The sequence below is a fragment of the Butyrivibrio sp. AE3009 genome, from assembly GCF_000420845.1.
Taxonomy (GTDB): domain Bacteria; phylum Bacillota; class Clostridia; order Lachnospirales; family Lachnospiraceae; genus Butyrivibrio.
Window position 1 is genome coordinate 1 of record NZ_ATVS01000024.1, and the last position, 57,645, is coordinate 57,645.

Sequence of the window (57,645 nt, forward strand, 5' to 3'; positions counted from 1 at the left end):
TCAGACTGTAGACAAAATGGTCCTGAGAGCGTAGCTCTCAAGACCATTTTTCTTTTTCGCGAGTGTTTTATTGATAATAAAGGATAGAAACGGCCTCTATCAGGCCATCTCTAACCGCCATTCATGCTTGATTCTTGCAAGCTTTTTCAGATTCATACACGCAAAGGTAAGCGCGACCTTCATTTCCATCCGCGCCTTGCCATACATCTGCGTATATCTGAATCCGTGGTTCTCTTTAGCTGTTCCAAAGATTCTCTCTATTGTTTCTTTTCTGTGAGAATAGAGATCCTTCATTCCTTCTGTATACCTTATATCCTCACATTCTTCCATGTAATCTTCCCAGATATGACGAGTTATAAGCTTTACATGGTTTTTACTGAGTGTGCACTGCTCGAGATATGGACAGCTTTCACAGACCTTTCCGCAGCTCTTGTATTCCCGGTATCCATCACGATTTGTTGTTGAATACTCCAGTACCTGATCATTAGGGCATACATAACAGTCATTGTATTCGTCGTATGCGTACTCAGATTTCTTAAAGAATCCTTTCTTTGTCATTGGACGCTTGTATGGGAGAAGTGGTTTGATGCCATCATCTATGAGGAGTTTTGCTATGGCCGGCGTCTTATAGCCTGCGTCTGCAACGATAGTTTCAACACCAATATCCTTAATCTTATCGTATAGCCCTTTGAATGTACGGCTGTCATGCTCATTGCCTGGATTAACTGTATAATCAAGAATCCATCCATTCTTATCACAGGCAGTCTCTATACCGTATGCGAATACATTCTTGTGTTCACCTTTGTGGAACCATCCACTATCAGGATCGGTAGTGCTGCATTTTACTTTCTTGGTATCCTTTGGCACATCGTCTGTAAAATCACTGAAATCATCATGCCCACCTGTGCCTTTATCATTATCATCATCTTTATCTTTAAGAGGTTTCTTGCCGTGCTCAGCTCTGTCTTCGTTTATTTCTTTCCTGAGCATTTCTTCATAGAACAGTGCTTCCTGCTTTGCCAGTTTATGCTGCATCTTACGGTTGTTTGCTCTGGCTTTTACATGAGTGGCATCTACAAAGACAGCAGTAGGATCAACAAGCTTGAAGCGGTAGCAGTCTTCGAGAATACGCTGGAATATCTGCTCAAAGAGGTCTGTGTCCTTGAAACGTCTTGTATAGTTCTTTCCAAATGTTGAGAAGTGCGGGACGGGCTCGTTAAGTTCCAGGCCCAGGAACCATCTGTATGCAACGTTGACTTCGATTTCCTTGATAGTCTGTCTCATGCTGCGGATTCCGTATAGATACTGGATGAAAGGGATTTTAATGAGAGTGACAGGATCCATGCTGGGTCTGCCCATGTCTGAAGAATACTTATTTTCAACAAGATCATATATAAATGACCAGTCGATGGCTTTATCAATAAGCCTGAGCATGTGGTCCTGTGGAACCAGATCGTCCATGCTCACAAACTGCATTTGTTCACGCTTTCTTTCGGTATTAGAAGTCATCATAAAGGCAATCCCCATCCCCAACTTTGATACTTCTATTATATCAGAAAAAGTGCCTCAAGCCCAGATAAATACTGAGTTTCCGGCACTTTTATAAAGAAAAATCCACGGCAAATGCCGTGGACTTTGTCTACAGTCTGAGAACTCCAAGGCATGCGCCTTGGAGTTCTTTTAGTGTCTTGTATTTTATCTGACTGTTTTATTGTATCAATACTCCGTCTGCATCAAAGCTATACTTCTTGCCCCACTTAGTGATGGTCTCAGCTTTAGCAAGTTTTCCATCAGACTTGGCATAATATTTTTTATCACCTATAGTAATCCAGGCGGTATGTACGAACCTTCCATCTGCCTTGAAGTAATAGGTATAACCCTCAATATCTGTAAACCCGGTCTGCATCACACCTTCTTCATCAAAGTAATAAGTTGAAGACCACTTAGTCATCCAGCCTGTTATCCTCTTGCCGTCTTTGCCAAAATAGTAAGTCTTCTCATTCTCTGTATAGAATTTGCCGGTCTGAAGAGTTCCGCGTTCACTAAAGAGATAGAAATCTCCGCCAATCTTCTGCATGCCGGTCAGGGTCTCACCGTCTTCTGTTATGAAGTAGGTAGCGCCCCATTTGGTCTTCCAGGTTCCCTTAATTTCTTCCGGTTCAGGCTCAGGGTCTTCTCCAATGGTATATACAGGTGACAGGAAAAATATATTCATTATTTTCCCATCGTCAAATAGAGCCTTGCTTTCACAGGTCCATTCTACGCCGTCAACGATAAGCTTGGGGTCTTCCGCAAATTCATGGGTATTAAAGTATCTACCTTCAATATGGAGCAGCACTCTGTAGCGATACTGTCCCTCTGAGAAATAATCTTTGTCATCTGATGTGACAGGAATAAAATTCTCATGCAAATACTTTTGCCAGTGAATATTCATGAAGGTTACAGGCGCAGGTCCGCTAAATGTAGGCTCCTGATATTTCTCTCCATCCACAAATATATCTGCGATGTTCGAAGTGGCCTCGATAGTCGAAATCTGCTTCTTGCCCTCTTCCGATAAGATATTATAAGTGAAAGTGTGAGGACAGCCATTGGAAATCGGCTTCATCTCCTCATCTACAGCAGTTATATATACAGTGTACAGTCCAAATGGCAGTTCTTGTTCATAACAAGCTTTTGCGGCGTCAAAAGAAGGCTCCTCTGTATAATATAATTTTTTATTGATCTCTACTTCATATTTGCTTGCACCTCTGTAAGGATCAAAATATATAATGCCATCCTTCGATCTTATTCTGCTTATGCTATTTCCATAAACATATTTCGAATAAAATACAGGTGAATTAAATACTATTTTACGGACGCCAAGAATACTTTCCCTTGATTCATACTCACACTCTCTTGATTCATAATTGCATGAACAATCCCAGTCCAATTCGTATTTGTCTTCATACTCCGGATCAAGTACTATAGCAAACTGCGCCTTATAATAACCTACATCAAATCTTTCTTCGTTATAGTCTTCCCAGCTGTCATCTTCGGTCTTTTTCAGCCATTTAACGAATGTGGCCTTTATGCCCTCTGTTTCTGATATAAATGTCGGTTCAATACAATAACCATAATCAGCAATCACAAAGGTAAGCTCCGGATCAGTATTTACTGTCACGGAAGAAATAGTTGTTTTCGTAGTCTCCTCTGCAGTAATTGCAGGAGATACAAAGAAAATTGTCTCAACATTACCTTCTGCGTCATTCTGGAAGCCGTCTTGCTGCCACTCTTTTTTATTGACAACAAGCTTGAAATTCGGGTCTATTTTGCAAGTATCCTTAGAACCTTCTGCAATAGTAGCAGCCATACGAACTCTGTAAGATGCTCCCGGTGAAAAATTGCCACCACTAACATCTACCCATTTGATTCTGGCATCTACCTGCCATGTAACGAAAGAATATTCCATTGCTCTCTCATCAGATTCAAAAGAAACTGTGGGAAGAGGGTCACTTACCTTATAAGAATCCCTAAGGCTGGATAACACATTATCAACGGAAATTGTACGTATCTCAGGCTCCGGAATTATCGGATCATCATCCTCAGGTTCAGCAGCCATCAACAGCGAAGCTTCCGAATCAAGCACAGAAGCCTCCGGAACTACTTCAAGAGCCTCTGCTTCAGAAACTTCCTCATCAGGAACTTCCTCGTCAGGTGCATCAACAACGACTTCCTCTGCTTCGTCCGCTTCACCGACCTCCTGTCCTGCATAAGCAGTTACAGGCTGTAACACCATACCAGCACACAAAGTCAGCGACAACAATCTTGCCAATAGCTTTTTACTCATAAAATCCCACCTTTCACATAAGAAAAAAATTTCACTCCAAACTAAAAGCCACCGTAAAAAAATTTTACGATGGCTAAAATAGAATTAACATATAACCTTTAGTTAGTATTTTGGGTTTTTATAAAATCTGACTTTTTTACGCAGCCTTTCTGCTCACGAATACCTTCACTGAGTCCGCAAGGTGCTGATGGTGAATGCGTGTCGCGTCAAACTTCACGGATGTAAATGCCATCTGCATTATCGGGCCTGTAGCAAAAGCGCATATAAGGGTACCGATGCCTACAGGTCCACCCAGGAGCCAGCCGATGAGAGTTGCCAGACTAAGGAGTGCAATGCTTACCGCACCGATAGGTATCTTCTTTGCTCTCTTGGCCAGTGCAACAAGCAGTGTATCTCTGGGGCCGCAGCCAAGGGATGCGCTCATGTAGGTGTACTGTGTGTATGCCATGATCACCAGCCCTATTAACATGACCACAACGCCCTTCAGAAGCGAATCGCACTTTGGTACAACATTAATTCTGTAAAAAAAATCCACTGATTTACCTACAACGAAAGCATCAATGAACATGGCTATTCCTATGGGCTCTTTTAACGCAATATCAATTCCCAAAATTGCATAAGATACTGCGACAGATGCGGTTCCATAGAGAATTCCCAGTGTTTTGGATAGGCCAAGGTTAAGTACATCCCAGGGGCCTGCGCCAATATTTGCCTGTATTGTAAGATATACACCAAAACCGTTTACAAACAAACTTACTGCCGCCAGCAGCATATTCAATGCTATCGCACTCACTGTGCGGTTTTCTTTTAATCGATTGTTATTAAGCATTTCTTTCCTCGTTACTCTCATGTATTTCCGGGACAATGGGACATCCCCATTGTCTTAAGCATATCCATTGCCTTCATATAGGATTCCCTCATTACCTTAGGATCGTTCGTTGCAAGTCCGGCAGTTCGAGCCTTTGAAAGCATATCCGCATCATCGCTTATAAAAAGAATATCCGATGAACATTTCTCTATATAGCCGGAAGCCTCATCTAATGCCATTCGTAGTACCTTCGCATGATGGCGTTCCTGAAGCATTTTCACCTGCTTCTCAAATACTTCATCAGTATTATCTTTCACACTGATTATTATCTCTGAATACATATCTCACCCTCTATCTTCAAAAAAGGCTAAGCTGCTTAGTCCCTATGAATCACATTTTGTAACCACAATCAGCCTTTTCAGGTCCATCCACACCGGACTCGTAATGAGCCCTGAATTCCATGTTGATGTCACGAATCTCCTTAATTCCATCGATATAGGGCTGATACATTTCAATAAGTCCCGAGCTACAGCCATCGCAGCTGCCGTTGATATTACCGATTGATTCAGCTACAATCCGCTCTCTTTCTTCCCTTGTCGTATCCTTGATCAAAATTGAACTCATTCCTCGTCGCCTCCAAGTCCATAGTACAAAATCTCATTATACCTTGCGTTGGCTTCCTCAGCTGCCTTCTTGTCTCTCCATCTGTCCACATCGCTACAGATAGCCAGCATTTCATCCACTATAAGTTCAGCGCTGCGGGGCTTCACGTTGTAGAGATATGCAAGCATCCGCTCCATCGCCTTAGGGCTCCCAAGCTGCCTTGCAATCTGATCTCCCAGTTCTCCGGGAAATCCCAGGGATGTAACTGCGCTTACCACCTCATCATGTTTTCTTGCCCATTCGAATCTATTGTCCATTTTCTTATTATCACACTCCAAGCTTAAAACATTCCGGAATATCTTTTACGCCCCTTCCCATGCAAAGCGTAGATGAAGCACCTGTGTAGGAAAGAGGTTTACCCTCAATGTCAGTGACACTACAGCCTGCTTCCATGGCTATCAGCGCAGCTGCGGCGTAGTCCCATATCTGGATCTTGAGTTCAAAATACAGACCGCACCTTCCAAGAGCCACGCAGCACATATCCCAGGCAGCTGTTCCGGATCTTCGAAGGTCGACGCACTGAGGCAGCAGCTTTTTGGCAATGTCAAAGGATCTGTCTCTGTACTCCTCGTAGTAAGGCGCTGTTCCAAAGCAGGCAAGTTGTTCAGAAAGTGGTGCCTCTGAGGACATTATCTTTTCCCCGTTCATGTAGGCTCCCTGACCTGCGATTGCAGAGAACATCATGTCATCATAAGGATTATACACAACCGACATGTAAGGCTTACCGTCTCTCAAAAGTCCTACAGACACCACTGATGGCCTGTACTCATAGATAAAGTTCGAGGTTCCGTCTATTGGGTCAATTACAAAGCAGTAGCCACTGGCCATTTTAGCGGAAAAAACGTCCTGTCCATCCTCTTCTCCAAGAAATTCAGCCTCAGGTAATACAGCCGATAATCTATCCACCAGAAAACGTTGAACTTTTTCGTCTGTTTCTGTCACGAAGTTCGCATGCCCGGATTTCTCCATGATCTTGGGGCGCTTGGCTGTCAGCAGGATATTTCCTGCCTCTTTTACTATTGTTATCATTGTCTCTATTGTCATTATGCTGCTCCTACCTTATGTTTGTCGTTAATTGTTTTCAAAGAGTCGCTCCCTTATCTCTTTCCAGTTATTGCAGCGATAGAAATTATCGCCGGGCAGATCCGCTTCACGGTTCCAGGGTCTGTCAAAGACCATTACTTTAAGGTCCGGCAGATGATCGAAGAACTTGAAGGCCATGGGTGAATCCTCAATGGCATAATCGAACTTCATCTTGTAATAGTCTTCCAGCTCCAGATTGAACTCACTGTTTTTGATAAAAGAGTCCCTGCCATACTTGTTAAGGCAATAGAGACGTACGCGCTTAAGATCATGCTCATCAAGCCACTGTCTGGAGGCGTCATAGGCGCTGGCGGGGCGTCCCGTTATGATGCTGACATCGTGTCCTAAGTCTATCAGCTCATTGATAACCCTTGATGCGCCGGGAGTCTCTTCATAAGACAAAAGTGTCTCTAGGCGATGTCCCTCGATCATCAGCTCCTCGTACTGCTCCTTAGTAAGGTCAAAGGATTTCTGTAAGTTAAAAAAGCGTACTTCCTCGTAGGGAACCTTTTTTCCAAAGAGTCTGTCTGCAATAAATGTGAAGGCCAGAGCGGTTTCACAAAGGCAGTCATCAAAGTCTACATAGATTTTTTTATTATTCATATTTTACCTCTAAATTTTTTTCGCCTGCTGCCGATATAGTCATTGAGAGTTGGAACAAAGAAAGGATTCTGGTATGGATTTTCAGTTCTTAGCAGCAGCAAACAGTATTACAAATACATATTTAAATCAGAGCGCTTCATCTGCAATCTCCGCGGCATCTCTTGATGAAGAGTCCAAGAAGAAATTCGGTGAAGAGTTTGCACAGGCCTATGATTCACTGAATGCTACCAAGGCTCTTGGCGAAAACATGCGCAATAGCTACGAGAACACCCACAAGGACGACTTCAGGGAACATGCAAGCCGCCTTGGTTATTCCATTGACAACAGAGTTGTAGACATGCTGAATGTCAAACTCTCCGATGAAATGAGCGCCAAAGTAAACAGTGCTCTTAACAATGCCATTGAGAATCTCTGATGATCCGGTAATCTGCCATCATCCAAATATAAATGCCTTAAAATCAAAGTTACTGCCCGGAAGGAAGATAAATGATGTCTCCCAATTTCCGGGTCTTTTATTTATTCCAAATGTCTGTGAAGTATACTCCTTACTCTGAGGAAATTCAAGTATCTCCTTGTACTCCTGCCCTGTCTCCTCATTATAAAAACGAAGATGGATGGTGTTGGCGTTTTTGGGCGCTCTGCCGGTTATTGTAACCTTCTCCGGGCCTTCCTCTCCAAGGTCGAGCACACCAAAATTAAGGGTCACATTATTTCCTATGCCTTCCACAGCATCTGCGGTTTGCGTAAAGCTGTCGCCGTATACCGACTCTGCGTTGATTGCACCTACTCCCTCATAGGCCCTAAGCTTCCTCTCAAAAGAGAATCCTTTAATATGCACCTTATCGAACACCTTGAAGCTTACGGTCTGAATTCCTGTAAGCTTCTTATTCAAGGTCCAGGTATCGGGCTGGTATACGTTCCAGATGGATTTTTTGTGATAAATTTCCTTGCCGATAAGCTCTGCTCCCTCACTTCCGGGAATTCCCTTCCATATCTCAAAATCATAAGGATCATCCGAAAGCCCAAAGATATCAACCGTTATTTCATCAGAGCCGTCCTTACCAAAGTCAACACCCTCGAAGGAAATAACCGTCTCCTCGTCTCTGTAGCTGGCAACGCCCTGCTCATTGCCGGCTCCGGTCCTTCCTATAGCTGAGGTATAGGAACTTCCGTAGATATATCCGTAAGGATCAAGGTAAGCTGTGCCGATTCCTGAGACTTCAAATTCCAGCTCGGAAATAACCTTAACGGAGTCTGCGCCGTTATAGGCTTCACACCTTAATCTGAAGGAGCCGTCTCCTACCGCTGTTACCTCTGCTGTATTGCCGTTAACCACAATTTTGGCAAGATTGGACTCGGTGCCCTTACTGTTGAGCGCTCTGAATACCAGGTTCTGAGCGGGTGCATCTGAAGGAAGCGTATTGGCTGTAACAACAATAGTTTTGGAATCCGGTCCAAGGCTCTGTCCCTTGTCGGAAACAAGCTTAATGGCTCTGATATCCTTATTTTCTGAAAGTGACGCCAGTATATTCACCTCAGTATCTTCCGAATCACGTCTTATAATGGCCAGCATCCTGCCACCAAACAGCCTTCTGGTATCAGCCTTGTAGCTGTCATAGTCGGTGCTGTCGCCGTTATCAAGTCCAATGAGCCTTCCTCCCGTAACCGCCACATGGACATAATTATTGGCATTCTCAACGGGATTACCCTCTGCATCAAGCGCGCATATCTCAGCAAATATCAGGTCTCCGAAGGAATTCTCCTTGCCGGCCTTGATACCTAAAGATGCTGCGTCGCCAAAGGATTTCCTCACATCTCTTGCTATCACAACGCCTTTTTCATCATAGGCAACAGCCTCAAGGGTACCCTTCTCATAGATAACGCTGTAATCACCTATGATATGGTCTCCGCTTCCCCTCTCATGGGTCAGCTCCTGCACTCCAAGGCTCTTTCCGTTAAGAAACAGCTCAACCTTGCAGCCGTTACTGGCTACTCTTACATCTAACGACTGGCCTTCATTAAAGTCCCAATATGGGAAAATATGAACAAAGGGGTCCTTATCCCTGCTGACCCAGGCTGATTTCCATACATAATAAGCATCCTTGGGAAATCCCGCGGTATCGATGAGGCCAAAATAGGAGTTCTTGGTCTGATAGGGCGTAGGCTCTCCGATATAGTCATAGCCTGTCCATATGAACTGTCCAAGCGAATACTTAAGATCCCTGTCATAGCAGATGCAGGATTCAATACTCTCTGCCCCCCAGCTGGTGGTGCTGTTCTCAAGGGATGAGCACTGAAGATCGGAATCCGACAGTATTTTTTCCTTCAGCGGAAAATGATAGATTCCACGGCTCTGTACAATGGAATAGGTCTCGCTTCCGTAGATTATCCAGTCCGGGTGCTCTTTGTGGTGCTTCTCATAGAAATTCTCCGCGTAGTTGTAACCCACAACCTCCAGCTCCTGTGCACATTTCTGGGCATTCTCCCAGGGCATGTAGTTGGACGCGGAGGTAACCAGCGCATTCTTAAGAGGATCATGTATCTCAACGAGATGCCTAAGTTCCTTAGTGATCTCTACACCTCTTTCATCAGCATGGGTGTCATAGATCTCATTTCCTATGCTCCACATAAATACACTGACGTGGTTCCTGTCGCGCCTTACCCAGCTTGCCACGTCCTTCTCATGCCACTCTTCCCAGAACGTTGCATAATCATAGTCTGTCTTAGCCCTCTCCCACATATCAAAGGCCTCAGAATCGATCAAAAAGCCCATTTCATCCGCAAGGTCCAATACCTCAGGAGCATAGACGTTATGAGACAGTCTGATGGCATTAACTCCAAGGTCCTTGAACTGACACAGTCGTCTTCTCATGGCATTCTTGTCAAAAGCGACGCCCAGAGCGCCAAGATCATGATGTATGCACACACCCTGGATCTTGGTGTATTCTCCGTTTACAAAAAAGCCCTCTGCAGGGTCAAATCTAAGGTCCTTGAAGCCGGTTCTGACACTCTCCTCCTGTATGCACTCTCCATCAAGCTTAAGCTCCACCTTAAGTTCATAGAGATTAGGCTCTTCCGGACTCCAGAGCTTAGGAGCATTTACAAGGAAAGATACGTCTTTGCCGTCGTCCCCGCCAAATTGCTTGGACAGCTCTAGTTCTATACCTCTGTCATCAAATAGAGCGTAGGAAACAACCGCTCTGTCTGCGTCTGTTCCCAGCACCTCTGTCTTAACCTTAACTCTGAAACCACTTCCCTCTTTTTCCGAATGAATATATATACCGTTTTCCGGAATATAGGTACTCGCTACTTCCTTGACCCAGACACTTCGATATATCCCGGCGCCGGTGTACCATCTGGCGCTAGGGTATCTGCTGTTTACTCCCACATAAACGGTGTTCTGTCCCGGTTTCACATAATCCGACACATCAAGAACGAACTGAGAATAACCGTTCTTCCACTGACCTGCCTCAATCCCATTTATATACACAACGCTGTCCATGTAGATTCCGTCGAATATCAGAAAAGTCTTCCCGGAGGTATCCGCAATATCAAGGCTGTTACAGTACCAGCCTGTATTATCCTTGTACAGATTATTGGCATCGGCTATCATCCAATCGTGAGGTATCTCCACCTCCTCAAAGGAGCCTGCCTTCGCCGCTGCGGTCTGATAATCCGTGCCGTATTCGGTCTTAAGGAATCTCCATCCTTCGTTAAACTTATTTTTCATGATCTCTTTTCCTTTCCCCCATTATTAAAAACATAAGCACCTTCAATTATACATGAATATGTAAAAAAGAGTGGAACCAAACCTAATAGTTTCAGTTCCACTCTCTTGATGATCAGAGCTCTCTTCCGCAGAAGGGACAATATTTAATAGACTTAACAAACTCCTTGTCTAACCTGCCGTCTTCACTGCTTAGTACCAGTGCCAGCTCCTTGCTGTCAGGGTCTAACTGGAGTGAATTCACTAAAAACAAGCCCTCCTCCTGCTGGATCTTCTCAAAAAATATGGTTTCTTCGCCGAAGATATCTCCGGCTGCTTTTTTCTCACAAAATTTGCACATGCTTGTTTGTTCTCCTGTCAGATAGATTTAGTATAAATAGCATTATACATGATACTGACTATATCTTGAAGATACAACTACTTTTTGCATGCACCTTGTCATCTGATCTGGTCAAGAATAAACGGATCCTTGATCTTCTTGTCCTGAGCAAAGAACAGGATCTTGGTGATCACCTCAGCTGTCTTGGGATCATCATCCAAAAAGGGAAGGAAGAGCTTGCCCCTGTGCTGTGAGTGAACAGGAAGAACATTGATCATAGGGCCGCCTTCCTGATGGATCACGCCGCTTCCGAGGTGAATTGTATAGCTGGCTCTGCTTCCCTGAACGATGGCGTGGGTCTTGGTAAATGTTACATTATCCAGCTTGAACAGAGGAAGAGTAAGCTCAGCAATGGCCTTTCTCATCTCTATAGTTGAGTGTGAGAACTCCGGATCCACACCGCCTGCATGGGCTACGCTGACCACAAGGTCCACATCTCTCATTACTTCAGAGAAAAGAATATCCGGAACCTCCTTGATCTTCTTATCTCCAAAGCCCTTTCTGTCATAGAAGCCCACCCATTCAAGGGTTGGTGCCTCGATATCAGCCGGGGAGAACCAGTCAGCCATTGCATATATTGAAGCAATGATGTTCTTTTTGTAATAAACCTTCTGAAGGCCGTCCTCATAGTCCGCAACCCAACGTCTTCCTTGCAGAAGCGCCAGCGTACGCCCGGGCTGTATCTGATTGCCGGCAAAGCGCTGAGTGCGAAGCTGCTCCATCTCCTCCTCAGTCTTCACATACAGCTCTCTGAATACCTGCTTGAAGGGCTGTCTGATCTGAAGGTCAAATATCTTTTTCTGATAATCGCGCCACACACCGCTCTGATACAGATGCCAGGGGTGAGCGATAAGTACCTCGGTATCTGCCTTAAGTTCTGACAACTCCTCGAGGAATCCGTACGAATCTGCGGTCTTAAGAACCAGCGTGCTTACAACAGGCTTAATAACAGGGCTCTTGGCAAGGTCTCTCAGTTCTCCGATGGTAAAAGGAGTCTCCTCCTCCATGGCATTTTCAAACATATATCTGCTTCTTGAACCCTGATTTGTAAGAGTCTTCTTAGCCTCGGTAAGTTCAAGAACATACTCGTTTTTCTTAAGAGATGAAGGGATACTTTTTAGCTTTTTGCCATCCTTGATGCAGGCATTTGTTATCTTGCCGGTGCTGTCGAGCTCAAGGAATACCTCCACGTCATCAATCCTGTGAGGCTCAAAGAAACCAAGAAGTCCCTCGGAAACACTGCTCTCCATCTTGAGGATAAAACGCATGTCATCGTTATAGCCGTTAGCAAGGGCCATATTTTTGATAGCCATCTGAGAGCTGGTCTGCTCGCTCTCTCTTCTCATGGCGCCGAACTTCCGGCTCTCTTTTTCGAACTTCCTGATAAAAACATATCTGTCTCTAAGGTCATCCGGTGTCTTGGAGGGAATTGCTCCAAGGGCCATGAGCAAGTCCTTGTTGCGCTTATCTTCAACTTCCTTGCATACCTCTTCGATCTCAAGCTTACCCAGAGCTGCGTCCGCGTATTTTCTTGCTCTGGTATGCTTGGCACCGTTACTTATGTATTTGGCGGCGTCATAGATTTCTTTGAACCTGTCTTCTCCTATTGTGGCATATACATCCTTGAACCACAGACTGTCAAATGCGCCTCTGTTGAGAGACCAGGAGGAAAGAGGTGTGAACTTGGCTATAATTGCTGCCCTCTTATCATCAAAATATTCATTCATGTGAGCTATGAAATAATAACAACAGGAAGTAAAGCCCTCCCAGCCAAGATATTCTCCCACGATGTCTATCCATTCGGGAGAAAACAGCGCTGCCTCCACCAGCCTTTTGTCAGAGATCTTTGTGCCCTTGAGAGCAGCCCTAAGTGTATCGGCATTTTCTCCATCTGCAGGGATGCAGACCTCCAATAAATGTCCCAGACTTCCCACTCTGCTCAAAGTGTAATTCTTGTAGGACATGTTAATGGTATCGGCGGGTTTGAGCTTCTGTTTACCAAGAGCTGCCAGAATCCTGACAAAATATTCGGTTCCGTATATACGGTGAAGATCAGGTACACACTTCGTGTATTCGGAAGCCATATCGCCTCTTGTAAGTTCAGCTTCCATAATGACAGGAACTATTTTGTCGTAGCAGTCGTTAACTATCTCATCCAGCCTCTTATTCTTCTCATCGTTATCCTTGTAATAGAAGTAGTAATCGATATTGTGGCTAATGTAGTATCTCTTTCTTCCGGTAACGGATTTACCCTTTTCCCTTATGCTCCTTACATAATCGGAAACAGTGCCAACGGAGGTTTTGATCATCTTCTCGCTCCATAAGTACTTTTCAAGGAAGCTGTGGGAAATAAGCACGGCTTCATAGGCTTTAATATAATCATCGATTGTGAGTGTTCTGATGCCGCTACCAACGTATTCACCGTAATAGCCACGACAATTATGCCTGGAATCCTCAAGCTCAGCCTTCTCAGTAATCGCATATTTTAGCGGGAACAGTCTGTCAAAATCCTCCACCGGATTGTAATAAATACCCATGAAGTATTTCATTAAAAGAAGCTCTAAAATACTGCAATGCTCATCGACAGTCTTTTTGGTCCAGTAATCTTCGGTCTCATAATGATAGCTGAGAGGATGGCTGCAATCTGTGACAAGCCAGTGCGAAATGGCCACAGCAAGCTGTTTTACAAGCTCCTTATCTCTGTACTGTTCCTCAAGATACCTAAGAACCAGCCTGACAACCGTAACATGCTTAAGGGTTACTGACTGCCGGTATTCCTCGCCAAAGAGTTCCGTCATAGGCTTATCAAAAAAGTCCCTGATATCATCATTTTCTTTGCCTGTCATCATCATATAGAGCTTCAGAACAAGGCTGTAATCACTGCCGAGCTTACTTTCGTAGAAATCCTTCCACAGCTCCTCATGATTATAGCCACTTTCAAGCGTAGCGCCGCTTGCATCATCTACCCTGTAATGAAGCGCTTCCAGATTCTCGAGAAGGCAGGTATTTCCGAAACAGTTAATGCACTCCAGATGCTTATTTTTCTCAATAAGATCGTCCAGCTCCTGAAGGGGTTTAAGAAGTCTTGTGTATTCATCCGAAGATGTCTTTTCTTCTGCCATAACAGAATTCGGGAAAACCGATGCAAACGTCTTTTTGCACTCAGCTATCCATTTCTCATCAAAAGAAGGCGTGTAGGAAGCGTCCGGATCAAATAACAACTGTTTTTCTTCTATCTTAGTCTCTGCCTGAGTTCCGGCCGTAATCTCATCTATTAATACTTTCTCGTGGTCGGTCTTGTCGGTGATCAGGTCAAGGAGAGGCAGGGCCTTTTGGAACTCCTCTTTTCTTGCTTCATCTTTCCTTAGCATAGTGATAATACTAAGGCCTCCAAGGCGCTTCTCCTCATATTTTGCCGAAAGGAGCCTTTTTAGCATATCCTGCAGCTCCTGCCCTGTACGCTTGTTGTAGAGGAAAACGATGACCTTGTTTCTCATATCGGCCTTCTTTAATCTAAGAATGTCCTCAAGTACGCCGTACTCAGCATCGCTAAGCTCCATTGTCTCAAGAATACGAAGGGCAACAGCTCTCGTCTCAGTGTCGGCGTTACTTACCATAGCAAGTACGGTCTTTCTCTGTATATCTGTGGAAGGCTCCGCCGCAAGGAGCTCCAAGACTCTTCCGCGATTTCCACCAATATCCGTGAGCATTCCAAGTACTTCATCACCAAGGGCGGTGTCCTTCATGGCGCTGGCAAGATATGCCATTATCACAAGTACATCGGATTTTGTGAGTTTTTCGCTGTGCCAGGGGAACACACAGGGTGAAAATTCCATCTTTTTGCTTGGCATATTTTTATAAATGCCGTAAAAAAGATCATATAGCTCCCTATAACCGGACACATCACCGAAAAGCTCTGTAGGAGCAGCATAGCCCTTACGGATAGGCTCCTTTTTATCATCATCGTTCATATAAGCATATGCATAAGTACTTCCCACCACATGACAGATGAGAGAGCATGCATTAAGCTCAATATCCCTTACCGCAAATGCCATCAGGGCAAGCTCATCACTGTGGCATCTCACAGCCTCTATAACGGAGCCGTCGTGGAAATGCAGGGATAACAGATAGTACATTGCAACCAGCCTTTGATGAGGAGTACCGCTCTTAAAGAGCTCCTTGGCCGCAGCGCTGCTGTCACCTGCATTGTGGCATCCCAGTGACCACAGTGCGATAAATACCTGCATGGAATCCTCTCCTGCAAGCGCTGCCTTCTGAGCATCCTTGTCAGTCAGATATTCATAGCACAGCTCAAACATTTTTTTGCTGACTCTCTCATGGGTTCTGCTGTCAAAAGGATCGATCAGTCCTGTCCAGGTTCCTCCGGCTCTCACCACCGAGGAGAATCTGAACATATCGTTATCGATAAGAATCTTATAGAAATACAGGAAGGCCTCTTCACGACCACAGTCCATACACTCACAGATAGCCTGGCGAAGCCCCTCCTGAAGCATTGCAGCCACCAGGAGCTTGCCCAGAGCCTCATAGAGCCTGGTGCTCTTACTCATCATAATGCCGCGGATCATGCTATAGGTGACCTGTCCGCCGGCTTCCATTATCTGCTCTTCAATAAGATCTTCCAGTTCCTTGTTACCTCTGTCCAGCTCGGCTGCGATAATATAGCCGTTGCTGTTCATAAGGCTCTTTGCATCGTTTTTGCCCCCCGTATGATCATGGAAGTCAGCGATGACATTGGCTATTTTCCCCACGTTATTTGCATAGCACAGGTCTCTTAAGGTTCTGCGGTCGCTTCTGTCAACATGCTGCCAATAGATAACGTTATCAACGGCATAGTAAAAGGATTCCAGCAGCTCTTCATCAATCCATCCCCTGTACAGCTCACTGTTCTCCCTGAAATACTTCCCCGGTGTCATTCCGGGAATCTGCAGCTGCTTTTTGATCTCAAGTGCATGCGGCACTGAAACTATTGTAGTTATATGATAGTTTGGTGCCGCTTCCAGAAACTCAGCCACATCCTCCCTGTAAGACTTAAGGAGAGTCTTTTCCTCGTTCTTTTCCATTTTCCCCAACCTTCCTTTTATGATTGCCCTCCGGCCAGAATATAGCAACATTTTAGCTTGGTATAGCCTTTAAGTATACAGTAAAACAGGCGTTTTATACTACTTTATTTTGAAGGAAACAGCAAATAATGCTATACTTCCATTAGATATTTTTATCCCGGGAGGAAAAGCCATGTACTATTTGATTCGAAATACTTTGGAAGAATGCAGCGCAGAGCAGTGTCACGACGCAGGTTCACCCTATGTGGCGGTTCTTACTCCCGAGCAGTGGCAGGAACAGAGCGAGAACTTTGACATGGGCATAGACTTTGACCTGAGCCTTGACGATGTCCTCACCACCAAAGCCGAGGTTAACTTCGACTCCCTCACCGGAACCTTCTGTATTCCGGCCCAGTCCGCAATTGCAGATGAAGTTCAGAAATTCTCTTTTGCCCTGGATGAGACGGGCATTGTCTTCATAGATGCGGGAAAAAGCGCACTTTCTCTGGTTAAGCGTATTCAGAGAAACAAAAAGTGGAGAAAGCCCTCCCTTGAAAGATTTCTGTATGATTTTCTCGAAATGCTGATTCACGATGACCTGCAGATAATGCAGAGATATGAAAGAGAACTTGATTCTATAGAAAAAGAAATTATGGCCAATGCCGAGGAAGCTCCTATTCAGCGAAACAACGAGATTCGCGGCGATATCCGTGACCTTCGGATTCACTATGAACAGCTTCAGGACTTCGGCCAGGAGCTTGAGGAAAATGAGAACGGCTTTTTTGACGAGGACAACCTCAGATATTTCCATATGTTCTCAAGCCGTGTGGACAGGCTCTATGACGCCGCCACCCACCTTCGTGACTACACCATCCAGCTCAACGACCTCTATCAGTCCCAGCTGGATGTTAAACAGAACCGCATCATGACCGTCCTTACAGTGGTTACAACAATCTTCATGCCTCTTACCCTGATTGCAGGCTGGTATGGCATGAACTTCAAGTATATGCCGGAATTGGAGTCCAGGGTCGGTTACCCTGTGATCATTATATTATCTATTGCCATTGTTGTGGGAAGCCTTGTCTTCTTTAAGGTCAAGAAGATAATCTGACCTATTCATCAGCATAAGTCTTCTGAATCTCCAGGATCTTGTCAAAGCTCCTGTCGAAGACTTCCACAACTATCGGTGAGAACTGACTTCCGCTCTGGGACAGAATCTCCTGTCTTGCAGCTTCGCTGTCCCAGGGTTCCTTGTAGGATCTTCTGCTGGTAAGGGCGTCATATACATCTGCCACAGCCACAATCTGAGCATACGGAGATATCTCATCCCCTGACAGACCTTTGGGATATCCGCTTCCGTCCCACCACTCATGGTGCTGACCTGCAATCTGCCGGGCCATCACGATCTCTTCCCCCTTTGAATTAGACAGGATATTATCTCCATAGGTAGTATGAAGCCTCATGATCTTAACCTCATCATCGGTGAGCTTACCGGGCTTTTCAATAATTTCCCTGGGAACAAGAAGCTTACCTACGTCATGCATCATTGATGCAATTCTTATCTGTCCCACCTCATCATCACTAAATCCGTATTCCTTTGCAAGAAGCGCCGAATACTCCGCAACTCTGCGGACGTGCTGACCTGTCTCACCGCTTTTGGCCTCGGATATCTCAGAGAACTTCATGATAATGTTTCTCTCGCTCTCTTGGAGTTCCTGCATATACTTGAGCTTCTCAGCCCGTTCCCCGGATGCTTTGATATTTAAACGCGTAAAGCCTATGAAGAATCCGAAGGATACAATAACAATGGAATCAATCCATAGATTTTTTAGATCCAGTTTTCCATTAATAATCCCCGGAAAAACATAATAAACCGCATATAGCGCATCCAGAAGGAAAAAGAGTCCCAGCTGGTAATGCATAACCGGCTCCCACTCTATGCTGTCTGAGTGATCGACCACAAACTGCATCCTTTTGGTAAAAAGGGCAACTCCAAGGATAAGGACTATCAGCAGGATGGCAAAGTAAGAAAAGGCCGATACCGCCATTAAAAGGCACATTCTGTCCAGAATGACATACATCAAATATACTGTGGCAGCGACCGTAAATCTTTCGTGTATGACTTTTTTGAATAAATATATGGGAAGTATCAGGGATATTACATCATTGAACAGACTGAAGGCCAAAAAGATCACCGTCTGTGTATCTGATGAATAACTCGCAATGGCATGTGCATAAAAGCGCTCAAACAAAAAGCCTGACAGCTTTTCATTTACAATAGCAACCGTTGTGCAGGAAAAGCAAAACAGAATGAGGAAATCCCTTATAAAATTTTTCTTATTGCCCCTTCTTGCCGTAATGGAGGAATTGACAAATGCAAACCACACGCCCAGCAATATTCGGGGCCAATAGTATTGTAACGTTTCCAGTATCATGACCGTTCCTCTGCATCCCGGAAAACAAACGTACATTTTTGCGTATATTCATTCACATTATATCATCGTACAAGCTCTATTCTCCAGTTAAACATTGTTTATACATATTAAAAAAATAAAATTTATGTGCTAAAATACACAAGGCAACTAAAAAAGTAACACATAGGAGGATTCCATGGGCGGTTTTTTTGGCGTAGCATCTCGTGAAAGTGCAGTATTCGATCTTTTTTACGGCACAGACTATCACTCACACCTTGGCACACGTCGTGCCGGACTTGCAGTATACAGTAAGAAAAACGGATTCGATCGTTCTATTCACAACATCGAAAGGTCCTACTTCAGACCTAAATTTGAAGATGATGTTCAGAGAATGGAGGGTAACCTGGGAATTGGCTGTATCTCTGATTTTGAGCCCCAGCCCCTGATCGTAAGATCACACCACGGTACCTTTGCCATTACTACCGTTGGCAAGATCAACAACATCGATGAGATCACCAACAAGCTTTTTGCAGACAATCGCTCTCACTTCCTTGAGATGAGCGGCGGCGACATCAATCCCACCGAGCTGGTGGCATCCATTATCAATCAGAAAGTAACCATTGTCGAAGGTATTCGTTACGCTCAGGAGGTCATCAAGGGCTCCATGTCCCTTCTTCTTATGACTCCCGAGGGCATCTACGCAGCAAGAGACAGGTACGGCAGAACTCCTATTCAGATAGGCCACAAGGACGACGGCTTCTGCGCCTGCTTCGAGAGCTTCTCATATCTGAATCTGGGCTATGATCACTACAAGGAACTTGGTCCCGGTGAAATAGCATATATTACTCCCGAAAGTGTTGAAATAGTGGCACCTGCCTTTGATGAGATGCGCATTTGTACCTTCCTCTGGATCTATTACGGTTTCCCGGCTTCCTGTTATGAGGGCCTTAACGTTGAAAAAGTAAGATACGGCTGCGGAGCCAAGCTGGCCCAGCGAGATATGCAAAGGGGCCTTCACCCCGATCTTGTTGCAGGCGTTCCGGATTCCGGCGTGGCACATGCCATCGGATATTCCAACACCTCAGGAATCCCTTATTCAAGACCTTTTGTTAAATATACACCTACCTGGCCCAGATCCTTCATGCCCACAATGCAGTCCAGAAGAGATCTTATCGCCAAGATGAAGCTGGTTCCCATCAATCAGCTCATCAACAACAAGAGCCTTCTTCTTATCGATGACTCCATCGTAAGAGGAACGCAGCTTAGAGAGACCACAGAGTTCCTGTACAAGAGCGGCGCCAGCGAAGTCCACATCAGACCTGCCTGCCCTCCTCTCATCTACGGCTGTAAATACCTGAACTTCTCAAGATCCAACTCCGAGATGGAGCTTATCACAAGACGTGTTATCGAGAAGCTTGAGGGTTATCCTTCACCCAATGAAGAGGCCATCCGCAAGTACACCGATCCCGATTCACCTCAGTACGAGGCAATGCTTGAGGAAATAAGAAAAGAGCTCAACTTCACATCACTTCACTACCATCGTCTCGACGATATGGTGGAAGCTATTCCTCTTGAGCCCTGTAAGCTGTGTACTTATTGCTGGAGTGGTAAGGAATAATTTTAATAACTATTGTTATTCACAATGCCCCACAGCTCAGCTATTTGCTGGACTGCGGGGCATTTATATTGTCATGTAATCACAGTGCTTCGAATTCCTTTGCCCCCTTTGTATCCAGCCATCTGAGCATGATAAGTGCCGCAAGTGCGTAGATCACGCCGCAGATGATCAGGTAGGTGAAGGCCCCCAGCTTATACCCCACCAGAATATATGCCACCATCATGATCATGGTAAAGATCCAGCCGCCGAACATGGATGCCACAATGGCTCCGCTCTGTTTGATGGGCGCAAGCTCGTTGGTCCAGTTAAGAAGGGGCATCTTAAGTCCCAGGATCAGGTCAAAAAGTGATGAAAAGACGACCTGGATCAAGGGAACTATCACCATAAGTATCTTCACCGGTACAGACGCATCCACAACAAAAAGAGCGCAGATACAGGCAACTAACATCGGAATCCCGGTCAGAATTATCTGAACACAGGCCTTGGCGCGAAGGACCTTTCCGGCATGAACAGGTAGTGACTGCGGTATCCACAGGCTCTTGCCCTCAAGTGAAACCGAAGGCGTTGCGATATCATTCATTGCAGCCAGGGTACACAGTGCTCCGCAGATCATTATCGGCAGTACTCCAGGCTTATCAGCGAACATATTTCCTATAACCTCTGCCAGCATTTTCCCCTTAAATAAAAGGGCAATCCCTCCGACGGGAATCAGTAGTATTCCCATGCCGCAGTTGAGCATATATCCGGAGCTGGAGGTAAACTTGGCAAGTTCCTTGGATACGAGAGCGCCGAATACTGTCTTTTGGGTATATCTTTTTTCCCTGTACTTAATCTTCGCAGTCTTTCCTTCTGCTGTGGCTATCTTCAGAAAGCTCCTGCTCATAAGTCTCCACACCAGAGTAAAGACCACTGCGGTTATCGCAGACATTATCAGGGTTGCAATGATATCGCTCTCCCCTACTCTTCCGAACAGATATAGGATATATGCAGCACCTTTTATCTTATCTGCGTAAGAATCCACATGGGTAATGACCTGCTGAATAAGGTCCCCTGCCTTGAAATAACAATAATAGTAAAGACCAATAAACAGCAGCGTCGCAGCAGCACTGATAAGTCCCTTGTTCTTGATCTTCTGACTGAGCTTTGCAACGATCCATCCGAAAATACAGGACAGCATCAACACAAAAACAGTGATCATGATATACCACAGCAGATGGCATATAACGCTGATTGCGCTGATTCCTGCGGTTATCCAATATATTACCGAAGTCGGGATCATAACTGTGGCGGAATACATGGCTCCAAGAATATAGACATTGATAAGTCTTGAAGCAATGATGGTCCGAAGCGGGATCGGCAGGGAAAAAAGAAGGTCGTTGTCCTTGCCAAGGTACAACCCCGAGTAGCAGTTAAACACCGAGGCAAATATTCCAATGGCAGCGGCAATTCCCCCCATCATAACGAAATACAGCCAGCCATATCCCGCAACAGTAAAGGGTCCACACAGTGAAAAAGAAAGCCCCGTGAACATGCCTCCCAAAAGTCCCACCATTATCAGCGCATAGAACACGAAATATAGCGCAATCTGCCATTTGGGGCGCATGCAGTTCTTCTTTGAATTATAGAAATATCCTCTAAAAACTTCTTCAAGCTGTTTTTTTACAAGGATCCTCAGCATTCAGGCACCTCCTCCAGTTCAAGGAATACATCTTCAAGACTTGCGTCTCCCTTAACTTCTTCCATTGTTCCGGACTTAATAAGCTTTCCCTGTTTGATGATGGCAACCTTGTCACAGAGTTTCTCCGCCACTTCCAGTACATGAGTCGAGAAGAAAATGGCTCCTCCCCTGTCGCAATGCTCTCTCATCATTTCCTTCAAAAGATGTGCGGCCTTGGGATCAAGTCCCACGAAGGGTTCATCCATTATGATAAGCTTCGGTGAGTGCATCCAGGCTGAGATTATGGCAAGTTTCTGCTTCATTCCGTGAGAATATGCAGAAATAGGAAGCGCCAGATCATCTGTCAGCTCAAAAATATCTGCATATTTGCGAATTCTCTCATTCCTTTCAGAAACAGGAATCTCAAAGACATCTGCTATGAAATTCAGATACCTGATACCGCTCATGAAGTCGTACAGATCCGGGTTATCGGGAATATAAGCCAGATTCTTCTTGCACTCAAGAGGCGAATCCATGGTGGATTTCCCGTCTATGGTTATTTTACCCTGGTCAAACTGCAGTATTCCCACCACGCTCTTTAAGGTCGTGGTCTTGCCTGCGCCGTTGTGGCCAATGAATCCGTAGATCTCGCCCGGCATGATCTGAAGAGACAGATCATCCACCGCCAGCTTGTCCCCATATCGTTTGGTTAAATGTTCTATATTAAGCATTGATCTTACCCCCTTTGTAGTAGGTCATACGTTACTACTATAGCATAGGACAAATGCAACTTTCGAGAAGAAATACACTTATTACGCATATTTTTGCACTGAAAAAGGCCATGACCCATAGAATCACAAAAATAACGCCAAGAGCCTGATGTATTAAGGCTTTTGGCGTCTTTAGTTGGTATTAAAACTGTCAAAGGCAGGATTTTATCAGTGAAATTACTATTAAATCACGATTAATTTTGCATTTCTTATCGTATGGTAAATCTGCTTAGCAGCTCATTGATGGATGTAGCTGAATCAGATACAGAATTTGCAACATTCTCAACACCCTTTGATTCATCAGCAATCTCCTGAGCACTTACTGCCAAATTGGCTACAGTAGCTGTTATTTCTTCAGAACTAGCTGACTGTTGCTCGGATATAGCAGCAACACTTGATGCTATGTCATTTACATTTGCCATCATTCCAATCATGTTGCGCATTGTGTCTGCTGTACTATTGAGCTCCTGATTGATCTTACTAAAGCTATCTCCAGCTTTTGAAACTGCTCCGCTACTATTGGTAATAGCCTCCATATTTGCCTGAGATTTCTCGGCAAGATCTTTAATAAGATTTGTGATCTCTGCGATAATATCGCTGATTTCTTTAGCAGCTTCCTGGCTGTTTTGAGCAAGTTTACCGATTTCATCAGCAACAACAGCAAAGCCTTTTCCGGCTTCTCCGGCTCTTGCAGCTTCAATACTTGCATTAAGTGACAGAAGGTTTGTCTGTTCAGAAATAGAATCAATCATCCCTACTATTTCAGTAATCTTATCTGCAGAATCTCCTACTGTAGAAACCACATCATTCATATCACTCATGGAAGATGTTATTACTTCCATATTCTTCTGAACATTGCTCATATCATTCTGTCCAACTTCAGCCTGATCTACAAGACTTAGCATTATCTCATTTGTCTTATTTCCATTATCGGTTAATTCTGCAACTGACTGTGCAAGCATAGTTGCATTATTAGCAAGTTCTCCTACTGCATTTGAAATATCATCCATTGTTGTCTGGATTTGTTCCATCGATTTAGACTGCTCATTAGCTCCTACAGTCATCTTACTTGAAGCATCCTTTGAAGAGTTTGAGTCAAATTGTAGTTGTTCCGCTCTCTCCTGTATATTAGAAATTGTATCATTCATTACTTGAACATAATTTTCCATTTCTTTGCTGATAAGACCAATTTCATCACCTTTATCTTGAGGCATCTGCGTAGTAAAATCCCCTGATGAAATCTTAAGTATACTATTAGAAAGACTATTAACAGGCTTAGAAATAACTCTGCTTATTGTGATCAAAATAATAACTGTGATTATGAAAATCAATGCAATCATTGCAATCATTGCAATAATCATAAATCTGTTGGATGATGCCAAAACATCATTTACAGGAACAGAAGAAACCATATTCCAACTTGTACCCTGAATATTATAGTAGCAAACATAATATTCAAGTCCGCTTAACGGATTTTTTATTTTTGTAACTCCAGTACTACCGGAATCAATATATGCTTTAACGCTAGATAGAAAAGCATTTCCTGATTCAGATATTTTTTTACCATTTAAATCCGGATTAACATAGCTGATAATGTAATCCCCGGCAAGTATAATAGAATTACCTGTTTTCATGGGAGTATATTTTGATGCTTCATTCTGAATATCACCAAGGAAAACGTCAACAGCACAAACTCCTTCCATTCCATTATAAAAACTGTTCTGTCTTACAAAAGAGACACAAAGCTGCCCGGTAGATGAATCAACATAAGGGTCAGATTCAATAAATGTCTCATGTCCTTGTGCAAGTTTATACCAATCTCTTTGTGTAGGCTTCCAGTCAGGAGCCTGTATGGTATGATTGGCAAAAACATAAGTATCATCCTCATAACCAATGTAAATTCCTGAATTGTTAATGATTGTGTAATTTGTAGAGGGCTCAATATATTTTAGAATTGCTTCCTCATCTTCAAAAGGAACCTGTTCCATGGTATCACAATATTGACCAAATTTTGCCAACAGCATTCTGAATCCGGTTCCTATATTGTAAGCATTAGTCTGTGTTTCAGCCTGAAGATCCATAAGAGATACATCTTCAATTGTAGCTTTAGCATTGAATGATAGAATAAGAATAATTGCAACTACTCCAATGATAATCACAGGCAGTAAACACATCAATAATGTTTTTCCAATACTTTTTTTTACACTCGAATTGTTTTTTCCATTATTTCCAATAGTTGAAGCTGTTCCCATTTTTACCCTCCATTTATAAATGTATTAATAAACATTATTGTACGTAGATTCATACACAAATATATTTTACATTTATATATAAAAATAATAAATTTATTCATAATTAAACTTTTGTTAAACTTGCGTAAATAAACGCTTTTTTGAATCTAAATTCGTCTGTTTTTTATTGCACGGGAGTTTGACACCTAAATCATATCAAGAATAGTGCAGAAGAATCGGATTTTATCCAGTCTGAAGTTTTTAAGAACAGCAACTATTTTGGTAAAAGAAATGATCGAATACTTTACTACGACTGCTCTAACTTCTATTTCGAAATTGAGCAAGAAGATGGTAATAAAAAGTATGGCAAAAGCAAGGAACAGCGGCCTAACCCAATCGTTCAGATGGGACTTTTCATTGATGGAGACGGTATTCCTCTTGCATTTTCAATTCTTGGCGGGAATCAGAATGAGCAAAAATCATTAAAGCCCTTAGAATCAAAATCCTTCAGCAGTTCGGTCATGATAAGTTTATTTACTGTAGCGATGCCGGCCTTGGTTCAACCGATAATCGCAAATTTAACCACCTAGGAGAACGAGCGTTTATCGTCACCCAGTCAATAAAAAAACTTGATGCAGAAAACAAAAAACTCGCACTGAGTAAAGATGGTTTTAAAAGGCTTGCGGATAATAAAAAGGTTTCTGCTGCAGAAATTGAAAGTACTGATTCTGATGAGTTGTACTACAAAGAAATCTTGGATAAATTGAAATCAATGAAATTTGCAGACATTAAAGGACAGGGATACATGCCAACTTACATTCGTGATAAACTTACTGATGCCCTTCATAAAGTATGCGGTTTTAGAACCGATTACGAATTCATTACTAAAGCTGATATGAGAACTATAGAAAAACAAAGCAAGCAAAGGTAATATTACTATATATCAAGAATCACAAAAATAACGCCAAGAGCCTGATGTATTAAGGCTTTTGGCGTCTTTAGTTGGTATTAAAACTGTCAAAGACAGGAATATATTACTTTTCAACCCATCATTTCTCAAAAAGGAACTTCTCAGGAAGAGTAACCTTGAAATCCTTAGCCAGATGTCTGAAATCATCGGGAGTGATGGTCTGTCTCTTGGCTCCTGTCATGGAAAGAGTCTTCACCAGTATCTCTGCGGACTTCTCAACAGTGTGCATAAGTCCGAAGGTGAGGTCAAAATCCTCTCCTGCTGCGAACATTCCGTGGTGAGCCCAGATGGCAACATCATATTTCTCCATGAGCTTACTGGTCTCCACTGCAATCTCTCTTCCTCCGGGAACCATCCAGGGCACGACACCGATTCCATCGGGGAACACTACGGGACACTCTGTAGCCATCTCCCACAGCTCTCTTGTGAAAGCCTCATCAGTAAGAGGAAGCACAAAAGTAAGAGCTATTGTGTTGGTGGTGTGTGCATGATAGATAACCCTGTATCTTCCATCTGTAAGCCTCTTTTTAACCTCATGGTTCATAAGATGTGAGGGAAGCTCGGAAGTAGGTCTTCCGCCATTAATAAGGCCCCAGACAATTCGGTATTTCTCGCCCTTATCATCCAGCTCTACTATACACATGCTGTCCTCCGGCTTGATGATCACGTTTCTAAAAAACTTGCCTGAACCTGTTACAAGGAAAAATTCTCCCGCAAGACCGGGAACTGTGGTTCCGATATCCTGCCACTCTCCCTCCTTGAATTCTTCTTTTACCAGCTCAACCTCCTCAGCCTTCATTCTATAGGAGAGATTGCCGCCGTTTCTCTCGTGCCAGCCCTGCTCCCAGCCATCGTTAGCCATTCTGATAAAGCCCTGTGTAAATTCTGCTTCTAAAACCTTCATGATAAATCTCCTGTGTATAAGTAATTAATTATGTATTATAGCTGTTTTATCAAACTCGTGCTTATCAAAATCCGCCTCACACGCGCTTTGACAGAACTTCCTTCTCGTAGCGCTCAACCTCTTCGAACCACTTGCCGTCCTCAGGGGCGCCGCAGCGTCTGCAATACTCATTCCAGACATCACCAAAAGGCATTGTCTTCATCTCTTCCTGCATCACAAGAAGCTTGGTGAAGTTGCTGTTATCCTGCAAGCTCTTAAATTCCTCATTGGGGGTCAAAAGAGCATTAAGAAGAGCCTTCTGTGTATTTCTAAAGCCTGTAGCCCATGCGCCGATTCTGTTAATCGAAGCGTCGAAATAGTCCAGTGCCATAAATACCTTGCCATCAAGTCCGCCGCAGCGAACGATCTCTTTTGCGATCTCTTTGGTCTCATCGTCGAAAAGAACTACGTGGTCTGAATCCCAGCGCACAGGTCTTGTGATATGAAGTGCGATATTGGGGAAGAAGGACAAAAGTGCAGGAATTTTGTCACTTACAACCTCTGTTGGATGATAATGACCATTGTCCATAAGAGGAATGCATTTATCCGAATGAGTTGCCGCAAAAGTCAGTGTAAACTCCGCACTTCCCACAGTATAGGACTCCACGCCGATGCCGAATACCTTGGACTCTACGCAGGGCTTAACCTTGTTAAAATCAAAGGGCTCAGACAGAATCTGCTCGATGGAATCCTTGTATCTGTCTCTGGGTCCCTTTCTGTCTGCCGGAACATCCTTGAAGCCATCGCCGGTCCAGATGTTCATAATGCAGGGCTCACCCAGCTCCTCAGCGAGGTAATTGGATATCCTAATGCATGCCTTACCATGCTCGATCCAGAACTTTCTTGTCTCCTCATTGGGCGAAGCCAGTGTCAGAGGGTCACATTTGGGATGTGAGAAAAATGTGGGATTAAAGTCGCAGCCAAGGTTTCTTTCCTTGCAGAAATCCACCCATTTCTTGAAGTGCTTGGGCTCAAGCTTATCTCTGTCCACCCAGCCACCGTTCTCATCGTCAAAAATAGCATAGCTGGCGTGAAGGTTCATCTTGGCTCTTCCGGGGATGAGCTTTAATACCTCATCGATATCTGCCATGAGTTCCTCCGGAGTTCTTGCTCTTCCCGGGTAATTTCCTGTAGTCTGAATTCCGCCTGTAAGGGGCTTACTTGGGTCCGTATCAAAACCTCTTACGTCGTCTCCCTGCCAGCAGTGAAGCGCTATTTCAGCGTTTTTTAGCTTTTCTATCGCTTTTTCTGTGTCGATTCCAAGTGCTGCGTATTTCTCTTTTGCCTGTTCGTAGCTCATGTTTTATAACTCCCTCCATTAACTATATTATTCAGAACTCTTCGATACTAAAGCTCTTAAATATGCAATCTCTTGCCTGTGCCAGGTCACTAAATAGCCCTGCATTTATCATCTGAATCACCAGATTGCCGATCGCTGTACCTTCAATGGGGCCGGCATATACAGGAAGTCCCGTAGCCTTAGCTGTCAGCTCGTTGAGGTATCCGTCCTGGCATCCGCCTCCGATAATATTAATGCCGGTTATCTCTTTACCCGTGATCTCGGAGATCTGCTTCACTGTATCTGCATAGCACTGCGACAATCCCTTATATACACACTGCATGATCTCTCCAACAGTCTCCGGAACTGCCTTATCATGATCTGCGCAGTAGTGCTTGATGGCATCTATCATACTTACAGGTGATAAAAAAGACTCATCATTGACATCAAGTACAGTCTCAAAGCCTTCTGCAGCCCTCGCCTCTGCAATGAGATCCGGGAAGCTGTAAGTTATGCCTGTAGCATATTTACTCTTTCTGCCTTCAACATATTCGGTACCGTTAAGCTCGCGCCTTACGGACTGAATGATCCAAAGCCCCATAATATTCTTAAGGAATCTGTAGGTACCGAAGGCTCCGCCCTCGTTGGTGAGATTCTCTTTTCTTGCAGCCTCTGTGGTAATAGGTTCCCTATTCTCCACTCCCAGAAGACTCCAGGTTCCGCTGGATAAGTATACGCTGGTCTCATCTCTTGCGGGAACAGCAAGGAACGCTGATCCGGTGTCGTGGGTTGCGGGAAGGATAACCTTAGATGTGAAGCCAACTTCTTTCACAATAGCTTCGCACAACTCTCCAACAACGGTCCCGGGCTGAGACAGCTCTCCGAAGAGCCCTGCGGGAAGTCCAAGTCTATCGATCAGTTCCATATCCCATGCCTTGGTCTTAGCATTTACCAGGTTCGTACTGGTGGCATTGGTATACTCCTGCTTCTTAACTCCCGTCAGCCTGAAATTCAGGTAATCCGGCAGCATCAAAAAAGTCTTCGCCGCCTGAAGCGCCTCCGGTATATCCTTCTTAGCCGCCATCAGCTGATATATGGTGTTAAAGGGCTGCTTCTGAATTCCGCATTTTGCATACAGTTCTTTTTCGGGAATAATGGAAAAAACTTCGCTATCCATCCCCTTGGTTCGCTCATCTCTGTAAGCGACAGCATCTCCTATGATCTCATCCTTATCATCAAGTAAAACGAAATCCACTGCCCAGGTGTCGATTCCAATGGTCTCGGGAATCATATCCTCATTTTTGCAGGCCTTGAGGCCTTCTACAACGCCGGTCCAGAGGTTCTCCAGATCCCAGCACAGATGCCCATTCTTCATGACCTGCCTGTTCTCGAAGCGGTGCATCTCCTTGAGCTTCATTTTGCCATCTTCCATCCAGCCCAGCATATGCCGACCACTGGATGCCCCAATGTCGATTGCCAAAAAATATCTGTTCATATACGTACCCCGATACAATTCATGTTTATGATGCTATAATATTATGCACGGGCACTGTTTTCTAGAACCATATAAGTGCCAAAATGGAACCTTATTTGACATTAATTCAAGGGATAAAAATGAGAAAAGAAATTCTGGATCATCTGTACAAAATTACCGAAGAGGAAGAAAAGATCGTCAAGGAGAACGCCTCCATTTCAAAGGAGCTCTACACCTCCGAAGATGAGTTCGTGGTGGACTCCGCCAAGCTCCTGGAGCAGGGTAAACTCATTGCGATCCGCCCTCACACCAGGTTCGCCCACTTTCCCGAACACCGCCACAACTACATAGAAATGGTAGTTATGCTGAAAGGGAGCCTTACCACAAGGATCGTCGGCGGCGACACCATTACCTTAAGAAAAGGCGATATCCTCCTTATGAACCGCCACGCAAGACATGAGATCCTGCCCTGCAAAAGGAACGACCTTGCCCTTAACTTCATTATTCTTCCGGAATTCTTTTCCCGGGGAAGCGTCTCCTACGACAAGGAAAACATCCTAAGGGGCTTTATCATCGCCTCCCTCTCAGAGAAAAAAAGATACAGCGACTACCTCCTGTATCACGCTGCAGGAGTAATCGCTGTTGAGAATCTTATGGAAAACCTCATATGGACTCTGATAAATCATCCAAATGACATGAATCAGATCGTACATTCCACCATGGACCTGCTTCTAATGAATCTGGCGGCACTGTCCGCAGACACTCTTAAGGACATGCGCTCCAAGGGTCAGAATATCACCATAACTGCCCTTGAGTACATTGACCACAACTTCGCCTGCGGAACCCTTGAGGAACTTGCAACGCAGACCGGCTACACCACCGCCTATTTAAGCCGCCTTTTAAGGAGTCACACCGGCTGTAACTTCAAGCAGCTCCTTCAGCAAAGAAAGCTCCAGCAAGCCGCCTACTACCTGGAAAACACAACACTGACCACAGAAAATATCATTGAAAAAATCGGATACGAGAACAGCGCATATTTCTACAAGGTTTTTGCCAAAAAATACGGCTGCTCTCCCAGAGAATACAGAAAAAGAACTTAATCGCAGAACCGCCTGAAAATCATTCTGTATATAAGCTTCGAATTTATCCTGAAAAACAATCCCGCATTGATAAGTGGCGAAACTCTTTTCATATACCCGCCATCCTGCGCGCTTTTTTTGTAAAAGAATTCCTCTTTATACAGATACCCGGCAAGTAGCCGGTCCATATCCTTGATACTGTAGCGGTAATACTTCCTTGACAGCTTCACAGCTCCTGTCATTTCTATAATCTTTGCCACAAAGGACATACAATTAAGCGCCTTGTATATCTTAAAGCCATGAAGAATCGGCATCGTTGCCATTGAATACAGGTTAAAAATATATTCGGAATCCGCTTCGATATCTGCAATATAGCTCTTGATCCGCACAAGTCCCGCATCATCTGTAGGCACCTTGAACACCTTTAATTTAACTCTGTTGTGTTTGCCATATGCATAACATTCAAGGTTCTCATGCATGAAACCACAATCAAAGGGCGCATAGTGCCTGCGTCTCGAGAAGGTTATAAAGTCACTGAAAGGCTCCTCAAGACACACAGCTATATGTGTATATTCATATCCCGTCACGGCTCTGGCAATGCTTCCAAGCCCTGTGTGGGCCTTCACCAGAACAACGTAGACATAATTCTCATTACTCTTCATCTCTTTTTACTCAACCTTATAAATAACTGAATCTGAAGCCTTATCATCTCATAGTACATGGGAACTGCCCCGATCAGAATAATGATATCTCCTACGGTAAATCCATGTCCCTGTACAGTAACCACAGGATCTGTTCCCACAATCATAGTAATTATGCACACCGCCGCAAAAAACAGATGCGTCTCAATGGGCCCAAGTCTCGGAAACAGAAACTCATTAAGATACCTTATATAATTCATGGCAGTAAACATCATGAGCGCATACACAGGCACCATGAATATCATCACTTCAAAGCTCGCAACTTTCGCAAAAGCCAGCCCTATCAGCAGATATGTGATATGAAGTATATCCGTCAGAAGGTCAAAAAAAGCTCCAGCCTCCGATGCCATATTTCGCTTCCTTGCAATATATCCGTCCAGGTCGTCGCAGATAATATGCCAGATAAGTCCCACAACGGTTCCTATAAGAAACATCAGGTTCACACGGGCAAGGAACGCACAAACTATTCCGAACAGCCCTCCAATTGCCCCCAGAAGCGTCATCTGATTGGGAGTCATAGTTTCAGGGATCAACCTTCCGAAAACCCTGTAAATAATCGGGTAAGAAGCGTTCTCAAGCTTACTTGGCACAATCTTTTTGACCGCTTTCTTACTATCCGTAGAATTACTCATCGTCGTTCTTCCTTTTCTTAAACATATTTGCAATAAAAGATCTGATGTAATCGCCGTAGTCTATGAAGTCATATACTCCCTCTCTCTTGGCTCGAAGAAAGAGGCTTATCAGCAGAATATAATAATAGAAATAATATCTTTTTACCGACAAATGCGTAGGTCTTGCCACCAGATGCAGATAATCAAAATGGGACGGATTGTCGGTTATCATCCTATCCTTGTATCTGGCAAAATTCTCAAGCCCCATCTCCGGAGTATATATGGAAATAGCCACATGCTTTAGTTTTTTCCTAACTATCCATTTGAAGAGCCGCATGAAATCCCGCTTGGTGTAGTCCAGATCAACTATAAAGAGTCCCATGAGATTAATTCCAAGCCTGTTGCAGATTCCGACACTTTTAATGTTATTAAATGCAGAGGAATGCTTCTCATAGCTGTTTAGATGATTGTCGTCAAAGGATTCCAGCCCCACCAGCACGTAGTACAGACCTACCTCTTTAAACTCCTTCATCAACTGTTCGTGAGTCGCGATAAAATCGGCTCTGCCGTAGCAGATATAGTTTTTTCGGATATTCCTGCGTTTCAGAAGCTCGATGAATCTTTTAACTCTCTTCTCGTCAACGAGGAAGTCATCATCCACGATGTAGATATTGTCTGACTTAATCTGCGCAATCTCATAAACAACTCTCTCTATGTCACGCTGTACGTAAACACCTGCATTCATTCTGTTGCGGACGCAGAATTCACAGCGATATGGGCAGGAATAGGCGGTTCTGACCCAAGCAGCGTGCTCCAGCTCCAGGTATCTGTAATTATTCGGATGCTCATAAAAGTACGTCCTGTCCGGCAACGGCAGATCGTTGATATCAAAGGCCGTTGATGGATTGCTCCTCCACTTTGAACCATCCCGGTAGCATATCCCGTCCATCTTGGTTCTAAGCAGCTCTTTTCCGAAAAAAGCGATGTCGATTATTTCCAGAATCTTGTATACATTGAAGGTTGTAAGGATATAGTCAACATAATCCCTGTACATCCTCTCGTAGCACAGCTGTGCGTGGAGTCCGCCGATTATCGTAAGCGTATCGGCACTGTGGCCTTTGGCATCTCTGCAATACTCCAGCATGAAGTTCTCCTGCCTTGTTCTGCCACATACATAGACCACGTCCGGGTCGTATTTATTAAGGGCCATAGGAACCGTAGCGGTCTCCACCTGTCCGTCATAAATATAGACTTCGTGCCCTTTTTCTTTTAATACGGCACTGATATATTCAAGCTCCAGACATTCGTTTTCAATAACTCCGACAAAATTGTATCTGGTGCGGGATATTTCAGGATGGATAAGTAAAAACTTAAGACTCCTTCTTTCCATTCTTCAACTGTTCCTCCTTGACCAGCTCATTGAAGGCCACCTTGCCCACCAGTGTTTTGGGCAGTTCCTCCCTGAATTCATATTCATAGGGCAGGGAATATACGGCCAGATTCTTTTCGCAGTGCGCTTTGATGGCTGCAAGAATCTCATCACTTGGCCTTACACCGTTTTTAAGTACAATGAAGGCCTTAGCCACCTGAATCTTGTAGGGATGGTCGATCCCTATAACGCAGGACATAAGTACATCAGGATAGGAATCGATCACGTTCTCAATATACTGAGGATATATACTGTAGCCGGAGCTTACAATTACTCTCTTAAGCCTTTGCTTGAAATAAATGAAGCCGTCCTCGTCCATATATCCAAGGTCTCCCGTGTGCAGCCATACAAGGCCGTCCTCGTGAAGTTTAAGTACTTTCCCGGTCTCCTCGGGATCGTTAAGGTAGCCCTTCATAACTGTGGGGCCTGCGAGAACGATCTCACCTTCCTCTCCATAAGGAAGTTCCTGTGTGGAATCAGGTTTACAGATCTTGTAATAGGTATCGGGATAGGGGATTCCTATGCTTCCCTCCCTGTAGTATCCAAGCGGGGTCAGGCAGCTTCCTGTGACACATTCCGTAAGGCCGTATCCTTCTCTGACCTGAGTATCGGCGCCGTGTTCCTTGAGAAAAGCATCTATCTTACTTTTAAGACTAACCGACAGGGAATCTCCGCCTGATATTACGCAGCGAAGAAAAGACAGATCCTTTCCCTCAAGCTTCTTGTTCTTAAGAAGCGCTTCATAGAGCGTCGGAACGCCTGCTATAACATTGGGCCGATAGTTAATAAGGAGCTTATGGAAAGTTCCTGCGCTGAAAGTAGGCAGAAGTATTGCCGTCATTCCTTTATACAGCGCAGTGTGGATACATATTCCAAGTCCAAAGCCGTGAAAAACGGGCATTATGGACAATATCCTGTCTTTCTCCTTAAGACAGGCGCAGGCCTCTATTCCCTGCATTGCAAGCGCATTGAAATTAAGATTGGTAAGTTCTATTCCCTTGGGATATCCGGTGGTTCCTCCGCTGTATAGAATCGCTACAACGTCGTCTCCGCCTGTCTCTACGGTAGTATTTCCCTGATAACTGCCTGCGAGCCCTAGAAATTCTCTGAAGGAAAGCCTGCTGCCGGTAGTATGTGCATCGTCGCTCTCCAGCTTAATCTTCCTTCCCTTGGTAAGCTGATACAGAGGTTTCATATACAAGGGCATAGAATCCGCGGCGGATACCACGATAACCTTTTCCACCGGAGTATCCTGCAATACATGTTTTATCTTGTTATATGCGATATCTATTGTTATTGCAAGGCGGCTCTTTGACACACTGAGGTAATATTTGATCTCCGGTTCCGCAGACAACGGATGTATCATATTCGCCACTGCGCCAATCTTGTTTATAGCATAGAAGCTGATGACCGCCTCCGGGGTATTGGGCATACATATGCTGACCACATCCTTCTCTTTTATCCCAAGAGCCTTAAGCGCCCTTGCACAGCGCTCTATCTGCTGAAGAAACTGCCTGTAGCTGCCTTTTTTGCCATAGTAATTGTAGGCGATACAGTCAGGATGGTTAGATGCACTGTCTTCTATAAACTTGTATACGGAGCAGTCCGGATAGTCCAAATGGGGCCTTACTCCGTCATAAAATCCATACCATGGAGTTTTAACTTTATTTTGCATTTAATAATAGTTCCTTTACTGTTGAAAAAAGAAGATCATTGGCCTCGGGGACCTCAAGGTTCGATACGTCTATCGGCTCACCAAAGGTAATCTTAAGGTTTTTACTTCTAAATCTGTAATCTCCTGTTATAGAATAAGGAATTATCCTGCACCCGGCTCTCTTAGCCATGACCACGGCTCCGGGCTTAAAGGGTAAAAGAATCTCCTCTGTGTAATTTCTCTTTGCTTCCGGAGATAAATTAATAAGACAGCCCGCCTTTAAATGCTCTACTGCGCTGGCAAGAGCCTCCTTATTACGGGCTGCGTGAAGATCAACCGGTATTGCTCCGATAGCTCTGAAAAACCATCCGAAGGGACCGTCATGAAGCTCTTTTTTGGCAAGGGTGTATACCACTCTCTTAGTGGAACTGTCGACAAGTATCGGATCCATCGCATGCTTGTGATTACCTGCGATAACACATGCTCCTTTACGTGGAATCACCTCACTGTTAACGATTGTAGGATTATAATATGCCAGAAATAATCCCGCCAGAGCAGGCCTTAAGATTCTGTATAATTTCGCGTTGTTTTTCATCTTTTTTGGAGAACCACCTTTATTAAATATCGAGGTAATTTGCATTACATCTATACGAATTATACCCGAAATAGCCCCGCATTAGTACCAGCGAACTCTAAAACAGAAAAATACCCCGGAACAATTTGTCCGGGGTTTGATACTAATCTTATTTATCAAAATGTAGCTTCTCTTCCTTGAAGGATTCTATGTGTCCCATGTCGTCAAAGAGCTCAAGTCTTGGAATTACCATATCTCCCTGATCTCCATCGAATCGCAGGATTGAGACGGAGCAGACTCCGTAAGGCATGGTAGTAAGTACAAAGGGCAGCGGAAGGCTCAAAATGTGTGAGAACAGGATTGCTCCGGAGCCGCCGTGAGCGAAGATGGCTATGGTATCATCATTTTCCTTAGTACATTCATATAGGCCGTTTTTCCTTGCAAGACCGTACTCTCCAAGGAGTTCATCCAGGCCATTAGACACTTTGTCATAATAATCCATACAGATATTATTCTTGAAAAAGGGGTGTTCCGGCCAATTGGGAGAGCCCACATATTCGCCTGTATCTGTCAGTACTTTGTAGGCAAGAGTCCAGGGATGACCGTCATAGGGTAGCTTATCAGTTGCAGCTGCAACTCCGCCCTTGTCTCCCCAGTCAATCTCATGCATGAAATCCAGAATCTGCACCTCGATTTTATGCTGCCCCGCCGTGTAAGATGCCGTCTCTTTGGCCCTTCCCATTGGAGAAGAATAGATTGCCTTAATATTTTCATCCCTGAGCCTTGCGGCAGTGCTTATTGCCTGCTTTATGCCGTTGTCCGTCAAGCAGTCCTTTTCATAATTCGGCTCTCCATGTCTTATAAAAATCAGTCTCATATATCTACCCCTTCCCGGTCCTTAATCGCTGATAATTCTCTTTATCCATCCTGAATTCGCAGAACTGACAATTGTACCCTACCTCATGTTGGCTCATCGATAATCAGCATGTTACGCACATTTCTTCATATCGATAACAAAACAGTTCCTACCGCCGGAGCGCTTGTACTTAAGGGTTCCATGGTGGCGCTCCACGATCTTGCGTGATATGGCGAGGCCAAGACCGGTTCCGCCGTCAGTTTTTCGGGTTTTGTCGCCTCTGGCGAAGGATTCGAACATTCTGGCGGCGAATTCTTCGTCTATGGCTTCGCCGTCATCATACACTTCAATTGTTATCTTGCCGGAATCGTCAAGTATTCTGACACCTACGTTGCTGCCGGTCTCATTGTATTTATTGGCATTGGCCAGGAGGTTACTTACCGCTCTCCTGAAGAGCTGTGTATCAAGATTGGCAAAAACAGCTTCGTCCGGAATATCTATGTCAAATTCTTTGCCGGTGGCGGCGATCTCTTCGTAGAATTCCACACAGTTCCTTCGAACCAGCTCACAAATATCAGTCTTTTCCAGGTTGAGCTTGTAGGCATCGCTCTCTATCTTAAGACTGGTGTTAAGGTCAGCGATAAGGGTGCTGATCCTCTCGACCTTCATCTCAATTACCTTGTAATAATCATCCTTTTTGTCCTCAGTGACAAGTCCTTCCTTAAGGGCATAGACACTGCTCTTTATTGAAGCCACGGGATTCTTGATATCATGGGCTAGCTCCAAGAGCAGCAAATTCCTACTCTGCTCGATCTGATGCTTCTGCTCTTCGGTTTCCTTGAGCTTCACGGCCATTTCATTGAATCGGTCTCTGATGTCCTCGAATTCCCTGTCGGTTTTGTAGTCGATGACCACGTCTCTCTTGCCTTCGCTAACTTCATTCATTCCCTTCATCAGAAGCTTAAGAGGCATATCGATATGTCTTTTGAGGTAGAAACTGATACCTGCGATCTCAAGTCCGAACATGGTCGCAATGATCACAAGGAACCAGATATATCTGCCTCCGTTGTCATTGGTGATCATATATGAAATCTTATAATTCACCATATCTAAGGGATAAAAGACAAGAAAAATGCGCTTTGGATCCCCGGCATATCTTACGAGAGCCGAATAGCCTATATCATCGTATACATCGAACTCCCTGAGAACAATTCCCGTTTTTTCGTAGGATGCGTAGCCCATGTCCAGATATTTGGCCATATCAGTGAGGTCATAGCTGTACTTGTCTGTCAGCTTGTCTCCCACAACATTAATGACATTGCCGCTATCGTCAAGTTCCTCGATCCAGCCTCCGACGCGGCTGAGAACCTCAGTATCTGTAATGGTTCCATCGTTATGAACAAAGGACTGGGGCGAAGCATTGCTCATACTTCCGTTTCCGAAATATATCAGAAGCGCCACTGCCAGAACCAGATACACCAGGATCGTAATTATCAGAAACAATATGTAACTCTTAACAAGCCTTGAAAAAATGCTCTTTCTTTTTTCCCGTTTACTCTTCATAGTCAGCTTCATTCTTTCTCAAATTTGTAGCCAAGGCCCTTAACTGCCTTGATCATCACGCTGTCAGCATCTGCTTTCCTTAGTTTGTTGCGAAGGTTACTGATGTGAACCATGACTGTGCTGTCGTCTGCGGCGCAGTCATCGTCCCAGACGTATTCTGTTATCTGCTGTTTGGTAAAAATATGCCCGGGATGAGGCATCAGAAGTTCAAGAATCTTGTACTCTGTGCCTGTAAGGGCGATGCTCTGTCCGTTTCTGGTAACGGATCTGGCGTCAGTGTTAAGTTCTATGCCAAAGGCGCTATAGGTCCTTGCGTCGCTGTCATGATAATCGTAGTTGCGCCTAAGCTGAGCCTTGATCCTGGCTACAACCTCCATTGGATTGAAGGGCTTGGAGACATAGTCGTCAGCCCCCAGCTCAAGCCCCAGGATCTTGTCGTAATCCTCGTTCCTGGCCGTTAGCATAATAACAGGAACATGGCTAATCTCACGAATCTTCTTAAGAACGGCGAAACCGTCAAGCCCCGGCATCATTACATCAAGTAATAGCATGTGGGGCTTAAGCGCCTTAAACTGCTCCAAGGCCGATAATCCGTTATCGACCTTGATAAATCTTATTCCTTCTTTGTTCAAAAAAAGCTCCAGGGAATCCAGGAGCTCTATCTCATCATCTGCCCCAAGTACCGTATATTCCATACCTCTCACCCTTTCCGGCACAGGAGCGCAGATTTTAGCGGATGTAATCCTCTATCACTTCAATAAGCGGTCTGTCAAAGCTGTAGGAGTCCTTCCAGTTCTCATCCAACTTGTCCAAAAGCATGCATTCCAGCATTCCGAGGCGATAGTACTTGGCATTGCCATCCACATATTTAGATGCGGTGTCCAGGTAATTCTTGATATATGTCTCTTCACCCATCTCTGATCTTACTGCCTGTGCTTCTACGTAGTATGCAGTGCCCTCCAGCTTGGTATAAAAATCCTCTGAATAGGCTGCTGCATCTGCAAGGAGTCCCCGTCTCTCCTTGGCTGTTTTGGTATATTCTATCGCAATTTCCACTGCATCGCCACTGTTTTCTTCAGTAATTATGCGGCTTAATATCTTAAGTTCATGCTCAAATAACTCTTTTGCGGCGCTATCGGAATCAATGATTGAAGAGAGCTCAGTCTCCGAATAAATATCGTCTGTTATGTTTTCATACAGGTTAAACTGGGTGTTCTGATAGGCGTGGAAGCCTTCATGCCAGACAACCACTGACAGCGGCTCGTCGTTCAGAGCTTCAAGAGTGGCCCAGGTATCGTACTGCGGTACAACGATCTGAAACTCATCTCCGTCCTGATACACACTGCCCACAAGACCTTCGAAAACGGCCTTTCTCTCGATATAATCGCATTTTCCGTCGTTATAGCTTACAAGGATGTCCTTTTCCCCATCTGAAAATGCCACTTTGTAGTCAAGGGGACAGAACCCCGCAAAGCCCATATCACCAAGCTCTTTATAATCATCAGCAACCTTGTAGAGCACTTCCCTGTTATTTTCCTTAAGCCCCTTCTCCATGGTGGCAAAGCCTGAGATAACAAGTGCAGCTCCCACCAGAATGTATAACACTAATCCCGCTTTTTTCATAACCTTATGCTTCCTCTCTTCTCAATGTGATTACCAGAAGTCCTGCAATCCAGATCACTATAAGTCCCATTATTATCACGTGTACATTCACAGGCCTCTCCTGAACCAGGTTCCCCGCCTGAGTGCTGATGCCTGCCAGGTTGGGAATAAGGAGAACCGCTCTTTTGATCACTGCTCCGCCAAATCCCGTAAGCGCTGCAGTCATAAGGTTAAGTGCGCTTCTGAGCGCTCCGCAGACAAGGATGATTACCATAATGGTTCCGGTAAAGAGTGTCGGGATCTTAATTGAAAGTGCTGAAGTCAGCATACAGATACATGCCGCATAGAGCATCATGAAAAGTGAAGCAACTGCTATTCTTCCCAGCATTTCGGAATAGCCGTTAACCACTGCGAATACTCCGAGTGTCAGGTACAAAATAACTCCGGAGATCCAGGAAACAAGCACATTCCCTGCTGCCAGGCTCATGTGATATCTGCTCTGGCTTACGCCCCTTGACCATATCAGATGGCTTGTGCGCCTTTCGTATTCCTGTGGAATTGTAGAACAGGATATTGCCAGTGCTATCGCACCGTTTAAGAAATTCAGAACATTGATAAGAATGGGAACCAGAACGTAATAATCGTTCATGCTTTTTCCGCCCACGGTAAGTGTTCCCGTTCCTGTAGAAAAGATTGCCACAACAAGGATCCCCAGTATTGTTGTGATATATAGCATCTTCCTGCGAATTTTTTCCCTTACTACATTAAGTACGATTTCCATGATCATTCCTCCCCAACCAGTCTGATAAATTTGTCCTCAAGACTCTCGTCGCTTTCGTCCTTGGTCCAGGTATCAAGCACTTCTCCTTTTCGCATGATCACGCCTCTGTCACAGACAGCTTCTATGTCATGAAGGATGTGAGAGTTGATTATAACTGTTTTGCCCTGTTCTTTAAGCTTCTTAAGCAATTCAAGATTATGTTTCCTGCCAAGAGCGTCAAGACCCGCGGTGGGCTCGTCAAGGATAAGAATGTCCGGATCAGAGATAAGTGCCTGGGCAAGTGCCAGCCTCTGGATCATACCCTTGGAGTAGTTCTTGACTTTGATCTTGCTGTCCTCAAGCCCGGTCACTTCCAAAAGACTCCTTAAGTATGCCTTGTCTTTTTTGGCCTTGTCCCCTTCTATTCCGGCGTAGTAGTTCATCACCTCCATAGCTGTGAGATATTCGGGAAAATAAGGCGTTTCCGGCGAATATCCTATTTTGGCACCGTCCTCTATCTCTATATCTCCTGAGCTTGCCTTGGCAAATCCCAGGATCATTTTAATTGTAGTTGTTTTGCCTGCTCCGTTGGCCCCAAGCAGTGCAAATACTTCCCCTTTTTTGATGTTAAGCGACAGATCTTTTACAACTGCCGTTTCCTTATATTTTTTCTGTACGTTTTTCAAAACCAGGATGTCATTCATTTGTATCGCTCCTCCTTACAGGGGATATATTAGCAATACAAATAAAAGCCTCCTTAAAGGAGGCCTTAAGATTTCCTAAAGATATGATTATTTGTTAAAACTGTCCACCATTTCCTGCAGTTCAACATATCTGTCCATTTTGCGCTCAATTTCGGCGTCAACTTCTTCTTTTTCCTTGCTGAGCTTCATAAGCTTGGGAAAATCAGTGGCTGCTGCCGCTATTTCGCTCTCCAGCTCAGCGCTTCTTTCCTCCAGCTGTTCTATCTCAGACTCTATGCTGTCATATTCCTTTTGTTCTTTATAAGAAAGCTTGGTCTTTTCTCTGGGTGCCTGATATTTGCCCTTGGGGGCTTTGTCTTCAGATTTGCCGGCTGTTCCTGCATTCTTACTGTCTGAACTTGACGTTTCGGCTTCGGCGCTTTCTTTTTTATGCACAAGATAGTCCGAATAGCCACCTTCGCTCTGATAGAGACTTCCGTCTTCGAAAGCAAATACTCTGGTCACAACTCTGTCCAGGAAATATCTGTCATGGCTGACGGTTATGATGATACCCGCAAAGCCGTCCAGATAGTCCTCCAGCACTCTTAATGTCTGAATATCCAGATCATTGGTGGGCTCGTCCAGGATGATGACATTGGGCTGTTCCATCAGGACTCTCAGCAGGTACAGTCTTCTCTTCTCTCCTCCGGAGAGCTTGGAAATGGGTGCATACTGCATCTCAGGGGTAAAAAGGAACCTCTCGCACATGACAGAGGCCGAGGTGAGACCTTCCTTGGTTCTGATGAATTCAGCGGTGTCCTTGATGTAATCGATGACTCTTTTGCTCTCATCAAGAGCCTCATTTTCCTGACCAAAATATCCGATCTTAATGGTCTGACCGATCTCCACAGTGCCCTCATCGGGAGATACTGCGCCGATGATACATTTCAAAAGAGTGGACTTACCACAGCCGTTGGGGCCGATAATGCCGATTCTGTCCAGCTTTCCAAAGGTATAGGAGAAATCCTTGAATAATGCCTTATCCGCGTAGCTCTTGGAGATTCCCTCCAGAATTATGGTCTTATTGCCCATTCTTGTGGGAAGGGAGCTAAGCTCCACCTGTCTCTCCTCCTCGGGCCTTACCCTGTCGCGAAGAGCTTCGAATCTCTGAATATGGGCCTTTTGCTTGGTGGAACGGGCTCTTGCGCCCCTGAGCATCCAGGCCAGATCCTTTCTGTAAAGGGTAGCTGCTTTCCTCTCGGCGGCCTGCTCATAGTCCATTCGCTGCTGCTTAAGTTCCAGAAATCCTGAATAATTGGACTCGTAGCGGTATACGTTTCCCTTATCGATCTCAAGTATCTGATTGGTAACTTCATCCAGGAAATATCTGTCGTGGGTGATCATAAGAAGGGCCCCTCTGAAGTGCTGAAGAAACTCCTCAAGGTACTCTATCATCTCAGAATCAAGATGGTTGGTGGGCTCATCCAGGATAAGCAGATCGGATGGGGTCATGATTGCTGCCACAAGAGCAGCTCTTTTCTTCTGTCCTCCGGAGAGAACTTTGGGATTACATTCGGGATCGTCGATACCAAATTTGGCCAGATTTGCCTTAACTTCCCCCATTTTGTCCCAGTTGTCGTTTCCTGCATAGATTTTACCTGTGATATTCTCCAAAAGGGTTTTATCCATGTCAAACACCGGATTCTGAGGCAAATATGAGATGCGAAGACCGCTGCTCATTACCACCTGCCCGCTGTCAGGCTCTATCACTCCCGCAACTATTGACAGAAGCGTTGACTTACCTGTTCCGTTGGTTCCCACAACGCCTATTTTGTCTGTATCATTTATACCCACCGAAACACTGTCAAGAACGGGCCTTGACATATATGCCTTGGTGACGTTTTCTACATTTAAGATGTTCATTAAAAAGCCTTCCAATCTTCCTTAAACTAAATACGCCATTTTTCTACCTATACTATCTTTAGGTAGAAAAATGACGTTTAACTTCATCAAATATACTTCATAGGCCTCATGGTGTCAAATCAGTGGTTCTTTGCGCCATGATTATCATGATCATCCCTCATGAGATACTCTTTATCATCATCGATCATTGCCAGCATTATGTCGGCAAACTTGGGGTCGAACTGGGAGCCTTTGCCCTTTTCAATCTCGCCCCTTACTATTTCCTGCGCCAGAGCGCCTCTGTAGCTTCGATTGCTGGTCATGGCATCATAGGCATCAGCCACGGCAATGATCCTGGCTTCCTCGGGAATCTCTTCACCTGCAAGCCCCTGCGGATAGCCTCTTCCATCGAATCTTTCATGATGCCACTTTGCACCTGCTGCAAGTTCAGGCATCTCCTTGATATTCCCTAGGATCTTGCCGCCTATAGCAGGGTGTTTTTTGATGCATGCAAACTCCTCATCTGACAGTTTCCCCGGCTTGTTAATCACTTCATCGGGAACTCCGATCTTGCCTACATCGTGGAGAAGTCCCATCATGAAGATTTTCTCCTGCCTCTTCTCGTCATAGCCGTATCTTTTGGCTATTTCTCTGGAATACTCCGCCACCCTTCCGGAATGACCATTTGTATATTTATCCTTGGCGTCAATGGCGTCTGCAAGGCACTCTACAACATGAAGGAAAAGATTCTCATTTTCTTTGGTCTTAGCATCTACTAAGCCCTCAAGGTTTCTTTGAAGCCGTATAAGTTCCACAGCATGCTGCACTCTGATAACCAGGACACTTGCAATGAACGGCTTTCTGATGAAATCCATGGCTCCGAGAGATAGCCCTTTAGTCTCCACTTCTTCATCTTCATTGGCAGTCAGAAAGATTACCGGCGTATCTCTCCAGCCGTTCTCACATTTTTTAAGCTCCTTAATGACTTCAAAGCCATCCATCTCCGGCATGCTGATATCCATCAGAATGATATCCGGCGCAGAATTATCCTTGATATGTTCCAGGAGAGCTTTGCCCGACTTAAGCACAATCACCTTGAATCCGACGTCCGTCAGGATATTCCAGGCTCTTTTAAGAATTATAGGGTCATCATCAATAACTATTACTTCCGGAATCATATTTACCTCCAAAAGAAAATTCCCCCAATTAAATAATATCTCAAAGACGTTTATACATCAACTTAATAGTGATATACTCAAAATGTACAAATAGCATAAACAACAAGGAGGAACCCTTTCTGTGAATATAAATATCCCAGGTCTTGACATAGAAAAAGCCATCGACAATTCCGGTTCCAGAGAGCTTTTTACAGAGCTTCTCGGTGACGTCCACAGGATCATTGATGAAAAAAGTGATCTTGTGGAAACCTATTTAAAAAACGAAGATCTGAAAAACTATACCATCCAGGTCCATGCCCTTAAGACCACCTGCCGCATGATAGGCGCCATGGAGCTTGGAGAGGATTTCTTTACCCTGGAAAAACTTGGAAAAGAAAACGACCTGGAACAGGCTTCTAAGCTTACTCCCGATGTTCTTGCAGCTTTCAGGGCGTTAAAACCTCATCTTGAGCCCTTTTCTCCCCACAAAGGCGATCCCCATAAGGCCTTTGACAAGGACGTTTTTTCAGCTGAATTAAACAGTCTTCTCGAGGCAATAGATGATTTTAATCTTGCCGCCGCGGAAGATGCCACAAAACAGCTGTTTTCCTATGGCTGCAATGAAGCCTTACAAGGAAAGCTCAAGGATCTTGATAAACTCATTTCCAATCTTGATTACGATGAGGCCAAAGAGCTGATCAATCAGATTCTTGCCGATCTCTGAGTATGTTCACTTGCCGGATATTGATCCATAGCCTGCAACTGCTTCATCCACGCTCATTTCGCCGTTTATGACGGCATAGGCTGCTGCCCTGAACTCTTTGACCGCAGTATCAAGTATTTCCGTATCTCTGAAGTTGACGGTTCTATCAGCAGGGAAGCCGGAAAGTGAAGCATACACTTCATCCAGCGAATAGTCCTTGGTAGGGGTTATGAGCCTCTTTTCCTGCGCCATAAGTCCCAGTTCCTTCTCACTTGTAAGGAACCTTATGAATTCATTGGTCATATCAAGGTTTGTGCTGTTCTTGTTAACGCTAAACAGAATTGACATAGAATCCATGTAATACCCGCCTTCGTCACCCGACGGAGCTATGTAGAAATCGTACTTGAAGGGATTAGCGGAAAAAGCTTCAGACTTACTCTCACGCTTTTTGGTCCCGGAAACAACGTCTCCGGAGCAGAGCATCATAGGTACATCACCCTCAAAAAATCGCATGATAACTGCATTGTAATCATCTTCTATTTCTGCTGTGCACTTGTCTATATCTATGCAGCCGGAGTCCACAAGCTCTTTTAGCCTTGTTAGAGGCGCTCTCATGGCTTCACCGGCGGAAGGTACAAGGTTATTGAGATCAGCTTCTATGCTTCTGTCGTCCTTGACCGTTTTGGCAAACATCGGATAGGCAAAGGTATAGCCTATTCCGGGCGTAGTTGAGGTATTGCTGCCCATAATGGGAGACTCGTAGCCAGCTGCCTTAAGCTTCTCACAGGTCTCTTTTAGCTCGCCGTAGGTCTTAGGTACTTTCAGCCCTTCTTTTTCAAAGATATCCATATTTACAAGCATTCCGTAGGAGGTAGCAAAAACAGGCAAAGTCAGTACCTCACCGTTATTCATCTCCCATCTTACGCCCTGCCTGATGCAATCAAGATTGATATTAAGCTTGGAATCGGCCAGATTCTCTGCTGCACTAAACAATGGATCCAGCTTCTCGTTTCCGTACATCCAGGGCTGAACAACGTAGATATCAGGGGCCTCCTGGCCTGCCAGGGCATTAACTATAGTATTGCTGTAGTCATCCAGGTAATTATATTCGATCTCACCATTGGGATAATGCTCATAGAATCTCTCTATAGCACTTTCCAGGGACTCAAAATTTGAATATGTCCCCACCACTGATAGCTTGTACTCAGTATCTGATGAATATTTCGGAGAAAACTCCTTGCTTGTTCCCTGAATGCCGCCACAACCTGCCACGCCAAATACCATTGTTGCCGCAAGGGCTGTGGAAATGATTGTCTTAATTCGTCTATTCATGCTCTCTCCTTTCACCGCCTTCGTCAAAATACTTATCCACCTGTGAAATGATTTCTTCCGTGCTCAGTTCCTTGAAGCACAATTGCAACAGCTTGTCCTTATCAAACTCCGCTTGCCCTTGTATACTGCTATCCATAAGTACAAGCTCAGGTTCATGCTTTTTGAGATACGCCAAGGCCTGCTCTCCCGATTTGGCCACAGCTGCATTTATATGAGCAGGCATCCATTCCCGAACTCCGCGCAAAAACTCGACATCTTCATTCACCACAAGAATGTTATGTACGACTGCCGGTTCTTTCTTTTCTTCCCCGTTTTCCCCTGCCTTCTCCACAAGATCCGCAGGCAGATACGTAAGAAGCATGCTTTCAAGTCTGCCGGTATCAATAGGTTTGGTCAGATAATCGTCAAATCCTGCATTTATGTACATTTCACGCATTCCGGACACTGCATTGGCTGTAAGACAGATAACAGGCGTCTTCTGATTGGGCGTATCCGTGCAGGCTTTCATTTCCTTGATGGTCTCAATACCATCCTTGTCCGGCATCATATGATCAAGGAAGATCACGTCATAGCGATTTCGCCTGAAAAGAGCAATGGCTGCATCTCCGCTGTCTGCAGTATCTATCTGCATCTTTGTCTTGTTCAAAAGACTTACGAAGACCTTGAGGTTAACTTCAGTGTCATCCACCACCAATACTCTTGCCTTAGGTGCCAAAAACTGCACGCTGTACTTCTTTCTTTCACGAAGAAAGTTCTTGTAGGCGGTTTCGAAATCGCCCAACGGCTCCCATTTAACTACCTTTTGTTTCAGGTCAAAAGAGAATTCCGATCCCTTTCCATACTCACTGTCCACATGTATCTTACTTCCCATCATATTGAGAAAGCTCTGGGCAATTGCCATACCAAGTCCGGTTCCTTCAATATTTCTATTTCTCTTTTCCTCTATTCTCTCAAAAGCGACAAACAGCTTATCAAGTTCCTCTTTTTTAATACCGATTCCGGTGTCCTTAACACTTACATGGAGCATTATATGATCCGGTTCATCCTCGCATTTTTTCCCGGATATTGAAAAGATAACGCTGCCTTCCTTGGTGTATTTGACGGCATTGGAGAGAATGTTGATGATTACCTGCTTAATCCTGATTTCATCGCCATGAAGGATCCTTGGTATCTCTCTGTCCACCTCAAGCTTGAAAACAAGCCCCTTTTCATCTGCCTTTCGCTGAACCATGTTAACAAGGTCATTTAAAAGAGATACAAAGTTGTAGTCTACATCTATAATCTCCATCTTGCCGGCTTCAATCTTGGAGAAATCAAGGATATCGTTAATGATCCCAAGGAGGGTGTTTCCGGCGGCCCTGATGTTTTCTGAATACATCAGGATTTCCTCGTCATGACTGTCCCTTAGGATCATCTCGTTCATGCCGATTATGGCATTCATGGGAGTTCTGATGTCATGGGACATTGTGGACAGGAACAGGGATTTTGCCTCATTTGCCTGATTCGCAGCAGCTGCTGCTACCGAGAGCTTGCGGTTAAAGCCAAGGAGAATTATCATGTTAAAATGAAGAAGGCCCATAAGTCCCATCGTTACGATTCCCAGCAGGATCCAGTCAATTGACCTGTTCACCGTAAGCTCTTTGGCAGGAATATAAGCTACAAGGAACCAGGAATTCAGGTTGCTGACAGGGGTATAGGCGATCACGCTGTCTTCGTTCCTGGAATTGCGCATATGCATTGATCCAACACCGGTTCGGATTGTATCTATGACCTTGTTATATTCCTGGACGGACATTGGGTTGTAGGATTTGAAATATTCAAAGAAATTGCTGTTTTTAAGGGACTTGCCGCGGATCATGTAGTCGCCGTCCCAGTCTATAAGGGATATTTCCACATTTTCATACTCGCCCTTTAGAAAAACCAGTTTCTGCTCAAGCATGCTTACAGGTACCACGCGAAGGAGAAGCCCTGCGCGCATGGCTCCTGTTTCATCATCCAAAACCTTTACATTGTTCAAAACAGCGATGGACTGAATGCCATTTAAGGGATTGGTATAGGCCCTCGTAAGGCTTACCACGCCATTTATGTCACTGATCTCAAGGTTGTCAAAAATCGATATATGGGAGTAATTTACGGAATAATCCGACGGATTTGTAGTATTGGGGGACGTAGAGATACCCTTCATAGATCCGTCATCAATGTAGATAAGATGTCCTGAGATTTCAGGAGATATTTTAGCCTTTCTGATATATGAAATAGCCTCCTCAACAGTCATCGGAGTGCCTGCATCCGCAGACTCATTGACATAATTCGACCAGATATCGCACAGATGCTGCTCATCCTCAAGGTAATTGGCGATGATCTGCTCTGTGGTAGTGGTCATCTTCTCAAAAGACGCAATCGAAGCATGGTTTGATTCTGATGCCCTATCGTTGGCATATTTCACGATAATAAAAAGAATCAAACCTACTATCACGATATTAATAATGATAATATATCTTTTCTTCAATCTGTAGCCTCAACAAAAACCCGGGAACTAAAAATTTACATATCAGTACAGATTAATATTACCATTTTACGTATATTTATATTGTTAAAAAAGTATAAATGAGTCTTCACCCCACTACTGACGCACCATTTTGATTACCGCTGTATCAGCATAAGTAATGGGATCTGAATGCATAAAAAACAGATTGCCTTCGCAAGGAGCATACAGTGTTTCCATCACTGTCCCATCGTAAGGGTCTATGATCTCAGCCAGCGGTGTTCCCTCTAAAATATGCTCTCCGACCATAGCAAGAGGCTCAAATATCCCTGATTTTGCCGTACGGACGCTAATGAGCTCCTTATCACTGATTATTACAGAAGGATGCTCCCCGGACTCCCGGTACTTTACAAGGCCCAATCCTGCACAAAACCTAAGGACCGACAGAACCGCCTGACCGGCGCTCTTTTTATCGATCCTACTTGTTGTGGACGTATAAAGGCTGTAGGCCTTGGTATTCCATACCTGCCAGTTATAGTTGAGGGTTGCGGTGTCATAGGGTCTGACAGCTCTTTTTACCACATAGGGAAGTCCGAATTTCATTGCAGTATCAACGTCTGAGAAGCCCTCATCCATCATCCTTACATGGGGCATGAATTCTCCCGGCATATAAAAGGAAGTAAACTGGATTCCATGCTCATAATCTTTGATCCGGGAAAAAATACCATCTGCTATTCTCTGAGTGGTCTCCCCCAGTGCATATCCGGGAAACATCCTGTTAATATCGGTATTGTCAATGGGCCAAAAACGCTTCTGGGTATTCATGGAATAGGGATTACAGCAAGGAATGATAAGTATCTTAATCCCCGGAGTAATACGCCCTTCCTCCTCCAGCTGCTTGAATTTCTTAACCAGCTGTGAGCAGCAATAGAGCTGCTGGACTTCATTGCCTCTCATGCTTCCCACGATGCATAGGGACTTTTTCCCCTTGCCGAATTCATAACCGGTGATCCTGAAGCTGTCCCTATAGAGACCATTTATCTCATAGATCGTTCTCTTTTTCATACAGATGCTACTTCCTTCTTAAGTAATCTCCCAATCAGGGAGCCTTCATCCACGATAGGATAATCTCTTATGGTAAAAAGAATTCCGTCCACAGGGCTTACAACGTTCTGAAGCACTGCGCCGGACAGCGGATCGATGATACGTCCTATCCGATCTCCTTTTTGCAGCTTTTCCCAATGCTTTACATCAGGAATAAAGAGTCCTCCCGCAGCTGCATTTAAAAAGCAGACATCGTCGGAATCCTCTGAGACAATGGCTTTCCTTGATGCCGCTGTATCCCCGGTCCACATTCCCATGGAATCCATCAGATTAAATATTCCCTCTACCAGCTGGTCCCCATACTCTTTGGTTATCCGCATGCCTACACCCATTTCAACCACAAGACACGGAGTCCCCGTACTGTTAAGGCTGTAGGCAAAGGTGGATTCAAGCACGGTACTTGCCTCATGGACCCAGATAAAATCAACATTGCAGCGCTCAGCCAAGGGAACCAGTTTTTCTTTGTGGAGCCTGCTTATCCTTATCTGCGGAATCTCCGTAAGGTAGATATTGCTGGCATGAATATCCAGCACCACATCTGAGCCGGAGATGTCCTTCAGGATATTTGCGGCCAGTGATTCCGTCATATTGCCTTCCGCATTTCCCGGAAATATTCTGTTCATATCCAGGTCAAAGGCCGGAATTCCGCGGGTTATGGAGTCAATTCCCAAGGGATTCATAGCCGGGTAAATATCCACTATACCTTTAAGACATTCTTTTTTGGCCTCAATCCGCCTTGACAGCTCGAAGCAGACATACTGCCCCTCCAGCTCGTCCCCATGTATTCCGGTCACTATGCTGATGCGCTTTTTCCTGTCCTTTCTGTCATTAGGAAGAATACGCCTTTTCTTTATTCTCAATACCTCATCAACAGGTAGCGCCACCTGTGCTATTGTCTCTATCATCAGAACAATGCTCCTCTGCTTACAATATTCTGCCCCGGAGTGAGCTCTGACACATTTACATAGACCTCCTGTGTCTGCTGCCCTCCGCCATGCATGATTCCTCTGTTGATCTGACATTCAGTGGCATCTCTTCCGCAGCCGATCCTGATATGTGAGTCACAGACCAAACTGTTATTGGTGGGGTCGTAGCCGTACCATTTTCCGGAGTCCACTACCTCCACCCAGGCATGGGACTTCCCTTCTCCTATGATCAGGCCTGTTACATATCTGGCCGAACACCCCGACAGATTCAGCAACGAGATCATGATATGGGAAAAATCCTGACAGACGCCTTTACCTATGGAAAAAGCCTCTTCCGCCCCGGTTTCAACGCCTGTGGAACCTTTTTCATAAACAAAATCCTCATGGAGCCTTGCCATAATAATCCCGGCCTTCCCCCTGGGGCTCTCTTCATCAAAAGATGGCATGGATACCCTGATATTCTTCAGATATTCCCTCAGTTTCTCTCCCGGAAGAGTCAGTCCATGGCTATGCCTGTATATCATCTCTTCAGTCTGGGACGCGGCAGTTTCATAGGAACCGCACCCGCACTCAGCATCCCCTTTAATATGGTACTTAAAATATGAATGCGGAATCTCGTTACTGCCGTAAATATACCTGTTTCCGTGAGAATCCGTAGCCCACTCGGCTCTTGTTTCCGGAATCATATCGATTGTTATGTTTGATATTTTCTGCCTCTCATCGTCCTTAGGAATGCACTTTATCGTATAGCAACACCAGGAAACATCCGTCGAGTAACGGATTTCCATGCAATAATCAAAATGTAGTTTTTTCACAGAATAATCCCCTCAAAGTTCAGGCAATCAGCGCCTCAACCATTTTTATAACTCCGTAATAATCTACTTCCTGCTGCTCCACAGCCCTGCGGATATCTTCAAGTTTTTCTTTTTTGATGCCGATACCGCTTTTTTCTATCCTTGGAATCATACGTCCCGCCTCTCTTATGAGGACCTCTCTTCCAAGACCAAGTCTGGCATACAGATCAAACCTCTCAATTCTTTTACCGGACTTAATGATATTTCTTATGTGGTCATCATCCAGCTTGTCATCGATCATCCCCCAAAATGCCAATATATCATCGATAACCTGCTGCAGTTCAATAAGCGGAGCATCGCTTAGCTTGGCCTTATTCATTTCATAGATGGCCAGCTGTATGTAGGAAAGAGACTCTGAACCGATACTTTCCCTCAGTACGATGGCATTGTCGTATGCCCTGATGAGATTGCTGATTATGGAGTCAGGATTGCTCTCATCAAAGGGATAGGACCTCATGAAGTCCTGCTTATCCTCATAAATATTCGGAATGTCTATCATATGGCAAAAATCGGGATAGCTATCGCAGATCTCATCGATCATAGTGTCATAGCTCTTAAAATAGCAGCGCACCAGTGTGTAAACTCTCTCTGCATACCTGCCAAGCCAATATAGTCTGTTGGTTTGTTCTATTGAGATAATACCCATGTATCCTTAAATCCTCCTCCCTGTGATGAATTAACAATGAATGAATCCGGGTTTCTGGAAAAACGTGTAAGGCCGCTCCTCCACACCAGCGGCTCATCCGCCATCAGTACAAATGCCCTAAGATCCGCTTTTCTTGGAACCATCTCTCCGCCTTCGAGAATGTCCAGATCCTGAAAGTCTATGACCTCCTGAGCTATAAATCTTCTTGGCTCTGCCTTGAGAAGACTCATAAAGCTTTCCTTCTGCTCTTTTGTCATGGAATTGCCAAATACAACGCCGTAACCACCTGCCTCCGCAACATCCTTGAGCACAAGCTTGTCGAAATTCTCAAGAACATACTTCATATCCTCTTCATAGAAAGGAAGATATGTTGGAGCATTGTGAAGAATCGGCTCCTCTCCCAGGTAGTAACTGATCATCTTAGGAACAAAATAGTAGATTCCCTTATCATCAGCCACTCCGTTGCCCGGAGCATTGATAAGCGCCACGTTTCCTTTCCTGAAAACATCGTAAATATGCGGGATTCCTATTACCGACTGGGGATTGAAGTTCATAGGATCCAAGTATTCGTCCGAAATTCTCCGGTATACAGCCCCCACTCTCTCATGCTTTCCATCAGCTGTAATAAAGTAGAGCTTGTCATTTTCCACTATAAGCTCCGAACCATTGGCAAGATGCGCGCCCGTCTGCTCCGCCAGATAGGAATGTTCAAAATACGCGGCATTGTACCTGCCCGGCGTAAGGATAACTGTGTGGCCTCCCACATTGACATTATCCATTGTCCTTCGAAGGAGCTTGGCATAATTCCTGTTATCCTCAAGCCTTACTCCGTTAAATGTTCCCGGTGAACTCCTCCTGCACAGTTCTCTTGCGATCATCGGATAGGACGCTCCCGACGGAACCCTGAGGTTGTCCTCCAGGATATACCATCCCCCATCTTTGCCCTTTACCAGGTCTATTCCCGAGATATGGGAATATATACCCTTTGTCGGACACACTCCCTCGCATTCAACCATGTATCCGCTGGAAGCAAAAATGAAATCCTCCGGCACAACACCGTCTTTTACTATCTTCTTATCGCTGTATATATCCTTCAGGAAAAGATTAAGCGCAGTAACTCGCTGCTTAAGTCCCCTCTCGAGGAAGCTGAATTCGTCATGTTCAATGATCCTAGGAATGGCATCAAAAGGAAAAAGCTGCTCCTTGAACTCATTGTTTTTGTAGATACCGAATTTTACTCCATACCTGGCAAGGAGCGCATTGACGTCATCTGTGTGTTTTAGCAGGTTAACATTGTTCATAGGCATTTTCCTTCTCTTCCTCATTGTTTTTGGCGTCAGCTTCACTCATTTTTTTCATGTATCCGTAGTTTAAAATCAGGCCCAAGGCGATTCCTATCAAGGTATCCAAGGATCTGTTTGCCACGAATAAATAAGGATTTTCATCCATAAGGTGATTAACGACTATGCTCAAAAAGACAACGCATGAAAAATACGATGCTTTCTTTTGCTTAATTACAACCGTAGTGTAAATGATCGGTATCAGCGAAAAAGATATTATGCAGTAATGCAGAAAACTGTCGCCAAGCTGAGGAAATCTCTGCTTGATCAGGATATATACAAGTCCGTAGGCTGCACCGATTCCCGTTCCAACGGTTCTCTGAAGGGCATTCTGAACGGTATTCCTGGTCTGATTCTGTATGCACCACAGAACCGCCAGTGCCGAGTAAAACGGTGTTCCCTGCTTTCCTCTTATAAAATAAATGGCGAAACAGATAAGCACCCCCAGTGCCGATTTAATTATCCTCATCCCTATATGCGGGATATGATCCATAACTCTTTCCATATATCTGTCTATAACGCTCTCCCCTTCCCTAAATGCAACGATGGCGCTCCGGTAACAAACCGAAACGCCATTGTCTCATTGCACTTAAATAGGTTTAGTTATAAGAAAAAGGATAAAAGAAAAGGCGCTTTGAATCACTGTGTGAATCAAAACGCCTTTGTTTGTATACAAGTATACTGATTGTGCTCATTTTGGCAATTGCCATTTTACACAAAATATCTCAGCTTAATTACCTGTCCATTGTCATTCTTGCGCAGTAGCAAGCACTGTACTTTTTCATATATTCAAGATACAGGTCACGAAGCTCTTTATCTTCTGACAGAAGCAGTAACTGCCAATCTTTGATAAACAGCATAGCATCGTAAACAGGCTCGGACTTCTCTCTGTCATCAAAGAGAGTATCGGGATGGTTCTTAACCCAATCAGATAAAACTGACTTAAATGATGGTACATTAAGGCTATTTAGCATACGCATCTGCTCCTCAATATAGCCTGTGATCATCTGAACATTGTTCGGGCCCATCATTGTGTCGCTCTTATTTCCATATGCCTTTTCATTTGGAATCTTCGCAAAGCCTTCTTCATAAAGATGTATGAAGGATCTGTCTTTATTAAGTCTGATTTTGTAGAAAACAGGTGAATTTATCGCCTCAGAAACAGCTTCTTTCAAAGAATCACTAAGACCCTCTTCATTTAAGTTGAATTTCAAAACACAGCAAATATCCGACTCCTTAACAACCCTTTTCGCCCCCAGGTTATCAAGAGGTATAGGCCTGTATACAACTCTTCTGCCTAACAGCATGCAGTTTTTTTCATAATCTGCATAGAGATCGAAATATACTGCGTCATATTCCTGACTTTCGGCCATCTCAAGCCCATAGGTTTTAATACAATTTTCCATACACATATCCTCTTTTCTTATATTTCTAAAATGCTTAATTTCTTCATCTTGCACGGATCTTGTCATATTCAGCGACTACTTCCTTCATATCCTCGAAGCGTGCTCTGTTGTTTTCTGCCACTTCAAGCGGATTGTTTATATAGGCGTGAAATAATATTTTTGATAGATGCTTTTAGCTTTAATAAGATCCGGTTTTGACATTATAGACATCCGGTCTGCCTTCCTCTGAGATTACGCATATCTTCGCGGTGCTCTCATATTTAATTCTGATAGTTAAGAATAACATCACAGCAAAAATAGCTGTAAAGATAACTATAAGGATCCATGTCTCTACTATCTTGGCCCGTTTATATTCAGGGCTTGTAAGCCTGCCATTTAGTTCCTCAAAGGCCTCCGCAAAAGCTCTGCCAGTGGTATATTCTTCTGACTCCATAAGCTTGTCATACAGACTATTATTAAAATCACGTGTTATTCCTAGACTCAAGACAGAATCTGTATTATCGCCCTGCATTCCCTCAAAATACCAGTCTGAAAATCTGACATTTTTGTCTGCGCTGTAGATGATCACCCAATGCTTCTCATCACTGTATCTGTCAACATAATAGTCATAGGCATACTTGGTGAGGCTGCTGTAGTCTGATTGCCATTCATCATTACTGCAGGTCACGACTACCGGTACTATATTGGTGATATCCATGAATTCATTCAGTACCCGAGACAGTTCCTGCTCGTCCTGCTCTGAAACAGCATCGTAATTATCCACGATCTGGACGGATGCCCCCGGAACCGGCAGTATTGAACTTTTCCCGTTTATGATGCTAAAAATTAAAAAAGCTCCGTATATAATTCCAATAAAAGTTCCGATCAGAAAGGGAAGCGTGAACATAAGAAGACTTCTGAAATTAGATGGATTCGTATTGTAGTAATAATGCGGTTGTCCATGCCTGTAATATACGTACCTGTTTGAATTGGCAAATGGTTTGCGACTTCCGAATACTCTTCCGTGACTTCTGTCATAATGTGATCTGGCGGAACTACCTGATGATCCCATGTGGCATCCTCCGCCACAATGTCCGCCGCCTGATGAATGAGGCATAATACAAGCTCCTCCTTTAGACTTGTATGCCGTGACAATCGGCATATCTTCGCCATTATACTATCGTTCCGGCGAAATTTAAATACATTTTTTATCCAAAAAACTTTACTGCGTAGTTGATGATTATTCCGGCAGATCCGCCGGCGAGAGCAAGTAGAACCACCCCAACAATAATACAAACGCGGCTTGCGATCTTCTTTTTGGTATCCTTGGAAAAATGTTTACCGGTACAAAGAAGAGCTATTCCTCCAATCAGTCCTGTAAAGAACATACCGATCAAGATAGCTGCAATCACAATGATTACTGCCATAAATGCAAGTCCGATTAGTCCCAACAACAAACTTAATAGTCCACCCATAGTTTTTCCTCCGTTTCATATATAAGCCCATTTTAGTTAATGGCTCAACAAAGATATATTGTCAGATGGGCAAAATAGAGGAGGATAAATCCTTATATCCGTCGATTTTTACTGTTGTTTCTTCGTGTGATACTTCTGTGATTTTTCAATAAACATTGTATTTAACTGCCTCCACAGCGGTGTTATACAGATATCTTATAACCTCTACAGGGGCGATTCCAACTGCGGTCTCACCGGTTACCATCACTGAAGATGCGCCGTCGAGCACTGCGTTGTAGATATCGCAAACCTCAGCTCTGGTAGGAACTTCGGACTTTTCCATAGATGCCAGCATCTGAGTTACTACCATGAAGGGTTTGTCATTTCTTCTGCAGATCTCTGCGATCATTTTCTGAGCTCGGGGAAGTTTCCAGAGAGGCATGCTGTTTCCCAAATCTCCCCTTGCGATTATCACCTCATCACATAGGCCCATGAAGGATTCCAGATTCTTCATGCCCTCAGTGTTTTCAATCTTTGCATATATTTTCAGATCTGCGCAGCCACATTCCTCCAGGGCATCATGAAGGAGCTCCAGATCCTTCTTGCACCTTACAAAGGGCTGCATAATTCCTGTAATTCCCAGGCTTCTTGCGATTCTGAGATTCTCCCTGTCGTCATTAGTCAGCGCCGGAAGTTCTATACTTTTTCCAACTATTGCTATACTCTTTCTCTGAGTGAGGAGTCCTCCGCGGATGACTTCCAATCTGACACTACTTGCACCTTTTTCCCACACCTTGCAAAGAAGCTTTCCATCATCAAGAAGGATCTCATCATCAACTACAAGTTGCCTGATAATTGCCATTTCCACAGGTATTCCGCCCTCACCGAGGATCACTTCATCGCCGCTTCTAAGCTCATATTCGTAGTTAAAACGTCCTATCCTAAGTTCGGGACCTTGCATATCAATTAAGATTTTGGGCTGAATACCATTTGTATTGGCCGCTCTTATCATCCTGCCGATGCTCTCTTCACAGTCTTTTAGCATTATATGCGACAGGTTGATCCTGATCCCGGTCATTCCTGCAGCAAACATTTTTGCCAAAATGCTCTCATTGTCACAGGAAGGCCCTAAGGTTCCGAATATATCGATAGTTTTCATTTTTTCCTTTTGCTCAATATTCATGTTATGCACTCGCGCTTAATTTTCTTTTTCGAATTTACCTAAGTATCAACGCTATACAATTAATATGATATACGAATTGCTCCATGACTATCGTCATTCTCGCAATTCTACAAATATTCGGAAACCGCTAATTTACTGCGTAAATTGCTAATTCCTC

Annotated in this window: 49 protein-coding genes and 1 pseudogene; 7 read left to right on the forward strand and 43 right to left on the reverse strand. The window is 44.3% G+C overall.

Features of this window, described 5'->3' with window-relative positions:
- Positions 1-99: 99 nt before the first annotated feature.
- The 8 genes from G588_RS20145 to G588_RS0112415 all read right to left on the reverse strand — a co-directional run bounded on the left by G588_RS20145 (position 100) and on the right by G588_RS0112415 (position 6,983).
- A complete protein-coding gene (locus tag G588_RS20145) occupies positions 100-1,512 on the reverse strand; it encodes an IS1182 family transposase (RefSeq protein ID WP_155830783.1) in 1,413 nt (470 codons plus the stop codon).
- A gap of 196 nt (positions 1,513-1,708) precedes the next feature.
- Complete coding sequence (locus G588_RS0112385) at positions 1,709-3,826, reverse strand: N-acetylmuramoyl-L-alanine amidase family protein (RefSeq protein ID WP_022779054.1); 2,118 nt, start codon at positions 3,824-3,826, stop codon at positions 1,709-1,711.
- 136 nt (positions 3,827-3,962) lie between these two features.
- Entirely contained in the window at positions 3,963-4,655 is a 693-nt protein-coding gene (locus tag G588_RS0112390) for a YczE/YyaS/YitT family protein (protein ID WP_026668759.1), read from the reverse strand.
- Between the two features lie 17 nt (positions 4,656-4,672).
- Complete coding sequence (locus tag G588_RS0112395; RefSeq protein WP_022779056.1) at positions 4,673-4,975, reverse strand: hypothetical protein; 303 nt, start codon at positions 4,973-4,975, stop codon at positions 4,673-4,675.
- 49 nt (positions 4,976-5,024) lie between these two features.
- Positions 5,025-5,258, reverse strand: coding sequence for a hypothetical protein (locus G588_RS0112400; RefSeq protein WP_022779057.1), 234 nt, complete (start codon positions 5,256-5,258; stop codon positions 5,025-5,027).
- Complete coding sequence (locus tag G588_RS0112405; RefSeq protein WP_022779058.1) at positions 5,255-5,554, reverse strand: hypothetical protein; 300 nt, start codon at positions 5,552-5,554, stop codon at positions 5,255-5,257. The genes G588_RS0112400 and G588_RS0112405 overlap by 4 nt, the downstream gene beginning before the upstream one ends.
- A 10-nt stretch (positions 5,555-5,564) precedes the next feature.
- Positions 5,565-6,341, reverse strand: a complete 777-nt coding sequence (locus G588_RS0112410; RefSeq protein ID WP_022779059.1) for an inositol monophosphatase family protein — start codon at positions 6,339-6,341, stop codon at positions 5,565-5,567.
- A gap of 27 nt (positions 6,342-6,368) precedes the next feature.
- Positions 6,369-6,983: a 5' nucleotidase, NT5C type gene (locus G588_RS0112415; protein WP_022779060.1), complete on the reverse strand. Its 615-nt coding sequence runs from the start codon at positions 6,981-6,983 to the stop codon at positions 6,369-6,371.
- Positions 6,984-7,056: 73 nt separating this feature from the next.
- Between G588_RS0112415 and G588_RS0112420 the strand changes: the two genes are divergently transcribed.
- Positions 7,057-7,398: a hypothetical protein gene (locus G588_RS0112420; protein WP_022779061.1), complete on the forward strand. Its 342-nt coding sequence runs from the start codon at positions 7,057-7,059 to the stop codon at positions 7,396-7,398.
- 18 nt (positions 7,399-7,416) lie between these two features.
- On the opposite strand, the gene G588_RS0112425 is transcribed toward G588_RS0112420, so the two are convergent.
- From G588_RS0112425 to G588_RS0112435, 3 genes are all read right to left on the reverse strand, one after another.
- Positions 7,417-10,713, reverse strand: a complete 3,297-nt coding sequence (locus G588_RS0112425) for a glycoside hydrolase family 2 TIM barrel-domain containing protein (RefSeq protein WP_022779062.1) — start codon at positions 10,711-10,713, stop codon at positions 7,417-7,419.
- A gap of 112 nt (positions 10,714-10,825) precedes the next feature.
- Positions 10,826-11,050, reverse strand: coding sequence for a hypothetical protein (locus G588_RS0112430; protein WP_022779063.1), 225 nt, complete (start codon positions 11,048-11,050; stop codon positions 10,826-10,828).
- Between the two features lie 98 nt (positions 11,051-11,148).
- Positions 11,149-16,170 (reverse strand): DUF4132 domain-containing protein, encoded by a 5,022-nt coding sequence (locus tag G588_RS0112435; protein ID WP_022779064.1) that lies wholly within the window; start codon positions 16,168-16,170, stop codon positions 11,149-11,151.
- Positions 16,171-16,342: 172 nt separating this feature from the next.
- Here G588_RS0112435 and G588_RS0112440 point away from each other — a divergent pair, with 172 nt between their 5' ends.
- Complete coding sequence (locus tag G588_RS0112440) at positions 16,343-17,260, forward strand: magnesium transporter CorA family protein (protein ID WP_022779065.1); 918 nt, start codon at positions 16,343-16,345, stop codon at positions 17,258-17,260.
- Between the two features lies 1 nt (position 17,261).
- Here the strand turns inward: G588_RS0112440 and G588_RS21630 are convergent, their stop codons facing one another.
- Positions 17,262-18,584, reverse strand: coding sequence for an HD-GYP domain-containing protein (locus G588_RS21630; protein ID WP_196804981.1), 1,323 nt, complete (start codon positions 18,582-18,584; stop codon positions 17,262-17,264).
- 175 nt (positions 18,585-18,759) lie between these two features.
- Between G588_RS21630 and G588_RS0112450 the strand changes: the two genes are divergently transcribed.
- On the forward strand, positions 18,760-20,181 hold the full coding sequence (locus G588_RS0112450) for an amidophosphoribosyltransferase (protein WP_022779067.1): 1,422 nt from the start codon (positions 18,760-18,762) through the stop codon (positions 20,179-20,181).
- A gap of 79 nt (positions 20,182-20,260) precedes the next feature.
- On the opposite strand, the gene G588_RS0112455 is transcribed toward G588_RS0112450, so the two are convergent.
- The 3 genes from G588_RS0112455 to G588_RS0112465 form a co-directional block, all read right to left on the reverse strand.
- Complete coding sequence (locus G588_RS0112455) at positions 20,261-21,859, reverse strand: hypothetical protein (protein WP_022779068.1); 1,599 nt, start codon at positions 21,857-21,859, stop codon at positions 20,261-20,263.
- A complete protein-coding gene (locus G588_RS0112460; protein WP_022779069.1) occupies positions 21,853-22,569 on the reverse strand; it encodes an ABC transporter ATP-binding protein in 717 nt (238 codons plus the stop codon). Before G588_RS0112460 ends, G588_RS0112455 begins: the two co-directional genes overlap by 7 nt.
- Before the next feature lie 248 nt (positions 22,570-22,817).
- Complete coding sequence (locus G588_RS0112465; protein WP_022779070.1) at positions 22,818-24,860, reverse strand: methyl-accepting chemotaxis protein; 2,043 nt, start codon at positions 24,858-24,860, stop codon at positions 22,818-22,820.
- A gap of 209 nt (positions 24,861-25,069) precedes the next feature.
- Here G588_RS0112465 and G588_RS23445 point away from each other — a divergent pair.
- Positions 25,070-25,590 (forward strand): annotated as a pseudogene (locus G588_RS23445) (IS1634 family transposase); the annotation flags it as partial.
- Entirely contained in the window at positions 25,576-25,770 is a 195-nt protein-coding gene (locus tag G588_RS23520) for a hypothetical protein (RefSeq protein WP_330361420.1), read from the forward strand. The pseudogene G588_RS23445 and the gene G588_RS23520, both read left to right, overlap by 15 nt.
- Before the next feature lie 118 nt (positions 25,771-25,888).
- Here G588_RS23520 and rhaD read toward each other — a convergent pair whose 3' ends face one another.
- The 3 genes from rhaD to rhaB all read right to left on the reverse strand — a co-directional run bounded on the left by rhaD (position 25,889) and on the right by rhaB (position 29,526).
- Entirely contained in the window at positions 25,889-26,713 is an 825-nt protein-coding gene (gene rhaD / locus G588_RS0112475; RefSeq protein WP_022779072.1) for a rhamnulose-1-phosphate aldolase, read from the reverse strand.
- A gap of 76 nt (positions 26,714-26,789) precedes the next feature.
- Positions 26,790-28,052, reverse strand: coding sequence for an L-rhamnose isomerase (locus G588_RS0112480; protein WP_022779073.1), 1,263 nt, complete (start codon positions 28,050-28,052; stop codon positions 26,790-26,792).
- Between the two features lie 31 nt (positions 28,053-28,083).
- On the reverse strand, positions 28,084-29,526 hold the full coding sequence (gene rhaB / locus G588_RS0112485) for a rhamnulokinase (protein ID WP_022779074.1): 1,443 nt from the start codon (positions 29,524-29,526) through the stop codon (positions 28,084-28,086).
- 119 nt (positions 29,527-29,645) lie between these two features.
- Between rhaB and G588_RS0112490 the strand changes: the two genes are divergently transcribed.
- The gene (locus G588_RS0112490; RefSeq protein ID WP_022779075.1) at positions 29,646-30,605 is read left to right on the forward strand and encodes an AraC family transcriptional regulator; all 960 of its coding nucleotides are present in this window, start codon (positions 29,646-29,648) and stop codon (positions 30,603-30,605) included.
- On the opposite strand, the gene G588_RS0112495 is transcribed toward G588_RS0112490, so the two are convergent.
- From G588_RS0112495 to G588_RS20170, 13 genes are all read right to left on the reverse strand, one after another.
- The gene (locus tag G588_RS0112495) at positions 30,602-31,246 is read right to left on the reverse strand and encodes a hypothetical protein (RefSeq protein WP_022779076.1); all 645 of its coding nucleotides are present in this window, start codon (positions 31,244-31,246) and stop codon (positions 30,602-30,604) included. The genes G588_RS0112490 and G588_RS0112495 overlap by 4 nt on opposite strands.
- On the reverse strand, positions 31,243-31,917 hold the full coding sequence (locus G588_RS0112500; protein WP_022779077.1) for a CDP-alcohol phosphatidyltransferase family protein: 675 nt from the start codon (positions 31,915-31,917) through the stop codon (positions 31,243-31,245). The genes G588_RS0112495 and G588_RS0112500 overlap by 4 nt, the downstream gene beginning before the upstream one ends.
- Positions 31,910-33,286 carry a B12-binding domain-containing radical SAM protein gene (locus G588_RS0112505; RefSeq protein ID WP_022779078.1) on the reverse strand — a complete coding sequence of 459 codons (1,377 nt, stop codon included), beginning with the start codon at positions 33,284-33,286 and terminating at the stop codon, positions 31,910-31,912. The genes G588_RS0112500 and G588_RS0112505 overlap by 8 nt, the downstream gene beginning before the upstream one ends.
- Positions 33,267-35,000 (reverse strand): AMP-binding protein, encoded by a 1,734-nt coding sequence (locus G588_RS0112510; RefSeq protein ID WP_022779079.1) that lies wholly within the window; start codon positions 34,998-35,000, stop codon positions 33,267-33,269. Before G588_RS0112510 ends, G588_RS0112505 begins: the two co-directional genes overlap by 20 nt.
- On the reverse strand, positions 34,990-35,574 hold the full coding sequence (locus G588_RS20155; protein WP_022779080.1) for a lysophospholipid acyltransferase family protein: 585 nt from the start codon (positions 35,572-35,574) through the stop codon (positions 34,990-34,992). The genes G588_RS0112510 and G588_RS20155 overlap by 11 nt, the downstream gene beginning before the upstream one ends.
- A gap of 148 nt (positions 35,575-35,722) precedes the next feature.
- On the reverse strand, positions 35,723-36,430 hold the full coding sequence (locus tag G588_RS21635; protein ID WP_022779081.1) for a histidine phosphatase family protein: 708 nt from the start codon (positions 36,428-36,430) through the stop codon (positions 35,723-35,725).
- 111 nt (positions 36,431-36,541) lie between these two features.
- Positions 36,542-37,972, reverse strand: coding sequence for a sensor histidine kinase (locus G588_RS0112525; protein ID WP_196804982.1), 1,431 nt, complete (start codon positions 37,970-37,972; stop codon positions 36,542-36,544).
- A gap of 8 nt (positions 37,973-37,980) precedes the next feature.
- Positions 37,981-38,667, reverse strand: coding sequence for a response regulator transcription factor (locus G588_RS0112530; RefSeq protein WP_022779083.1), 687 nt, complete (start codon positions 38,665-38,667; stop codon positions 37,981-37,983).
- 34 nt (positions 38,668-38,701) lie between these two features.
- Positions 38,702-39,595, reverse strand: coding sequence for a hypothetical protein (locus tag G588_RS0112535; protein ID WP_022779084.1), 894 nt, complete (start codon positions 39,593-39,595; stop codon positions 38,702-38,704).
- Positions 39,596-39,599: 4 nt separating this feature from the next.
- Complete coding sequence (locus tag G588_RS0112540) at positions 39,600-40,355, reverse strand: hypothetical protein (protein ID WP_022779085.1); 756 nt, start codon at positions 40,353-40,355, stop codon at positions 39,600-39,602.
- A 2-nt stretch (positions 40,356-40,357) separates the two neighbouring features.
- Entirely contained in the window at positions 40,358-41,038 is a 681-nt protein-coding gene (locus G588_RS20165) for an ABC transporter ATP-binding protein (protein WP_022779086.1), read from the reverse strand.
- 87 nt (positions 41,039-41,125) lie between these two features.
- Positions 41,126-42,940, reverse strand: coding sequence for an ABC-F family ATP-binding cassette domain-containing protein (locus G588_RS0112550; RefSeq protein WP_022779087.1), 1,815 nt, complete (start codon positions 42,938-42,940; stop codon positions 41,126-41,128).
- Positions 42,941-43,059: 119 nt separating this feature from the next.
- Positions 43,060-44,097 carry an HD domain-containing phosphohydrolase gene (locus G588_RS20170; RefSeq protein ID WP_022779088.1) on the reverse strand — a complete coding sequence of 346 codons (1,038 nt, stop codon included), beginning with the start codon at positions 44,095-44,097 and terminating at the stop codon, positions 43,060-43,062.
- A 121-nt stretch (positions 44,098-44,218) separates the two neighbouring features.
- Here G588_RS20170 and G588_RS0112560 point away from each other — a divergent pair, with 121 nt between their 5' ends.
- Positions 44,219-44,800, forward strand: a complete 582-nt coding sequence (locus tag G588_RS0112560; RefSeq protein ID WP_022779089.1) for an Hpt domain-containing protein — start codon at positions 44,219-44,221, stop codon at positions 44,798-44,800.
- Between the two features lie 6 nt (positions 44,801-44,806).
- Here the strand turns inward: G588_RS0112560 and G588_RS0112565 are convergent, their stop codons facing one another.
- From G588_RS0112565 to G588_RS0112620, 12 genes are all read right to left on the reverse strand, one after another.
- The gene (locus G588_RS0112565; RefSeq protein ID WP_022779090.1) at positions 44,807-46,111 is read right to left on the reverse strand and encodes an ABC transporter substrate-binding protein; all 1,305 of its coding nucleotides are present in this window, start codon (positions 46,109-46,111) and stop codon (positions 44,807-44,809) included.
- Positions 46,104-48,620, reverse strand: a complete 2,517-nt coding sequence (locus tag G588_RS21640) for a response regulator (RefSeq protein WP_022779091.1) — start codon at positions 48,618-48,620, stop codon at positions 46,104-46,106. The genes G588_RS0112565 and G588_RS21640 overlap by 8 nt, the downstream gene beginning before the upstream one ends.
- Positions 48,621-48,734: 114 nt before the next feature.
- Entirely contained in the window at positions 48,735-49,661 is a 927-nt protein-coding gene (locus G588_RS0112575; RefSeq protein WP_022779092.1) for a M14 family metallopeptidase, read from the reverse strand.
- The gene (locus G588_RS0112580) at positions 49,658-50,605 is read right to left on the reverse strand and encodes a M14 family metallopeptidase (protein ID WP_022779093.1); all 948 of its coding nucleotides are present in this window, start codon (positions 50,603-50,605) and stop codon (positions 49,658-49,660) included. Before G588_RS0112580 ends, G588_RS0112575 begins: the two co-directional genes overlap by 4 nt.
- Entirely contained in the window at positions 50,605-51,441 is an 837-nt protein-coding gene (locus G588_RS20180) for a transglutaminase-like domain-containing protein (RefSeq protein WP_155830794.1), read from the reverse strand. Before G588_RS20180 ends, G588_RS0112580 begins: the two co-directional genes overlap by 1 nt.
- Positions 51,442-51,460: 19 nt before the next feature.
- Positions 51,461-52,126 carry an alpha-E domain-containing protein gene (locus tag G588_RS0112590; RefSeq protein ID WP_026668761.1) on the reverse strand — a complete coding sequence of 222 codons (666 nt, stop codon included), beginning with the start codon at positions 52,124-52,126 and terminating at the stop codon, positions 51,461-51,463.
- The gene (locus G588_RS0112595) at positions 52,108-53,427 is read right to left on the reverse strand and encodes a circularly permuted type 2 ATP-grasp protein (RefSeq protein WP_026668762.1); all 1,320 of its coding nucleotides are present in this window, start codon (positions 53,425-53,427) and stop codon (positions 52,108-52,110) included. Before G588_RS0112595 ends, G588_RS0112590 begins: the two co-directional genes overlap by 19 nt.
- A complete protein-coding gene (locus tag G588_RS20185) occupies positions 53,414-53,935 on the reverse strand; it encodes an FUSC family protein (RefSeq protein WP_196804983.1) in 522 nt (173 codons plus the stop codon). Before G588_RS20185 ends, G588_RS0112595 begins: the two co-directional genes overlap by 14 nt.
- Before the next feature lie 265 nt (positions 53,936-54,200).
- Entirely contained in the window at positions 54,201-54,872 is a 672-nt protein-coding gene (locus G588_RS0112605) for a hypothetical protein (protein ID WP_155830795.1), read from the reverse strand.
- 178 nt (positions 54,873-55,050) lie between these two features.
- The gene (locus G588_RS20190) at positions 55,051-55,968 is read right to left on the reverse strand and encodes a hypothetical protein (RefSeq protein WP_022779097.1); all 918 of its coding nucleotides are present in this window, start codon (positions 55,966-55,968) and stop codon (positions 55,051-55,053) included.
- Positions 55,969-56,059: 91 nt separating this feature from the next.
- Complete coding sequence (locus tag G588_RS0112615; protein WP_155830796.1) at positions 56,060-56,326, reverse strand: hypothetical protein; 267 nt, start codon at positions 56,324-56,326, stop codon at positions 56,060-56,062.
- A gap of 145 nt (positions 56,327-56,471) precedes the next feature.
- The gene (locus tag G588_RS0112620; protein ID WP_022779099.1) at positions 56,472-57,464 is read right to left on the reverse strand and encodes a pyruvate kinase; all 993 of its coding nucleotides are present in this window, start codon (positions 57,462-57,464) and stop codon (positions 56,472-56,474) included.
- Between the last annotated feature and the right edge of the window lie 181 nt (positions 57,465-57,645).

Coding starts and splice junctions, on each gene's coding strand:
- G588_RS20145 (WP_155830783.1), bottom strand. CDS start 1,512: ATGATGACTTCTAATACCGAAAGAAAGCGTGAACAAATGCAGTTTGTG.
- G588_RS0112385 (WP_022779054.1), bottom strand. CDS start 3,826: ATGAGTAAAAAGCTATTGGCAAGATTGTTGTCGCTGACTTTGTGTGCT.
- G588_RS0112390 (WP_026668759.1), bottom strand. CDS start 4,655: ATGCTTAATAACAATCGATTAAAAGAAAACCGCACAGTGAGTGCGATA.
- G588_RS0112395 (WP_022779056.1), bottom strand. CDS start 4,975: ATGTATTCAGAGATAATAATCAGTGTGAAAGATAATACTGATGAAGTA.
- G588_RS0112400 (WP_022779057.1), bottom strand. CDS start 5,258: ATGAGTTCAATTTTGATCAAGGATACGACAAGGGAAGAAAGAGAGCGG.
- G588_RS0112405 (WP_022779058.1), bottom strand. CDS start 5,554: ATGGACAATAGATTCGAATGGGCAAGAAAACATGATGAGGTGGTAAGC.
- G588_RS0112410 (WP_022779059.1), bottom strand. CDS start 6,341: ATGACAATAGAGACAATGATAACAATAGTAAAAGAGGCAGGAAATATC.
- G588_RS0112415 (WP_022779060.1), bottom strand. CDS start 6,983: ATGAATAATAAAAAAATCTATGTAGACTTTGATGACTGCCTTTGTGAA.
- G588_RS0112420 (WP_022779061.1), top strand. CDS start 7,057: ATGGATTTTCAGTTCTTAGCAGCAGCAAACAGTATTACAAATACATAT.
- G588_RS0112425 (WP_022779062.1), bottom strand. CDS start 10,713: ATGAAAAATAAGTTTAACGAAGGATGGAGATTCCTTAAGACCGAATAC.
- G588_RS0112430 (WP_022779063.1), bottom strand. CDS start 11,050: ATGTGCAAATTTTGTGAGAAAAAAGCAGCCGGAGATATCTTCGGCGAA.
- G588_RS0112435 (WP_022779064.1), bottom strand. CDS start 16,170: ATGGAAAAGAACGAGGAAAAGACTCTCCTTAAGTCTTACAGGGAGGAT.
- G588_RS0112440 (WP_022779065.1), top strand. CDS start 16,343: ATGTACTATTTGATTCGAAATACTTTGGAAGAATGCAGCGCAGAGCAG.
- G588_RS21630 (WP_196804981.1), bottom strand. CDS start 18,584: ATGATACTGGAAACGTTACAATACTATTGGCCCCGAATATTGCTGGGC.
- G588_RS0112450 (WP_022779067.1), top strand. CDS start 18,760: ATGGGCGGTTTTTTTGGCGTAGCATCTCGTGAAAGTGCAGTATTCGAT.
- G588_RS0112455 (WP_022779068.1), bottom strand. CDS start 21,859: ATGCTGAGGATCCTTGTAAAAAAACAGCTTGAAGAAGTTTTTAGAGGA.
- G588_RS0112460 (WP_022779069.1), bottom strand. CDS start 22,569: ATGCTTAATATAGAACATTTAACCAAACGATATGGGGACAAGCTGGCG.
- G588_RS0112465 (WP_022779070.1), bottom strand. CDS start 24,860: ATGGGAACAGCTTCAACTATTGGAAATAATGGAAAAAACAATTCGAGT.
- rhaD (WP_022779072.1), bottom strand. CDS start 26,713: ATGAAGGTTTTAGAAGCAGAATTTACACAGGGCTTTATCAGAATGGCT.
- G588_RS0112480 (WP_022779073.1), bottom strand. CDS start 28,052: ATGAGCTACGAACAGGCAAAAGAGAAATACGCAGCACTTGGAATCGAC.
- rhaB (WP_022779074.1), bottom strand. CDS start 29,526: ATGAACAGATATTTTTTGGCAATCGACATTGGGGCATCCAGTGGTCGG.
- G588_RS0112490 (WP_022779075.1), top strand. CDS start 29,646: ATGAGAAAAGAAATTCTGGATCATCTGTACAAAATTACCGAAGAGGAA.
- G588_RS0112495 (WP_022779076.1), bottom strand. CDS start 31,246: ATGAAGAGTAATGAGAATTATGTCTACGTTGTTCTGGTGAAGGCCCAC.
- G588_RS0112500 (WP_022779077.1), bottom strand. CDS start 31,917: ATGAGTAATTCTACGGATAGTAAGAAAGCGGTCAAAAAGATTGTGCCA.
- G588_RS0112505 (WP_022779078.1), bottom strand. CDS start 33,286: ATGGAAAGAAGGAGTCTTAAGTTTTTACTTATCCATCCTGAAATATCC.
- G588_RS0112510 (WP_022779079.1), bottom strand. CDS start 35,000: ATGCAAAATAAAGTTAAAACTCCATGGTATGGATTTTATGACGGAGTA.
- G588_RS20155 (WP_022779080.1), bottom strand. CDS start 35,574: ATGAAAAACAACGCGAAATTATACAGAATCTTAAGGCCTGCTCTGGCG.
- G588_RS21635 (WP_022779081.1), bottom strand. CDS start 36,430: ATGAGACTGATTTTTATAAGACATGGAGAGCCGAATTATGAAAAGGAC.
- G588_RS0112525 (WP_196804982.1), bottom strand. CDS start 37,972: ATGAAGAGTAAACGGGAAAAAAGAAAGAGCATTTTTTCAAGGCTTGTT.
- G588_RS0112530 (WP_022779083.1), bottom strand. CDS start 38,667: ATGGAATATACGGTACTTGGGGCAGATGATGAGATAGAGCTCCTGGAT.
- G588_RS0112535 (WP_022779084.1), bottom strand. CDS start 39,595: ATGAAAAAAGCGGGATTAGTGTTATACATTCTGGTGGGAGCTGCACTT.
- G588_RS0112540 (WP_022779085.1), bottom strand. CDS start 40,355: ATGGAAATCGTACTTAATGTAGTAAGGGAAAAAATTCGCAGGAAGATG.
- G588_RS20165 (WP_022779086.1), bottom strand. CDS start 41,038: ATGAATGACATCCTGGTTTTGAAAAACGTACAGAAAAAATATAAGGAA.
- G588_RS0112550 (WP_022779087.1), bottom strand. CDS start 42,940: ATGAACATCTTAAATGTAGAAAACGTCACCAAGGCATATATGTCAAGG.
- G588_RS20170 (WP_022779088.1), bottom strand. CDS start 44,097: ATGATTCCGGAAGTAATAGTTATTGATGATGACCCTATAATTCTTAAA.
- G588_RS0112565 (WP_022779090.1), bottom strand. CDS start 46,111: ATGAATAGACGAATTAAGACAATCATTTCCACAGCCCTTGCGGCAACA.
- G588_RS0112575 (WP_022779092.1), bottom strand. CDS start 49,661: ATGAAAAAGAGAACGATCTATGAGATAAATGGTCTCTATAGGGACAGC.
- G588_RS0112580 (WP_022779093.1), bottom strand. CDS start 50,605: ATGATAGAGACAATAGCACAGGTGGCGCTACCTGTTGATGAGGTATTG.
- G588_RS0112590 (WP_026668761.1), bottom strand. CDS start 52,126: ATGGGTATTATCTCAATAGAACAAACCAACAGACTATATTGGCTTGGC.
- G588_RS0112595 (WP_026668762.1), bottom strand. CDS start 53,427: ATGAACAATGTTAACCTGCTAAAACACACAGATGACGTCAATGCGCTC.
- G588_RS20185 (WP_196804983.1), bottom strand. CDS start 53,935: ATGAGGATAATTAAATCGGCACTGGGGGTGCTTATCTGTTTCGCCATT.
- G588_RS0112605 (WP_155830795.1), bottom strand. CDS start 54,872: ATGGAAAATTGTATTAAAACCTATGGGCTTGAGATGGCCGAAAGTCAG.
- G588_RS20190 (WP_022779097.1), bottom strand. CDS start 55,968: ATGCCTCATTCATCAGGCGGCGGACATTGTGGCGGAGGATGCCACATG.
- G588_RS0112615 (WP_155830796.1), bottom strand. CDS start 56,326: ATGGGTGGACTATTAAGTTTGTTGTTGGGACTAATCGGACTTGCATTT.
- G588_RS0112620 (WP_022779099.1), bottom strand. CDS start 57,464: ATGAAAACTATCGATATATTCGGAACCTTAGGGCCTTCCTGTGACAAT.